We start from the raw sequence: 57,671 nt of genomic DNA on the forward strand, positions 1-57,671 counted from the left end.
TCAGTGAGAATCTGGTCCACCGTATGACTAAGGTTTCCTGGGGAAGGCTCGTCCTCCCAGGGTTAGTCGGGACCTAAGCCGAGGCCGAGAGGCGTAGGCGATGGATAACAGGTTGAGATTCCTGTACTGGTCTGATCTGTTTGAACGATGGAGGGACGCAGGAGGCTAGAGATGCGTGCTGTTGGATATGCACGTCCAAGCAATAAGTCTGTTAAAGAGTCAAATGCTTTTTAGCTTAAGGACAAGTTGTGATGGGGAGCGAAATTAAAGTAGCGAAGTGATCGATGTCACACTGCCGAGAAAAGCTTCTAGTTAGGATCAGACCACCCGTACCGCAAACCGACACAGGTAGTCGAGGCGAGTAGCCTCAGGTGAGCGAGAGAACTCTCGTTAAGGAACTCGGCAAAATGACCCCGTAACTTCGGGAGAAGGGGTGCTGCACAATGTGCAGCCGCAGTGAATAGGCCCAGGCGACTGTTTATCAAAAACACAGGTTTCTGCAAAATCGTAAGATGAAGTATAGGGGCTGACGCCTGCCCGGTGCTGGAAGGTTAAGAGGATGGGTTAGCACCTTTTGGTGCGAAGCTCAGAATTGAAGCCCCAGTAAACGGCGGCCGTAACTATAACGGTCCTAAGGTAGCGAAATTCCTTGTCGGGTAAGTTCCGACCCGCACGAAAGGCGTAACGATCTGGGCACTGTCTCAACGAGAGACTCGGTGAAATTATAATACCCGTGAAGATGCGGGTTACCCGCGACAGGACGGAAAGACCCCATGGAGCTTTACTGTAGCTTGATATTGGGTGTTTGTACAACTTGTACAGGATAGGTAGGAGCCGTTGAAGTCGGAACGCTAGTTTCGATCGAGGCGCTGGTGGGATACTACCCTCGTTGTATGAACACTCTAACCCTCATCACTGATCGTGATGGGAGACAGTGTCAGGTGGGCAGTTTGACTGGGGCGGTCGCCTCCTAAAAGGTAACGGAGGCGCCCAAAGGTTCCCTCAGAATGGTTGGAAATCATTCGCAGAGTGTAAAGGCATAAGGGAGCTTGACTGCGAGACCTACAAGTCGAGCAGGGACGAAAGTCGGGCTTAGTGATCCGGTGGTTCCGCATGGAAGGGCCATCGCTCAACGGATAAAAGCTACCCTGGGGATAACAGGCTTATCTCCCCCAAGAGTCCACATCGACGGGGAGGTTTGGCACCTCGATGTCGGCTCATCGCATCCTGGGGCTGTAGTCGGTCCCAAGGGTTGGGCTGTTCGCCCATTAAAGCGGTACGCGAGCTGGGTTCAGAACGTCGTGAGACAGTTCGGTCCCTATCCGTCGCGGGCGTAGGAAATTTGAGAGGATCTGTCCTTAGTACGAGAGGACCGGGATGGACATACCGCTGGTGTACCAGTTGTTCTGCCAAGGGCATCGCTGGGTAGCTATGTATGGATGAGATAAACGCTGAAAGCATCTAAGTGCGAAACTCACCTCGAGATAAGATTTCCCATTCCTTTATGGAAGTAAGACCCCTGAGAGATGATCAGGTAGATAGGATGGAAGTGGAAGTGCGGTGACGCATGGAGCGGACCATTACTAATCGGTCGAGGACTTAACCAAGTCAAAAACGCAGTTTTCGAGAAGAGAAGATATTGTCTAGTTTTGAGAGAACAAGGTTCTCAAAAATAAGTGTGGTGGCGATAGCACAAAGGCTACACCTGTTCCCATTCCGAACACAGAAGTTAAGCTTTGTCACGCCGAGAGTAGTTAGGGGATCGCCCCTTGCGAGGGTAGGAAGTTGCCACGCTTTATGCGGAAGTAGTTCAGTGGTAGAACACCACCTTGCCATGGTGGGGGTCGCGGGTTCGAATCCCGTCTTCCGCTTAGTATAGTGATGATGGCATAAAGGCTACACCTGTTCCCATTCCGAACACAGAAGTTAAGCTTTATCACGCCGAGAGTAGTTAGGGGATCGCCCCTTGCGAGGGTAGGAAGTTGCTATGCATTAAGAAGTCATGCGATGAGCATGGCTTTTTTGATATTTAAAGCTTTTGTGCTTTCAGAAAGGAGCGATCTTTTTTGGATAAGGATAAAAAAGTTGAACAAAAACATGTCAATGATGTTATTAAAGAGATCGAAACGCAACTAGCATTTAATGAGAGTGAGTATCAAAAAGCACAACTCGAAACAACATTAGTTGAAAAAAACTATGGGCAAAATGCTAAGATCAATACTTTTGAAGTCGATGACCAAATGGAGACAAATGCTGAAGTACAGCAACAAAAGCAGTTAGTTGCCAAGAACCTTGAAAATGAACAGATCTTAAAAAAGCAACTTGAAACTTTAAAGCAACTGAAAAAATCACCGTATTTTGGTCGGATCGATATCCTTGATCCGGACGAAACAACGCCAGAAACACTTTATATCGGAACGGCGTCATTAGTTGATGATGAGCAAAATTTTTTGATCTATGATTGGCGTGCCCCGATCTCTTCGATCTATTATAACGGAACTTTAGGAAAAGTTTCATATGAGACACCAATGGGGACATTAGAAACAGAACTCAAAAAGAAAAGACAATTTACGATCGTCAATGGTCAGATCAAAAATATGTTTGATACAAATGAAACTGTGGGTGATGAAATGCTCCAACAGATCTTAGGCGAACATAGTGATGAATATATGCATAATATCGTTGCTACGATCCAAAAAGAGCAAAATGATATTATTCGTGATACGACGCATGATCTTCTATTAGTTCAAGGTGTAGCAGGATCGGGAAAAACATCAGCGATCTTACAACGGATCGCATTTTTACTTTATCATAGTCGCGATAAGCTTTCAGCTGAGCAGATCGTTTTATTTTCACCTAATCTTTTGTTCAGTCACTATATCTCTGAAGTTCTTCCAAGCTTAGGGGAGCGGAACATGCGCCAAGTAACGCTTGCCGAATTTTTAACTCAACGTTTTCAAGGTTTAAAAGTAGAAACTTTATTTGATCGTTATGAGAAGCAAAATGCGTTGACTACTAGAGAGCAAGAAATACGCGCTAAAAAAGAACAAGCTTCTTTTATGGAACAAGTCGAAAAGTACGTTGCTGCATTAAGTCCCTCACAGCTTTATTTTAGTGAGATCCGTCTCAATGGCGGTGAGATCTTTTTTGAGCGCAGTGAGATCGAAGCGATCTATGCAGCTTTACCGCAAAATATGCGACCAGAGCAACGTTTTTTAGAGACTAAAAATACTTTGATCAAACGTCTAAAACAACGGATCGAAGAGGAAATAACGGCACCATGGGTCTTAGAAAAGTTAGAGACACTAAGTGACGAAGAATATTATACCCTTTTGGGCAATAAACGACGTGCAGCTTTTCAAGCTCTAGCTGATGAAGAAAAATATTTAGCCAAGAAACTTGTGAGACAAAAGTTTGAAAAAGTCTATGATGCGCTATATAATGATTATTTTTTAGATATTTACGCACAATACCAACATTTTTTGAGTTTAGTTCTTCCAGAAAGCGTTTTGACTTTTACAAATGATATCGAGTATCATCGGATCGCTTTAGAGGATTGTGCTCCCTTACTTTATTTACGTGATCTTTTAACTGGGAGTGGGCAAAATCAGGCGATCGCACATCTTTTTATCGATGAGATGCAAGATTATACGCTCCCACAATTGATCTATTTAAAATATATTTTTCCAAATGCTAAATTGACGTTGTTAGGCGATAGTGAACAGGCATTATTCAATCCTTTGATGACACCAGATAAATTACTAGCGCGTTTAGAAAAACATTTACGTGCTAAGAAAAGTAAATGTATCAAGTTGAATACGAGTTATCGCTCGACTGCCCAGATCACAGATCTGATGAAAGCTTTATTACCAGATGGTGAACAGATCAATTCATTCACGCGACCAGGAAAGCTTCCAAAGATCGTTTTTGCTGGCTCAGAGCAAGAACACTTTATGTTAAAACAACAACTGGAAAAAAGTTTAGAACAAAATGAGACAGTTGCGTTGATCACTAAAGATCTGGCAACAGCTGAAGCTCTATATCCTAAGTTGCGTAAAACTTTCAAGACAACTGTTTTAGGAAATGAAGATCGTGCTTTACCTAAAGGAGTGGTGATCTTACCGATCTATCTAGCTAAAGGACTTGAATTTGATGCGGTCATCGCGTATGATATCTCAGAAAATTACCAAGAAAAAGACTTAGGGATCTTATATACGATCTGTTCCCGGGCGATGCATGAGTTGACTTTATTTGTAAAGCAAGAGCCTTCACCACTATTGGCTAAATTACCACCTGAGTTATATACCGTTGAAAGAACTTTAAAATTATAAAGATAAAACAGGGTTCGCCCTGTTTTTTTATTGCACAAATTTCATTGATACTGTATACTTATTTATGTATTTGAGTAATGCCATTTTAGCTCAGCAGGTAGAGCACCACCATGGTAAGGTGGGGGTCACCGGTTCAAGTCCGGTAAGTGGCTGACTGATAAAAGTGTCAAGTGGTCTTTTAGACTACTTGACACTTTTTTTATTATTTTGTTATGTGACCAGATTCTGACAAATAAAAAAACTTCGCCCTGCTATATTTTAGCTACTACAAAGAAAGGGGCAGTTTTATGCAAGACGAAGCCACATTAACTACATTATTGACAGAGGTCAAACAAAATCAAGATAGCTCATGTTTAGAGCTTATTTTACAAAAATATCGGCCGATGATCATCACAACTGTAAAACGCTATCACTTAGAATTACACGATCAAGACGACCTTTTGCAAGAAGCATCGATCATTTGTTATCAGACCGCGTGTGCGTTTGATCCTCAAAATGCGACGACGACATATGGTTCATTTTTCAAAAAAAGTTTGATCAACCGCTATCGAACTCTTTTACGTAAAGAACAAGCATTAAAGAGACGTGGAGCAAGAGCGCAACTTTCACTCGAGACTTTTTTAGAGGAAAACGGGGATGTGTTTAGTGATAATGCTAAAAGCGAAGGGACTTTGATCGATAAATTGACTTTTATAAACGAACTTCCGCTTTTGCTTTCAAACAGTGAATATGCAGTCTTACTAGCAAAATTAGAATGTAAGACAGTCAAAGAGATCGCAGGCAAATTAGATCTGAGCCTTTCTCAAACGTACAATACTTTAGCGCGTTGTCGTGAAAAAATCGGGCAATTAGCTAAAAAGTTGTACGGGATATAAGCGGAAACAAGGTGATTGTTTAAGGACAAATATTATGAGATAATTAAGCAAATGTTCTCCTATTTTAGACTAGAGGGGATAATATGGAATTAAAGTAGGACGATCGAGCGTGATCAGATCAGCATAAGAAAGGAGAAGCTATCTCTCTCTAGAAAATAGAACTTGAGCTATTTTCCATATTGATAGCAAATAAAAATGAAAAAAGGGAAATTTAAATGGTGGCAACTACTATTAGGCTTAGTTGTAGTTATCATGGTAGTCAACTTAGTCATTGGACTCTTCGTTCGAAAAGAAAAGACTGCCAAAGTTGAAAAAGTATATACGGTTGTAACAGTCAAAGAAGCACCTCCACTAACATATTCTGGAAAAGTCGAAGCTGTTAGGACACAGATCTTAGTACCAACAACCGGTAAAGCTCAAAGTGTGACAGTTCAAAATGGTGACCAAGTTGCTCAAGGACAAGCAGTCATGACAACTTACAGTCAATCTTATGAAGAACAGGCAACTGAAGCTAGACAAGCATTAGAAAAGGCCAAACGTCAAGTGGCTCAGCAAGAACGCGCCTTGACTCAAGCACAAAATCAAGCCCGCAATATCTCAAATGAAGATCCAAGTTACGCTGAGGTACAAAATCAAGTAACAACAGCACAAAACCAAGTTGCGGACGCACGCGCTGAAGTGAGTGATGCGCAGACAAAATTAAACGATCTAAATAGTCGTGTGAACGGGAGCGTCCTTGCCCCATTTGCAGGAAATGCGACTGTTGAATATGATAAAACTGGGCAACCATCAGTTTCGTTAAGCTCAAATGAACTACAACTGACAACACAGATCTCAGAATATGACTATGCTAAGATCAAAGTTGGGCAAGCAGTTGATGCAAAAGCTTTAGCTACCAAAAAACAACAGAGCACACAAGTGAATTATTTAGCTAAAGTTCCAGATCAAGCAAGTAAGGCTAATGATGCTAAGTACACTTTGACTGCTCCACTTGATCCAGGTCAATTTATGGCTGGGCAAACATTGACGCTTTCGTTTCCGCAAACAGGTCTAGCAGTTCCTATTACAAGCGTTAAAAATGGAGCTGTTTACGTTGTCGAAGATGGAAAAGCTAAAAAAGTCAGCGTTTCAGGAACTGATTCAAATGGAAGTTTCATCGTTAATAATGGGCTTCGAAAAGGGCAAAAGGTGATCGCTGAGCCTGATCAAGCTTTAAAAGATGGAAAACGGGTCAAGACCAATGATTGAGTTGAAAAATATTAATAAATCATATATCCAAGGTAAGAATAAGTACCATGTTTTACATGACATTAATTTAAAGATCGAACAAGGTGAATTTTTGGCGATCATGGGCCAATCTGGTTCTGGGAAATCAACTTTGATAAATATCATTGGCTTTTTAGATGATCAATTTGAAGGTATCTATAATTACTATGAGCATCCGATCCACGAATATCGCCGCGCTCAATTTTCTAAATTACGTAATCAAAATGTTGGTTTTGTTTTTCAAAACTTTAAGTTGATCCAAAATATCACGATCGCAGATAATGTCGCCTTACCACTATTATATGCAGGTGCAAAAAGAGCCTTTATCAAAGAAAGAGTCAGTGAAGTTTTAAAAGCTGTTGGGTTAGCTGGCTATGAGAAACAACTTCCTAAAAATCTCTCTGGTGGGCAACAGCAACGGGTCTCGATCGCCCGTGCGATCGTGACTGCTCCTAAATTTTTGATCGCAGACGAGCCAACGGGGGCTTTAGATAGTAAAACGTCAGCTGAGATCATGGAATTATTTAAACACTTAAACCAAGATGATCAAACAACGATCATTATCGTAACGCATGATCCAAAAGTTGGTGCTCAAGCAGACCGACTCGTGCATATTCTAGATGGACATTTGACTGAAGATCAAGATCATCATAAAAGGAAAGTGAGGGAGAGGCAGTGAAAACGATCGAATTATTTAAAGCAGCTTGGCAATCACTACATGCCAATCCAAAACGAAGCTTTCTGACGATGATCGGGATCATTATCGGGATCGCTGCAGTTATTACGATCATGGCTCTAGGTAACGGAGTCAAACAAAAAATGATCGAAAGTTTTAAAACGACTGAAGGTGGCGAACAAACAACGACGATCAATTTTTTGAGCGATGATCCGCAAAAGGTCGGCTTTACGCAGCAAGATATTTTAGCGATCGAGCAGAATTTTTCTGGACAAGTCAAAAATGCGAAGCTTGAACAAAAAGATAGCGAGATCACAGCAACAGCTGAGTTTGGCAATTCGGCTGCCCAAGCAGTCTCTTTAGGGTTAATGAAGGATCCGATCAAAGATCTTAAACTTGTAGCTGGAAAAGAGCTGACCAAAACGGCTATTGCTACAGGAAAAAATGAAGCTTTAGTCGCAAAAGAAGTTGCTAGATCCCAATATGGCAGTCTTGAACGAGCTTTAGGGACACCGGTTTTTATCAACAATACTAGCTATACGATCGTTGGGATCTATGAAAAAAATATGAACGTCGAAGGTCCAGCTTTAAATGATGTGATCGTACCTAAAGCCCTCTACCTTACAACCGTGGATACGACGACTGGGAGCAACAGTTTGAAATTAACGATCACGAAAGGGAAAAGTGCTTCGACTGTCAGCAAAAAAGTTGTTAAGTACCTGAAGAAAAATGGATCTGCTAAAAATAACGGGCAATATGAATACTTTGATGCAGGAGCGATCTTACAAAGTATTTCTAATGTTTTTGATATGCTGACTTACTTTATCAGCGCGATCGCAGGGATCTCACTTTTTATTGCAGGGATCGGTGTGATGAATATGATGTATATCTCAGTTTCTGAACGGACCCAAGAGATCGGGATCCGCTTAGCGATCGGTGCAACGCCACGCAATATAATGAATCAATTCCTTCTCGAAGCTATTATGCTGACAGTTGGTGGAGGTCTCTTAGGATTTCTTTGTGGTTGGGGCTTAGCTAGCTTGATCTCGACCTTTTTACCATATGGGATCAAAGCGGCTGTAACGCTTTCTTCATTCTTATTGGCATTTGGTGTCTCAACTGCCGTGGGGATCATTTTTGGGATCTTACCAGCTAAACAAGCAGCCAATAAAAACTTGATCGATATTTTACGCTAAAACATCAAAAAAACCTTACTGACTGTTGAAGTAAGGTTTTTTTTGATGAGAATTTTACTTAATGTGAATATAACTAACTTCTAACTTATGTGATACTAGGAAATTTTGCTAAGATAAGTTTTGTCGTTGATCAAGAAAGGAATTTTTAACATGAAAAATATTTCAGACAAAACTACTAAACCATTTTTGGCCTTAACAAGCGTGTTGATCGGGGCGTTTATCGGGATGTTTTCCGAAACTGCTTTGAATATTGCCTTACCGCAACTTATGCATGTTTTTAACCTTAATGCTGGCACAGCTCAATGGCTAGTTACTGGCTATATGTTAGTTATCGGGATCATTTTACCTTTTTCTAGTTTATTGACGAAATGGTTTTCAACGCGTCAACTTGTGATTTTTGGTTTAAGTGATTTTATCATTGGGATTCTCATTGCGGCCTTAGCTCCAAGCTTTGGGATCTTACTAACTGGGAGAATGCTTCAAGGCATCGCAACCGGCATTTTGTTGCCTTTGATGTTTACTTTAGCGTTGCAACTTTTTCCACCAGAAAAATTAGGTAGTGCGATGGGGATCTGTGCGCTTGTTATTATGTTAGCTCCTGCGGTGGGGCCAACGGTGACAGGGATGATCTTAGGTAAATTATCTTGGCATTGGATCTTTTGGAGTTTTCTACCTTTTTTAGCGCTTGCTTTAGTGGCCGCATATTTATATTTGCCAAATATCGGACAGATCACGCGCCAAAAAGTCGATCTGCCGTCACTTTTTAGCTCGATCATCGGTTTTTCGACTTTGATCGCGGGTGTCAGCTTTGCTACTGAATTTGGATGGACTTCGCTTCAAGTGCTCATAACATTAGCGCTTGCATGTGTAACTTTATGTTTTTATGTTCACCGTCAAGTCAAATTAAAGACGCCAATTTTAAATTTACAGATCTTTACACTTAAAGCATTTCGTCTAGGGACATTCCTTGTAATGCTTGATTTTGCGATCATCTTGTCAGCGATGTATCTATTACCACAATACATGCAAAAGGGACTCCTTCTTCCGGTTGCTTTGACAGGGATCGTAATGTTACCAGGGGGAGTGATCAATGCTTTGATGTCTGCGATAGCTGGGCGACTTTATGATCATTTTGGAGTCAAGATCTTGACGCAAGCGGGTTTTATGATCGCTTTGTTAGGGACTACGATGTTTGCATGCACTACAACGCATTCAACGATCGCATATGTGATCACGGCACATGTGATCTTGATGATCGGTTGTCCTTTGGCAATGTCTCCAGCGCAAACGTATGCGTTAAATGCTTTAAGCAAAGAGTATTCTGCTGATGGAAGCACGGTCATGAACACGCTACAACAGATCGTCGGTGCCTTGGCAACGGCTCTGACCACAAGCTTTTTGGCTTTAGGTCAAAAGAATTATCCAGGAAGTGATCCGGCAAGGGCGTTTACACAAGGAATGCATTATGGAAGCTACTTTACGATCGGATTAGTTATTATAGCGCTTTTGCTCTCATGGACGATCAAAGAACAAAAACACGCTTAAGCTCTCAATAATTAAGATCTTAAGCGTATCTTACAATAAACTAATTTTGCCAGTATTTTTCAATAAAAGCTTTCCGCCCGCTGTTTTCTTCTAGTTCAAAGCGCACAGGATCTTTTTTATAAAAATCTTGGTGATAGTCTTCAGCGGGATAAAAAGGTTTTGCTGTTTCGATCTGTGTTACGATCGGTTTCTCAAAGCGTCCACTTTCTTGCAGTGCTTTTCGTGAAGCTAGGGCGATCGCGCGTTGCTCTTCATTTTGGACAAAGATCACAGGACGGTAACTATCGCCACGGTCTTGAAATTGCCCCATGGCATCTGTTGGATCTGTTTGATTCCAATAGATCTCAACTAGTTGTTCATATGAAACGATCGTTGGATCAAACTCGATCAAAACGGCTTCTGTATGTCCAGTTGTCTGGGTCTTGACTTCTTCATATGTTGGAGCGACTGTGTGCCCTCCGGTATAGCCTGAGATAACTTTTTTGATCCCAGGATAGGTATCAAATGGTTTGACCATGCACCAGAAGCAACCACCAGCAAAGATCGCAGTTTCTGTTTTCATAAAATACTACCCCCATTTTACTTGTTGTTCTGATGATAGCACTTGGAGCTATAAAAGAAAAGCTATTTAGAACGTGGACGAAGCAATGTCCAGCGTCTTGAGCGTTGAGACAGACGTTTGGTCGTGGCTTCAGTGATCGTTTTAGTATCGGGTAGAAAAGAAACATCAGTATCAATGACTCCAAATTTAACGCGCATCAAACTTTCGATCCGTTCTGCTAGATGATAGCTTTCTAAAATGTTCATATTCGCATCAACAACGATCACGACATCTAGTGTAACTAGATTTCCATTGTAGTGAGCTTTGAGTTCATCAACAGCACTTACTTCAGGCAAAGTGGCGATCGTTTGGCGAAAAGTTTCTTCAACTTTTGGATCAAAGTAATCAGCTAGATTCAAGCTACTTTCCATGAAGATCCGAGCCCCTGAATAAAGAATAAAGCCCCCAACGATGATACTCGTTGCTCCATCGAGCCAATCAAGTTCAAAAAATAGCGCACCAGAGATCGAGATCAAAGTCCCGATACTGGTCAAGGCATCGCTCAAACTATCTTGAGCCGAAGCGATCAAAGAGGCATTTTGTAATTTACGGCCAGCATGTTTGTTATAACGCCAAACTAAAAGCATGATCACACTTGCGATCAAGGCCCCGACTAAGGCGATCGGTTGAGGGACGACACGCTTAGCTGGATTTAAAAGGCCGACGATCCCGCTTACGATAACGCTCAGTGAGATCGCGATCATAACGATCCCAGTTACTAAAGTAAAGATCGTTTCATAACGAAAGCGGGTAAATTGCACACGTTGATCATTGCCAGTCTTATGTAAAGACAGTTTTGGCATCGGAACGACTCCGGCAATATCATCATCATCGATATCGCGCGCGATATGGATCCCGACCATCAAAAGGAGCGTTGAAATGATCCCTGATAAATTATTGAACGCGTCTGCTCGTAAAGTCTGAGAATGACTGAGTGAAGCTAAAAACCATTCAATGATCGAGATCAAAAGATAAGCTAAAATATTTACGCTCAGATGTCGCATCGCAACGCTCAATTTATTTAGCTCATTTTTTTGGACTCGTTCCCAATCCTCATATTCTCGTTGAAGATGTTTGTTGATATCTTTCATGCGCTGATTCCCCTAATTGTTTTTTATTCAAATCAAAAACTAATTATAATTATAGTACAGAAAAGCGTAAAAAAGGTAGGACTTATCACGAGAACAAATATTTTCTAAGATAGATAGTTTACAATTGTTAAATTCTCGCTTACAATAAGATTAAACTTCAAGTTGACGGTAAAAAGTAGTGTCCATCCAGAGAGACATCGGGAGCTGAAAAGGTGTCAGTGATACGAAGTGGATGTCAAGAGAAGACAAATGCATATCATTAAAAGAGCGGCATTTTTGCAAATTAGGTGGCACCACGGTAACTCGTCCTAATATCCTTAGGGGTATTAGGACTTTTTTAGCGTCTTTAGTTTAAGAAAGGAAGATTTAGATGACAAAAGATATTATTTTGACAGGTGATCGTCCAACAGGCAAATTGCATATCGGACATTATATCGGGTCGTTAAAAAATCGAGTCGAGATGCAAAATTCAGGTAAATACGAAACTTATATCATGATCGCAGACCAACAAGCTCTGACAGATAATGCTCGTGATCCAGAAAAGATCAAACGCTCTTTAGTAGAAGTTGCTTTAGATTACTTAGCTGTGGGACTTGATCCTAAAAAAGCGACGATCTTTGTGCAATCCCAGATCCCAGCTTTAGCAGAATTAAATCTGTATTATCTGAATTTAGTAACTGTTTCACGTTTAGAAAGAAATCCAACGGTCAAAGCTGAGATCGCCCAAAAGAACTTTGAGCGTTCGATCCCAGCAGGATTCTTTACTTATCCGGTAAGTCAAGCAGCTGATATTACAGCCTTTAAAGCTAACCTTGTTCCAGTTGGCGATGATCAAGAGCCGATGCTTGAGCAAACACGTGAGATCGTCCGGAGTTTTAATTCGATCTACGGCAAAGAGGTTTTAGTTGAACCACAAGGTGTCTTTCCGCCAAAAGGTTCAGGACGTTTGCCAGGTCTTGATGGCAATGCTAAGATGAGCAAATCCTTGGGCAATGCGATCTACTTAGCTGATGACGAAGCAACTTTAAAAAAGAAAGTTATGTCGATGTATACTGATCCAGACCACATTCATATCGAGGATCCTGGAAAAGTTGAAGGTAATATGGTCTTTACGTATCTCGATATTTTTGATCCCGATCAAGAAAAAGTTGCGCAATTAAAAGAGCAGTATCGAGCTGGTGGTTTAGGTGATGTCAAGATCAAGCGTTATTTGAATGAAGTTCTAGAAGAAAAATTAGGACCGATCCGGAGAAGAAGAGCGGAATTTGCTAAAGATATCCCAAGTGTCTATGCGATGCTAAAAGAAGGCAGTCAAAAAGCAAATGAAGTTGCCGAACAAACCTTAGCTGAAGTTCGGTCTGCGATCGGTGTCAATTATTTTGACTGAGCGCGTTAAAAAGTTTTGAGCAAGAAAAAATTTTCATTTAGCTCAAAGCTTTTTTTGTTTGATTAATACTTGCTTAGAGTAATATGATAGAATAAGAATAATTATCGATAGGTAGGTGTTGAAAGTGAAAACTTTAGTAATGCTTGATTTTGGGTCTAATTCGACCCGCATCTCGATCAATCGGATCGAAAAGGATGGAACTTTCACGGAAATTAAGCGAGCTAAGGAAATGACTCGTTTAGCTGAAGGCATGGGAAAACCCGATGGTCGGAAAGTATTGCAAGAAAGTGCGATCGCACGAACGATCGAAGCTTTATTGAAATTTAAAAAGATGTATCGTGATCTACCAAATGTGAGCGTTCATGGGATCGCAACTGCAGCTGTGCGGGAAGCTGAAAATAGTGAGGCCTTTTTAGAAAAAGTCAAAGCTGTTACTGGAGTAGATGTCGAGGTTCTTTCAGGAAATGCTGAAGCATATTATGATTACGTAGCGGTCGTTAGATCACTTGATATTGAAGATTGTGTGATCTGTGATATGGGTGGAGGCAGCTTTGAGTTGATCGTTGTACGTGAAAAGAAGGCACAAAACTATGTCTCTATTCCATATGGAGCGGTCAGTTTATCAGAAAAATTCAATTTAAAAGACAAAGTGAGTGCCCGTGATCTCTTTTCTTTTTACCGTTTTTTGAATTTCAAATATCACCAATTGCCGTGGTTAGAAGAAGGCAAGCGTCTACCACTCGTTTTACTTGGTGGGGCAAGTCGGACAGTAGCGCGACAAGAGCTTTTACGTATCGGTGAAAATGATCTTCGGCAGATCCATGGACTGAAAATGTCTGCTTATATGTTTTTAGGTACGTATACTGATTGGTTGAGCAAAGATGCCACTCAGCGACGCGCGCTCTTAGGACCCGAAGAAGCAGCGCGGGCAGATATCATTTTAGGTGGTCTGACACCATTAGCCTTTTTAGTCGAATATTTGCGCACTCCAGAGTTGATCTTTTCGGAAAGTGGCGTGCGTGAAGGGGTTTTGTATAGCATGATGGAACAAAAGTAAAAAAACCTTGTTGAGTCAGCGACTCGACAAGGTTTTTTACTTGAGTGAAAGGTCTTGGGTGAAATACTTTTGTGAAAGTGAACTTAATTGCCCCGTTTCTCTAAGCTCAGAAACTACATCTTCAATGCGATCAGCAAGCTTTTTATTGTGGTAAGTAGCAAAAACGATCTGTTCAGAAGTAAGTTCTGGCGCCTTTATCTGTTTAAACTGGTGGGCTAGGAGCTTTTTATCAGTTTGTGAGGTTTCTTTTTGTCGTTGGGGGCGAGTTGCTAAAAAATATTGGTAACGGTTATCATCAAGGACGCCAGCTTGGATCTGTTTGTCATCTAAAGCTTTGACTAAAGCCATGATATTTGGATAAGCAGTAACTTTTAGGCCTATATCTTGTAACAAAGCTGTTTGCACTCCAGGAGAGACGACGCCAACTTTTTTATGTTCAAGTTTTTCCAGATTTTTGACTTTACTGTCATTTAGTGTGAATAAAACGTTTCTTGGATAAAGAACGGTACTTGAAAGCGTCATTGATGTGGTAAATAATGATCGATCGCTTAAAGCAAGCTGGACTTGTTTGTTTTTTAAGGCAGCATCTAGTTGTTTGGCTGAAGTATATGTTTTGATCTTGATCTTTTGGTCAAGTTCGGTCTGTAATTTCTGTGTCATTTCTCGATAAAAACTAAGATTACCGTTATTGCGCGTATAAGGCGCATCGTTTTTTAAGATCCCTAAAGTCAAAGGTGCTGAAGCTTGGACTTGTTTAGGGCTTAAAAAAAATATGCTTAAAAGTAAGCTGATAATAAGCGCTAATGATTTCTTCATTGTATATTATCCTCAAAATAAAACTGCTTTTGGCAGGACATGAGTGTCCTTAGTACTAGAATCAAGTGCTCGCATATTTATGCATTACGAGCCTGTTTCTATCTTATCACAGATCTTCAATGAGGAGGGTGCTCGAACCTTGGATGAAGCGCTTTAAAAAAGATAAAAAAATTTTTAGAAGGTAAACAAATTTATAAGTGAGCAATTCATACCAAGATCTTATTTTGGCCAGTTTGTTATCTAGCTATTGCTAAAAGAACTTTTAGCAGCATCTGAGCAGTAGTCGTGTATAATGGAAAGTGATAAATCTTGATAAAGGATGTTAGTGATGGAAGGTTTTGAAAAATATTATCAAAAAGATCATCAGACGCGTTTAGATATTTTAAAACAAAAAAAATATTTAGACCAAACGCAACTCGATAAATTACAGGCTAGTGCAAGTGAAGTCAAGATCAGTGATGCAATGATCGAAAATTTTATCACTGAATATCATTTGCCTGAAGGTCTGGCTTTAAATTATGTGGTCGACGGGCAAGAATACTTGATCCCTTTTGTTACAGAAGAACCTTCAGTGGTCGCAGCTGCTAGCCATGGAGCAGCTTTAGTCAAACAAGCTGGTGGTTTTAAGACAACAGTCACTGAGAGATTGATGATCGGACAGATCATTTTAGAAAACGTCGTTCATCCTGAGCAAGTTGCGTCTTTCTTAGAGAGTCAAGCCGAAAAATTATTGGCTTTAGCTAATGCAGCGCATCCTTCGATCGTCAAACGTGGTGGCGGAGCGCAAGCACTAAAAGTGCGAGTTTTAGCACCTGATCTGATCTCACTTGATTTGATCGTTGATGTCAAAGAAGCGATGGGCGCCAATATGTTGAATACGATGCTTGAAGCATGTGCGACCTATTTACAAACGAAATTAGGACTTGATGTTTTGATCAGTATCTTATCAAATTATGCGACGCGTTGTTTAGCTAAAGCAACATGTGCGCTACCAGTCGAGCTCTTAACTCGAAATGGGCTATCTGGCGCAAAGATCGCGCAAAAGATCGCAACCGCAAGCCGAGTTGCCCAACTTGATCCTTATCGAGCAACGACGCATAATAAAGGGATCATGAATGGGATCGATGCAGTCGTTTTAGCAAGTGGCAATGATTGGCGCGCGATCGAAGCAGGCGCGCATGCTTATGCAGCCCGTGACGGTCAATATCGAGGCTTGAGTACATGGATCGTTAAAGACGATATTTTATACGGTGAACTCGAACTTCCATTACCATTAGGAACAGTTGGTGGTTCGATCGGGATCGTTCCGTTAGTCAAAATAAACCAGCAGCTTTTACGCTTAAAAGATGCTCGTCAATTAGAAGCGATCGTAGCGGCAGTTGGTCTCGGACAAAACTTAGCAGCTCTTTATGCTTTAGTAACTGATGGGATCCAAAAGGGGCATATGCGCTTACAGCTAAAGAGCTTGGCTTTAAGTGTTGGTGCAACTAAAGCCGAATTAGAGCCAGTCGTCTCACGCTTAGAAGCATTACAAGCGCGCGACCAAGCGACCGCTAAAAAAGTATTAGAAGAATTGAGGAATAAGCAAAGTGAATGAAGTAGAACTTAGTCAAACAACAAAGGAATTGATCCAAGAAGTCGAAAAAAAGATCCAAGCCCCGCTCGAACTCGAATTTAGAGATAAAGCAGTAGGCTATTTACGTCATGATCAAGCACAACATTACTTACATGGAGGCAAATTAAAGGTCGAAGTTTATGATAAAACGGCCCCAGATTACACGATCACACATGAATTGCTCCACTTTTTACTTTTATTAGAACAAACGCCTAAGATCGCTTTCAATTTGACGACAGGAAAGATCGAAAGAGATCATAAGTTTATGCTGGCTGGCGTTGAATTATACGATACCGTCTTGCATTTTAAAGTCTATGAGCGCCAACGTGAGCTTGCAGTCATCACAGATGAGATCGAAGAACTTTATTTTAAAGGGCTCTTGGCAGTTTTAGAACCTGAGCCCCGAGAAAGCCGCGATCAATGGATGGTTCTTAGAACGTTGACGTTATTAGATGCGCTTGTCTTTTTTAAAGATCAACAAGCAAGCGTTTTGCCTAAATTGCAAGAGCTTTATCCACAAGCGACCGCTGCAGCCCAAAAACTTTACGCTCTTTTGACAGAAAAGAAACTTGAGACTGCCTTTGAATTAAGGCGGGCAGTTGTCCGACTTTGGAAAGCTTTTGATGAACAATTGCGCGCTTGGCAACTTTTACCGATGCAGTTGAATGATTTTATCACTTTGACACCTGTTTTGAGTGCCCGCCAATTGCGGTTGCCAGTCAATAGTTTATTTGAATTCTATCACTCACCTTGGCAAGAAAATCTCGAATTTACTTCGGCGTACATCGGAAGAGCAAAAGTTGATCAACAAAATACTTTTGTTTTGCCAACTCCAAAAGAGGAAGCCAAAACATATTTCCAAAAGCTCTACTCTTTGTCGACAAAAGAGCTTTTAGAACGATTAGGGATCGAATATCTCGTCCGTTAATTTTTAAATAAAGAAGGTCAAAATAATGGATCATAAAAATTTTAAATATCCAGATACAAAGGCCCATGAATTTGTTGTGGCCCGTTTAAAAGAGCGCGGTGTCAGTTTAGATGATCTAGCTCAGCTCGTCTATGAGACGCAAAAAGATTATGAACCAAAGCTCACGCTAGAAGAATGCCAAAAAGAGATCAACGATGTGATGTATAAACGTGAACTATTGAATAATGCGATGGTCATGTTAGAACTTGATCGTTTGACTGAAGCGGGGCAGGTCAAACAACCATTAGCAGATATCATTCGTTATGATTCAGGCGTTTTTGGCGTTGATGAGACATTAGCTTTGCAGATCGCTAATATTTATGGCACGATCGGGGCGACCAATTTTGGATATTTTGATCGCGTAAAATCAGGGATCATCAAGCACTACGATACACGACCAGATCACGTAAATACGTTTATCGATGATCTTTTAGCAGCGATCGTCGCTGCAGCTTGTGGTAAGATCGCACACAAATACGCCTAAAAACAGGATTTTTTATTGAGAACAGCTAATATTAGCTGTTTTGTTATGGTATACTGATTTTATTGAAAAATTGACGATAAACTCGGGATCATTTATTAAATAAGAGTTTAAGTGAAAGGATTTGACGAGTTAATGGCTGAAAAGCAGACATTTTATATTACAACGCCGATCTATTATCCTTCGGGAAAGCTACACATCGGTAATTCATATACAACGATCGCGTGTGATGTTTTGGCGCGGTATAAGCGACTTCAAGCTTTTGATGTGTTCTTTTTGACAGGAACAGACGAACATGGGTTAAAGATCGAACAAAAAGCCCAAGACTTAAATATGACGCCGAAAGAATATGTTGATATGATGGCGGCTTCGATCCAAGAATTATGGAAAAAATTAGAGATCACAAATGATGGTTTCATCAGAACGACAGATGAACAGCATGAAAAGGCGATCCAAAAGATCTTCCAAAAATTATTGGATCAAGGTGATATTTACCTAGGGGCTTATGAAGGTTGGTATTCTGTTTCTGATGAAGAATATTTCACCGAATCACAACTAGCTGAAGTCTATCGTGACGAAAATGGAAAAATGATCGGCGGTAAAGCTCCTTCAGGACATGAGGTCCAATTAGTCAAAGAAGAGTCGTACTTCTTTAAGATGAGTAAATACGCTGATCGTTTAGTGAAATATTATGAAGAACATCCAGATTTCATCATTCCACAAACGCGTAAAAATGAGATGTTAAATAACTTCATCAAACCAGGTTTAGAAGACTTAGCGATCACGCGTACGAGTTTTGATTGGGGGATCAAAGTCCCAAACGATCCAAAACACGTCGTGTATGTGTGGATCGATGCTTTGTGTAACTATATCACGGCTTTAGGTTATGGTAGTGCAAATGAAGAACTCTTCAATAAATATTGGCCGGCTGACGTACACATGGTCGGAAAAGAGATCGTTCGGTTCCATACGATCTATTGGCCGATCATCTTAATGGCACTAGATCTCCCATTACCAAAGCACATCATCGGTCATGGCTGGCTCTTGATGCGTGATGGGAAGATGTCTAAATCTAAAGGAAACGTCGTTTATCCAGAGATGTTGAGTGAACGCTACGGACTTGATGCTTTGCGATATTACTTGATGCGCGCCGTTCCGTTTGGAAATGATGGGACCTTTACACCTGAAGATTTTGTCAGCCGGGTCAACTACGATCTTGCTAATGACTTAGGCAATCTTTTGAATCGGACTGTTGCGATGATCAATAAGTATCGTGACGGAGTTATCCCACCATTAGTCTCTGATGTTACAGCTTTTGATCTTGACCTTGAAAATTGTGCTGATGATGCGATCACGGAATTTGAAAAGGAAATGGATCAAGCCCATTTCTCACTTGCTTTAGAAGCCCTTTGGAAATTTGTTTCACGTTCAAACAAATATATCGATGAGACTGAACCTTGGATCTTAGCTAAGGATGAAACTAAAGCTGCTGAGTTAGATAGTGTCTTAGCTCACTTAGCTGCTAGCTTGCGTTTGATCGCGATCTTATTGCAACCAGTGATGACGCATGCACCAAAAGAGATCTTTGCCCAGTTAGGTCTTCCGACTGAAAAGATGATGATCAAAAACGTTTCATATTTCGAGCTACCAGAAAAAACGACAGTCGTTAAAAAAGGAACACCGATCTTCCCACGCCTTGATCTCGAAGAAGAAGTCGCTTATATCCAATCGAAAATGACGAAAAATGAAAAACAAAAAGGTCGTAAAGCGATGAAAGAAGCAGGGCAAGCTGAATTTGATCCAGAAGAAACGACTTTGAAAACAACTAAAAAAGAGATCCGCTTTGATAAGTTCGATAAGGTCGAACAAAGAGTAGCTTTGATCAAAGATGTTTCCCGGGTCAAAGGGGCAGATAAATTGTTGAAGTTCCGCTTAGATGCTGGCGATGAGGGGGAACGGCAGATCTTATCAGGGATCGCAACTTGGTATCCCGAACCAGAGAAGCTCATCGGCAAAAAAGTGATCGCAGTCACAAACTTACAACCACGTAAGATGCGAGGCGAGATCAGCCAAGGGATGCTCTTATCTGCCGAATATGGTGATCAAGTCCAATTGATCACAGTTCCAGATGAGATCCCAGCAGGATCGTTGATCGGTTAAAAAAACACAGGCACATGGCACTCCCGTGTGCCTGTTATATTATGGAAAGGAAAAAATGATGGAGATCTTTGATTCGCATACACATATCAATGGCCCAGAGTTTAAAGATGATCTTTTTGATGTGATCGTACGCGCGAAAGCTCTTGATGTGACTTCGATGTTACTTGTCAGTTATGATCGTTTGAGCACAGAGCAAATGCTTGCGTTGATCACAAAATACCCAACTTTATACGGTGCTCTTGGTTGCCACCCTGAAAGTGCCTCAAGTTATGATCAGGAGTTTGAGCGTTTTCTACGACAAACGTTAGCCCATCCCAAAGTCAAAGCTTTAGGTGAGGTCGGACTCGATTATCATTGTGAGGTCTCTAAAAAGCTCCAGCGTCAAGTCTTTGAAAAGCAGATCGCATTGGCACATGAATTGAACTTACCACTTGTGATCCATGATCGCGATGCGATCGCTGATTGCTATGCGATCTTAAAAGGTGCTGATATCCAAAAAATCGGTGGGATCATGCATAGTTTCAATGGGGATGCAACTTGGGCCGAAAGATTTTTAGAGTTAGGGATGGAACTGTCATTTAGTGGAGTCGTAACGTTTGGAAATGCTAAAGAAGTCAAAGAAGCAGCTTTAGTGACGCCACTAGAGCACCTCTTAGTTGAAACTGACGCTCCTTATTTAACGCCACAACCGTTTCGTGGTATGATCAATGAACCCGCAATGACACGTTATACTTTAGAATTTCTTGCTAAACAACGTGAGCTTGCGCCAACTAAATTAGCTCAGATCACTAAACAAAATGCAGAAAGGGTATTGAAGATCAATGACTGAAAAAATGAAGCTCCGTGAAGTTATCGTTGTTGAAGGAAAAGATGATACAAAGCGGATCAATTTAGCGGTTAATGCCGATACTTTAGAAACAAGAGGCTCAGCGATCAGTGATGAAACTTTAGCACAGATCGAAGAACTGCATGATAAACGTGGAGTGATCGTGTTTACCGATCCTGATTTTTCAGGGGAAAAGATCCGTAAGATCATTCAAGAAGCTGTTCCAGGTGTTAAACATGCTTTTTTAAATAAACGCGATGCAACTCCAGATCATAAGGGGAGTTTAGGGGTCGAACATGCTTCACCAGAAGCGATCCGCGAAGCTTTACGGAATCTGTATACAGAAGAACCAGATGCTCTTCCTGTGATCAGTCAACAAGAGCTTCTGGAAGCTAACTTGATCTCAGGTCCAAGAGCCAAGATCAGGCGCCGTCTTCTAGGCGAATATTTACGGATCGGATATGTTAACGGAAAGCAGCTCTATAAACGGCTCAATCTTTTCCAGATCACTTCCGCCCAATTTAAAGAAGCACTGGACTATGTCAATAAACATGAAAAAGAATAGAGAGGATGAGTTTATGAGTAATGAGATACCAGCGATCGCTTCCCCGGCACGAACAAGGGCGATCATGGAAGCTTATGGTCTAACTTTTAAAAAGAGTTTAGGTCAAAATTTTTTAACTGATATCAATATTTTAAATAAGATCGTTGCAGCAGCCGAGGTCACATCTGAAGATGATGTGATCGAGATCGGTCCAGGGATCGGAGCCTTGACTGAACAATTAGCTAAAAAGGCCCATCAAGTGTTAGCACTTGAGATCGATACACGGTTATTGCCGGTATTAGCTGAAACGTTAGCTCCATACGATAATGTGCAAGTCGTTCATCAAGATGTTTTGCAAGCTGATTTAAAAGCGTTGATCGCTAAACATTTTGATGGAAAGCATAACTTGAAGATCGTAGCTAATTTACCATACTATATTACGACGCCGATCATTTTACATCTATTAGAGACAAAGATCGATTTTGAAAGGATCGTCGTGATGATGCAAAAAGAAGTTGCTGACCGTTTAGCGGCTACACCAGGAACAAAGGATTACGGTTCTTTATCAGTGGCTGTCCAATATGAAATGGCAGCTAAAGTGGCTTTTATCGTACCTAAGACAGTCTTTATCCCACAACCAAAAGTCGATTCAGCGATCATCGTTTTAGAGAAAAAACAAGTCAAAGAGTATGAACCGCTAGATGAAGCTTTCTTTAATAAAATGGTCAAGGGCATCTTTTTGCACCGGCGAAAGAGTTTATGGAACAACTTGCAAGGTTTTTATGGTAAGACACCTGCGATCAAAGAAAAATTGGCACATGCTTTAGGAAAAGCGCAGATCGAACCTGGGATCCGTGCTGAAAAATTATCGATCGCACAAATGGTTGCTTTGGCTGATGCCTTAGTTAGTGAAAAAATCAATGAGAATTAACCTATAATTGTTGAAGTGAATCTTTGAGTGTGGTATAATTGCGTTTTTTGGAAATTTATGTTACAATTGCACTCACAGAGGGGTGAAGCGCATGCCAACATCATTATTAAAAATCAAGAGCAAGCTCGACAATTGTATTGGCGCTGGTTTAACGGTAACGTCGCATGTTGGACGTAAAAAAGTTACAAAACGTCATGGGATCTTGCGGGAAACGTTTCCTGCGGTCTTTATCGTTGAATTAAGTCACGAAGAAAATGCCGTTGAACGTGTTTCCTATAGTTATACCGATGTTTTGACGAATAATATCATTTTGGATTTTGATAATTGAGCTTGGAAAGTTGAAAAGGCTATTTCATTGTAGCAGGTAACTTTTTAAGTAAGTAGTGAATAATTAAGATTCAAATAGCCTGATCTTAGATAGATATCTGAGACCAGGCTATTTGAGTTAAATAATGTTGTTTCTAGTAAGATGATCACTAAGCTAAGATCATAGGGATAAATAAGATCACATCATAGAGAATATGAGCGATGGCAGCAGGCCACAAGCTGTCAGCCTTGAACCAGAGCCAGGTCAAAGGTAAGCGTCCAAGACCGATCGGAAATAACATTTGGTAAAGATTCCAATGATAAACTTTGAAATGCAACATCCCAAAGAGCAAAGCACCGATCAGAGAGGCGAGCAATAGGGCCTGTTTATTTGACAGTTTTTTGTTCAATAAACTATAAAAAGGAAAAGTCAAAGCCGCCGTGATCAACTCTTCTCCAACTAAAGAAAGACAGATCCATAGAACACGAATGACTTTTTGAGATGTTGTTCCTGTTCCAAGTGCCCCATTTTCAGCCATGGATTGCCCCAAGAGACTTCCTAAGAAACTAAAGAAAAATGAAAGTATCAGTGTTATTAAAATGATAGGGATGACCCATTTCCATGAGTTTCGTTTAGGGGTGTTAAAGGCAGCAGACAAGACTCCTTTGCCGTATTGCAGATAAAGCGAAAGTCCCCCAAAGAAAAGGAAGACAAAATAAACTAAAATTCCAGGTAAGATCTGGCTCGTAGCAAAGTATGCTGCTAAAAGTAACGAGATGATAGAAAGAGGCCAAAATTTTGTAAGCGGGTGCTGTTTAAAAAAATTTAGCATAATTACTCTCCTTAGAAATTTTAAATTAATTTTACACAATCAAAAATAAGAAGGCAATAAAAAACTAGGATCGAGCAGCTTGATCCTAGTTTTGGTAAAGTTCATAGGGGACTTCAACGTATTTTTCTTGACCTTCTTTGATCGTTACTTGCCCGTTCATCAGATCGATCACTTGGTCGCTGAATTCTTTGACTTGAGGAGTATCGATCGCAACAAGAGCAGTCACCTCGGTGGCAAAGTGTGTATCTAATAAGTTGATCTGTTTGTTTTCTAAGTAGTTTTGTAATTTTCCAAAAGCAGAATAACTGACAGTTAATGCAAGTTCAGTTTGAACGACTTTTTTGACGATCCCAACAGTTTCGATCGCGTGAGAAGTGGCATTGCTATAAGCTCTGATCAAGCCTCCTGCTCCTAATTTGATCCCACCAAAGTAACGTGTCACGACTGCACAGACGTTATGCAATTCCAAATTTTTCAAGACTTCGAGGATCGGGACACCGGCTGTCCCTGAAGGTTCTCCATTGTCGCTTTCTCGTTGGATCTCATCATTTAGGCCGATCATATAAGCAAAGCAATTATGTGTTGCCTTGCGGTGTTTGGCCTTGATCTCAGCGATAAAGGCTTTGGCTTCAGCTTCTGTTTCAGTTCGGGCTAAAGTACAGATGAATTGTGATTTTTTGATGATCAACTCAGCTGTCCCATTCTCTTTTAAAGTTAAATAAGGGCGCATTTTTTCCATAAAATACCTCGTTTGATATTAATGAGTAGTGATAAAGGATCTAACGGCATTTAGGTCATCTAGGATCGCTAAAGTTTGCTTTTCTTGTGTTGGAGTCGGTTCGATAACATCTGGGACCATGATGACTGGAAGGTTGGCGCGGTTAGCAGCTAAGATCCCGTTAGCTGAATCTTCGATGACTAGGGCTTTATTTTTGTCTTTTGCGCCACCTTTTTTGAAAGCGGTCAAAAAGATCTCAGGCGCTGGTTTAGTTTCATGGACATCTTCAGCTGAAATTATTTCCTTAAAACCGTTTTTATCAACTGGAGTATGATCTAAGAAAAATTCGATCTCACTGCGATAATTACTTGAAGCAACTACATAAGGGATCTCTTTAGCTCTTAAATAGTCAGTCAAAGCAATAAAACCAGGTTTAACAAGGAGTTCACCACGTTCTACTAAAGGATGGACGTATTGACCACTTAGCTTCAAGAAATCTTCGATCAAAGTCCGATCGTTACCATAGTCTTTGATCATTTGTTCTTTCATTGGTTCTGTGCCAGCGCCGATAAATTGTTTATAGTACTCAAGTGAGTAGTCCATCTTTAATTTTTCAGCTGCTAGTTTATTTGCATGGTAATAAACTTTTTCTGAGTCAAAGATCACACCATCCATATCAAAGATCACAAGTTCTAGATCCATATTCTATCCCCACATTCTAAAAATTCATTACTTTAATTATAGCATTATTCGTTTATGGAATAAAAAACACTGGGACGAAAACGCCTCAGTGTAAAAATCACTATTTTTCAGCTTTTTTAGCTTCTTTAGCCTTTGTTTCGGCTTCTTTGCGTTTAGCGTCAGCTAATTTTTCTTCGGCTAAACGATGTTCAAGCTTTGAATCATTTCTACGTGTCATCAAAAGACATCCCTTTCTAATACGCCCATATTATAGTCTTCTTTTGCGATTTAAACAAGTGATATGACTTTCTTTGTGATAAAGGTAACATTAAATAATTTCTAGGAGAAATTTTTAAATATTTTTTAGTAAATGTTGTGCAAAATCAATGACTTCTAGCGAAATGAATAAAGTTAATAAATGCACAAAATTAACAATGAAGAGCAGATACGTTATAATCATCGTGTAAGCGCTATAGAAATTTTAAGAGATAATTTAGGCCTGAGATGGTTTGCCGTTAAGAAAGGAAGTTTTAATATGACATTAAAGATTGATTTTGAAGCACTGAAGACGCTTTCTCCTGCTGAGATCAAACCGATCCAAGTTTTAGACGAGCAGGGAAAGGTCGTGGCGCCAGAACTTTTTCCTGACTTAAGTGATGAACGATTAGTTGAACTTTTTAAGAAAATGTTATGGTCGCGGATCTTAGATGAACGCTCGACAAAATTGAATCGGCAAGGGCGTCTGGGCTTTTTTGCACCAACAGCAGGAGAAGAAGCTTCACAGATCGCATCTGAGTTTGCAATGCAAAAAGAAGATTTCCTCTTACCGGCTTACCGGGATGTGCCACAATTAGTCATGCATGGTCTTCCTTTGGAAAAGGCTTTCTTGTGGTCGCGAGGGCATGTTTTGGGGAATCAATATCCTGATGATCTGGTAGCGCTACCACCACAGATCATCATCGGTGCGCAGTATGTCCAAGCTGCTGGTGTTGCATTAGGACTAAAGAAAAAAGGAAGTCCTAATGTTGCTTATACCTATACAGGTGATGGTGGAACTTCTCAAGGTGATTTTTATGAAGGGATCAACTTTGCAGGAGCTTTCCAAGTTCCAGCGATCTTTGTCGTGCAAAATAATGGCTATGCGATCTCAGTACCACGTACGGTCCAAACAGCTGCTAAAACGCTAGCTCAAAAAGGGATCGCTGCTGGTATCCCAGGACTCCAAGTTGATGGAATGGATGCCTTGGCAGTCTATACTGTGATGAGTGAGGCAAGAAAATACAGTGCAGCTGGTAATGGACCTGTTTTGATCGAAACTTTGACTTATCGTTTTGGACCACATACGCTTTCAGGAGATGATCCACATCGCTATCGGACTGCCAATGAAGAAAATGAGTGGTTACAAAAAGATCCATTGATCCGCTTTAGAACATATCTAGACGCTAAAGGGTTATGGTCGAAAGAACAAGAAGAAGATTTTACCGCTCAAGTCAACGAAGAGATCACAGAAGCGATGAAAAAGGCTGAGCAAGCACCAAAACAAAAAATCAGTGAATACTTGAAAAATGTTTTTGTGGAGACCCCGCAAGCCTTAGAAGAACAGATCGCTAAGTTTGTGGCAAAGGAGGAAGAATAATGGCTAAAACGACGATGATCAAAGCGATCAATCAAGCATTGGAAGAAGAATTGAAACGTGATAAAAATGTTTTGGTATTTGGTGAAGATGTAGGCCAAAACGGTGGTGTTTTTCGGGCGACTGACGGTCTTCAAGCTAAAGTAGGCAAAGAACAAGTCTTTGATACTCCGTTGGCAGAATCTGGGATCGGTGGACTAGCTTTAGGACTAGCTTTAACTGGTTTTCGTCCAATACCTGAGATCCAGTTTTTTGGGTTTGTTTTTGAAGTTATGGATGAGATCGCCGCCCAGATCTCGCGGACTCATTTTCGCCTTGGAGGTACACGTAAGATGCCAGTGACGATCAGAGCACCGTTTGGTGGGGGAGTCCACACGCCCGAACTCCACTCAGATAGTTTAGAAGGGTTAGTGGCACAAACTCCAGGTCTGAAGGTCGTGATCCCCAGTGATCCTTATGATGCCAAAGGTCTTTTGATCGCAGCGATCCGTTCAGATGACCCGATTGTCTTTTTAGAACATATGAAATTGTATCGTTCTTTCAAACAAGAAGTCCCAGCTGAAGCTTATACAGTTCCGTTAGATAAAGCAGCTGTTAAACGTGAAGGCCATGATGTAACGCTCATCACGTATGGTTACATGGTCCATGAAAGTTTACGTGCCGCAGATGAGTTGGCTAAAGAAGGGATCGAAGCAGAAGTGGTCGATCTCCGAACTATTTCACCGTTAGATGAAGAAACGATCTTAGCCTCGGTCAAACGAACACACCGAGTTGTTTTAGTGCAAGAAGCGCAAAGACAGGCAGGTGTCAATGGGCAAGTTGCAGCTTTGATCGCTGAAAAAGGGATCTTAGAACTAGAAGCCCCGATCGGTCGTGTCGATGCCCCAGATACGCCATATCCATTTAGTGAAGCCGAAGAAAGCTGGTTACCAAATAAAAATGATATCGTAACAAAAGTCAAAGAGATCGTTAATTTCTAACAAGAATAGCAAAAGGAAAGGATATCTAACGCAAAGCATCTGCGGTAGAGTAGGTGAAGTCATGAGTAAATATCAATTTAAATTACCAGATATCGGAGAAGGGATCGCCGAAGGAGTCATTGGTGAATGGCATGTCAAAGTTGGTGATGAAGTCAAAGAAGATGGTGATCTTGTGCAGATCGAGAATGATAAATCGGTCGAAGAGATCCCAAGTCCGATCGCAGGCAAAGTTACAGCGATCTTAGTTCAAGCAGGAGAGACAGCAGAGGTCGGCGATCCTTTGATCGAGTTAGAAGTAGCTGAAGGTAAAGGAAATGTCACAGATGATCAAACTCCAGTCGCAAAAGTAGGCTCAGCCACAGAGGATGCAAAGACTCAAGTGCCAACAAAAGAAGAGATACCTGCAAAAGAAAGTACTAAAGCTTTTCCAGTCTTAGCGATGCCGGCTGTGCGTAAATATGCGCGCGAAGTAGGGGTCGATCTAGCTACGCTCAAAGGGACTGGACGTCACGGGCAGATCTTACGGACAGATGTTGAGCAAGCGTTAACGAATACGCCGACAAATCCAGTAACAAAAGAAGTAGCACCGGCAATGGAAACAAAAGTAAAAACTGCTATTGTGTCGAGTGTTTTGAACGGTGGCAGTTCAGAATGGCCTGAAACAAGTGAAAAGATGTCGCCAGTCCGTAAGGCTACTGCTAAAGCGATGACACGCTCGGTCTCACAGATCCCACATGTCCATGTTTTTGATGAAGTTAATGTCGATAAACTATGGGATCATCGGCAAAAATATAAGGCTTTGGCTGCCGAACGGGGCGTACATTTGACCTTTATGGCATATGTGGTCAAAGCTTTAGCGATCGTAATGCGTGAATTTCCAGTCTTTAATAGTTCTGTCGATATGCAAGCCCAAACGATCAATTATAAAGATTACATCAATGTCGGGATCGCTACTGATACAGAGCATGGACTGTTTGTTCCTAATGTCAAGCATGCGGATCATTTGAGCCTTTTTGGGCTCGCAAAACAGATCAGTGAAAATACGGCTAAAGCAAAAGAAAATAAATTATCGCGTGCTGATATGGAACATACTGGGATGTCGATCACCAATATCGGTTCTGTCGGGGGCGGTTTCTTTACGCCGATCATCAATTGGCCTGAAGTTGCGATCTTAGGGATGGGCAAGATCATGCCTGAACCAGTCGTTGTTGACGATGAGATCAAGGTGGCACGGATCTTGAAATTATCGTTAGCTTTTGATCATCGGGCGATCGATGGTGCTACTGCACAAAAGGCAGTCAACCGTTTAAAGGAATTATTAGAAGAACCAGAATTATTATTGATGGAAGGATGAGATCAGATGGTAGTGGGAGATTTTGCGATCGAATTAGATACAGTTGTTGTTGGCGCTGGTCCAGGGGGCTATGTCGCTGCGGTCCATGCAGCCGAATTAGGACAAAAAGTAACGGTCGTTGAACGCGAATTTATCGGGGGCGTTTGTTTGAATGTTGGTTGTATCCCTTCTAAGGCTTTGATCGAAGCGGCACACCACTATCAACATGCGATGCATTCACAAGAGATGGGGTTACAAGTAACAGCTGCTAAACTTGATTTCAATAAGACGATCGAATGGAAAAATAGTGTTGTTTCAAAATTGACTGGAGGCGTAGCTACGCTCTTTAAAAAACATCAGATCGATGTTGTTTGGGGTGATGCTTTCTTGAAAGATGATCATAGCCTACGGGTGATCGATAAAGAAGGACATGCGCAAACGTATAGTTTCAATAACTTGATCGTTGCTACTGGGAGCCACCCGATCGAGATCAAGAATTTTAAATTCAAAGGTCGCGTGTTAGACTCGACTGGGGCCCTTGATCTAAGAGAAGTGCCGAAAGAATTAGTCGTTGTTGGTGGGGGATATATTGGTTCTGAATTAGCCTCAGCCTATGCTAACTTAGGTTCACACGTAACGATCTTAGAAGGTGGACCGATGATCTTAGCTAACTATGAAAAAGATCTCGTGAAAGTCGTTGAACATCATTTTAGCAAGCAAGGTGTCGATATTTATACCAATGCTCTAGCGAAAAAAGCTGAGCAAACAGACGACGAAGTCAAAGTCACGTTTGAGATCGAAGGTAAAGTGCATGAAGTGACTGCTGACTATGTGATCGTTTCAGTCGGACGTCGCCCCAATACAAGTGAGATGGGCTTAGAACAAGCAGGAGTAAAATTAGATGAACGTGGTCTGATCCCAGTTGATAAACAATGTCGGACCAATGTCTCACATATTTATGCGATCGGCGATGTCGTCGCTGGTTATGCTTTAGCACATAAAGCTAGTTATGAAGGTAAAGTTGCAGCTGAAGCGATCTCTGGGATGAAAACGATCGTTGACTATCGTGCGATGCCAGCTGTTTGTTATACAGATACTTCGATCGCAACGACAGGTCTGACTTTAGCTGAAGCCAAAGCAGAAGGATTTGATGCGAAAAAAGCTCAATTTCCATTTGCAGCCAATGGACGGGCGATCTCGATGGGGAAAACAGATGGTTTTGTACGTCTAGTATTTGAAAATAAAACAAATGTCTTACTAGGAGCGCAGATCGTTGGGGCTCATGCAAGTGACCTGATCAGCGAATTGACACTTGCGATCGAAATGGGTGCAACGACAGAAGATATCGCCTTGACGATCCACCCACATCCATCTTTAGGCGAAGCTGTGATGGATGCGGCTGACGTTGCCTTGGGGTTTCCGACAAATATTTAAAATGGACGGTGGGAAAAGGATGCAATATGTTGTAATGCCGTCTGACGATATCAGAACAAATTTAGCAACAGAACAATATTTGATGAAAAGTGGCAAGTTAGAGGCGCCGTTTATGTTGTTTTATATCGAAAGACCATGTATCATCGTGGGTCGCAACCAAAATACGTTAGAAGAGATCGATCAAAAGTACTGTGAGGAGCACCAGATCACAATTACTAGGCGGTTATCTGGTGGTGGCGCGATGTATCAAGATCTAGGAAACTTATGTTTTAGTTTTGTCGTTTCTGCCAAAGATCAAAAATTTGGTGACTTTAAAACTTTAGTCAACCCAGTCGTTAAAGCTCTTCATGCGATGGGAGCGACTGGTGCCAAAGTGACAGGGCGAAATGACATCGTGATCGAAGGAAAGAAATTTTCTGGTAATGCGATGTACACTAAAGGAGATAAGACTTTTTCACATGGAACGTTGATGTTTGATGTTGATACTGAAGCGGTCACAAATGCACTTAAAGTGCCAAAAGATAAGATCGAATCAAAGGGGATCAAGTCAGTGCGTTCACGGGTGACAAATATCAAACCTTATTTAGCACCTAAATATCAAGAGTTAGACACATATGCTTTTCGAGATGAATTGATCAAACATATTTGGGGCGTAGCTTCGCTTAAAGAAGCTCAAGCCTTTGAATATCATTTAGATGAAGCTGATCAAGCTGCGATCAAACAGCTTGAACAAGAACTTTACAAAAATTGGGATTGGGTCTACGGACGCTCGCCTAAATTTACCGTCCAAAAACGGAAACGTTTCACTGGCGGAACACTCGATGCACGCTATTTCATCGAACATGGGAAGATAACTTTTTGTAAGATCTACGGTGACTTCTTTGGAAAGGGTGACGTGAGTGATGTTGAGCAAGCTTTAGTCGGATGTAAATATACCCCTAAAGCGCTTCAAGCAGCATTAGCAACGTTCGACTTGGAGCACTATTTTGCAGGAATAGATCAAAAACAAGTCAGAGAACTGCTGACAGTTCAAACTTAAAAGAAAAATATCGGATCGGGCTTTAGCTGATCCGATATTTTTGGGAGAAAATAACTGTTAATTAAAATATAATCAAGTGCGATATAATATCTACAAGAAAGATAAAATGTGAGGTAGATATTATGGCGATATTAAAACCAAAAGAAATGGCTGAAAGATTGGGCGTTACTGTTCTGACCCCTACAACGCTGGGATAATAATGGGATTTTAAAAGCTTATCGTACTCCCACTAATCGAAGATATTACACAGAAGAACAATACTTAAAATACATCGGTCGATCAACCAATAATGATCGTAAGAATGTTGCTTATGCTAGAGTCTCAACATATGGGCAGAAAGATGATTTAAAAAATCAAATTGCTTTTATTAGACAATATGCTAATGGAAAAGGCATTATTCTTGATGAAACATTTACTGATATTGGCAGCGGGCTTGATTATAACCGTAAAAAATGGAATCGATTACTAAAAGAAGTAATGGATAATCAAGTCGATGCGATCTTTATTACCTATAAAGATAGATTTATCCGCTTTGGTTATGAATGGTTTGAAAGATTATGTAAGATGCACAATACGGAAATTGTAGTGTTAAATAACATTGAAACTAGTCCTACTCAAGAAATGATCGACGATATGATAAGCATTGTACATGGATTTTCTTGTCGCTTATATGGTTTACGTAAATATAAAAGTAAATTAAAAAATGACAAGTCTTTGAAAGCGGGCGAAAATAATGATTCGAGTTCAAAAAGTAAGGCTTTATCCAAACAAGACCATGAAAAAGGTGATTGATGATTTGTGTGATTATCGCAGATATTGTTGGAATCAAGGTTTAGCTTTATGGAATGATATATACGATAGCTCGTTGATTTTAGACGACAAGTTGCTTAGACCTAGTGAACGTAAAGTTCGTGATGAATTAGTAACCAATAAAGAAGATTGGCAATATTTGTTATCAGCTCGTTGTTTACAATTAGCGATCTCTGATCTAGGTAAGGCTTGGAAAAATTTCTTTGATAAGGCACAACCAGATTGGGGCAAGCCCAAATTTAAGTCTAAGAAAGCTCCTAGACAAGGTTTTAAAACGGATCGGGCTAAGATCATCAATGGGAAATTACGCTTAGACAAACCTCGAGGGATCAAAATTTGGTATGATATTAGATTCAAAGGCGCTAAGAACTTAGAAGGTGAATTAAAAGTTGTTTCAATTTACCGTGAAAATGGTAAATATTGGGCGAGTTTGCCTTTTGAGATCAAGATAAAAAAGAAGATCAAGACGGGTAAGAACTCAGCCGTTGACGTCAATGTCGGACATCTAAACTACACAGACGGTAAGACCAATACTTTGCCCGATAATTTGAAACGACTTTATAAACGTATCAAGTATTATCAAAGAAAATTAGCTAAAAAACGTGTGGTTAATGGTACAAAAGCTAACAAAACGAGTAATTACGTTAAAACGAGAGCCAAGTTACAACGTGATTATCGTAAAGTAGCTAACATTCAACATGACATCATCCAAAAATTTACCACTGAGTTAGTCACTAATTACGATCAGATCATAATAGAAGATCTAGATGTCAAGAAAATGCAAATGACACATGTTGCCTCTAAAGGGCTTCACCGTTCATTATTTGGCTACTTTAGACAAGCATTAACTTATAAGTGCAACTGGTATGGTAAAAAAGTAGTTTTGGCTGATAAATATTATCCAAGCACGCAACGTTGTTCTAAGTGTGGCTTCGTTAAGACAGGTGAAGATAAAGTCGGTCTCAATGGTAATGAAAAGCACAGAACTAAGCATAACGAATATATTTGTTATGAATGTGATGCGATCATGGATCGAGATGAAAATGCAGTAGCTAATCTTTTAGCTTTATTAAATTAAAAAGATAACGGGGCGGGCTACACCCTAAAGCTATCAGAGCTAGTCAATGTCATTACCCTCTAGTTAGGATATGGGAATACTAGCGTTGACGGTAGTAAATAAAATTAGGAAAGGAAAAGCTATATTTCTTTCTCAAATGTAATCATTCGACACGTTTGATTGCATTTGTTCAAATTTTATATAGCAGAAAATGAGTCTGTAAGTTGAAAATCGCCTAAAAAAGACTATAATTAATTCACAGAAAAGCGGGAAAGAAGGTCAGAGTTTGAAAAAATTGCTCTTTGCTTTGGGGATCTTTCTCATCGTTTTAGGCTTAGGCTTACAGCTTTTTTTCTTACGAGGTACTAAAGGACAAGCATTACGTCCAAATGAATTGCGATCAAATATTGCGTATAATGATGTTCCAACGCTCTTGATCCCGGGGTGGGGCGGAAATGGCTGGACGTATAGCAAGTTGATCAAGCATTATCAAGCTGAAAATATTGCTCAAAAAACAATGACGATCCACGTTTCACCAACTGGAAAAGTCAAAGTTAAAGGAACTGTGGCTCATAAAAAGAATGCTTTGATCCAACTGATCTTTGATTGGAACTACACTAAAGATTACGTGCCACAAACGAAGTGGCTCAAAAAAACGATCACACTTTTACATGAGCGTTACCATGTTGATAAGCTCAACATCATCGCTCATTCTTGGGGTGGAAGTGCATTTGTTCATGCTGTTGCTGATTCAAAAATACTTCAAAAACAAGTAGCTTATCCGAAAGTGATCTTATTAGGGACACCGATCGACGAAAGTTTTGATGAGAATATCAGTTATCGTCAAGCTCAAAAACAAGGCTCAAACGATGAAAATTATAAACAGCTAGTTAAAAAATTTAAAAGATTTGCCCCCCAAAGCAATATTACTTTTTATAATTTGATGGGGGCTGTCGCTGGAGAAAAGACTGATGGTTCAGTACCAAACGTCCAATCAAAATTTTTGCAAAAATTACTGCGACCAGCATGGTCTAAATACTACCAGGCTGTATATCAAGGGGTCGACCATACTGGATTGCATCAAAATGTACGTGTCTTAGATACGATGGATAAGATCTTATGGAACAAAAAAACGATCGCATTGAAAGAACAACAATAAAAATAGAGCTTACGTAAAGTAGGCTCTATTTTATTAGCTCATACTATAAGGGCTAACGATATAAACTTCTTTACAAAAACCCCGCAAACTATTGTAGACATGTTGTGCGCGGGATGCTTTTTGACAGATCCCAAAGACAGTTGGTCCACTACCACTCATTTGTGCCACATCACAACCAAAAGTGAGCATTTTTTGTTTGATCTTTAAGATCTCGGGGTGACGATCAGCTGTGATCGGTTCAAGCGCATTACCCATTTTTTCGATCATCTGAGAATAATCTTTTTGTTTGATCGCCTCAACAACACCTTCAACATCCTGATGCTCGATCGCGTTATAATCGATGCGGCGCAAAATACTTGGAGTCGAAACACTATCGCGGGGCTTAGCGATGATCAGTTTAAGTGGGGGCAAAGCTCCGATCGGAGTAACGACTTCACCTTTTCCAGTAACTAGAGCGGGCTCACTATAGACACAAAAAGGAACGTCAGAGTCGATCTCAAGACCGATCTTTGCCAGTTGAGCTTTGGAGAGTCCAAGATTCCAGAGAGTATTCAGGCCGCGTAAAACGGCGGCCGCATCTGAAGAGCCACCGCCCATTCCAGCAGCGACAGGGATCTTTTTATCGATGACGATCTCGACCCCTGCGTCGATCTGATAGCGTTCTTTGAGTTTTTTAGCCGCTTGGTAAGCTAGATTTCGTTGATCGATCGGTAAAAAACCAGAGTCTGTTTTTACAGTGATCTCTTTGAGCTTTTTGGAAGTTTTGATATGCACATAATCTGCGAGGTCAACTGCGATCATGACCATCTTCCATTCTTGCTCGCCGTTTTGATGACGAAATGGGGTATCTAAGCTGAAGTTTAGTTTAGCCGGAGCTTTTTCCGATATCTCCATTTGATTCACCTGTCTATCATTACAGTTATTTAGTTTAATTATACTTAACTAGACCATATTTTAAAAGGGTGAACCATAGTTAGCTAAGAAAATGCCGTTATCAGTACGAGAGTAGGGAAAAAACGGTTGACGTGATCGACTGTCAGTGATAATCTATAATAGTTTGTTTCAGAACCGAACGTTAACTTGTTAGCTCTAGATCCCAGATATATTTTTTTAAAATTTCTTTATCGATAGTAAATTGCGAACTATTTGTTTTAAAATGAGTTAAATATCTAGGAAAAAGCTGATCAATACCGTATAATGTAACTAAATTTTGTGATCAAAATATTGTACTGATCTCAAATAGGTTAGAAAAAACTAGTCTAGTTTGCATAATTCATAGTAAATAAAATTAAGAAAGGAAAAGCTATATTTTTGATATAGCAGTGGACTTAAATTTGAAGACAAGAAGAAGTGATCGCCTGATCGATATGACAAGATATCTCTTAGAATCGCCCCATACATTGATCTCCTTAACTTTTTTTGCCGACCGCTATGAATCAGCTAAATCTTCGATCAGTGAAGATCTAGCGATCATCAAGCGCACTTTCAAACTACGCGGGATCGGTATTTTAGAAACGATCCCTGGAGCAGCTGGGGGCGCGCGCTTTATCCCTTCGATCTCAGAGCATGAGGCGCGTGAATTTATCGCAGAGATGACGACAGAACTTTCAGAACAAGATCGTCTCTTGCCAGGAGGTTATGTCTATCTTTCCGATCTATTAGGACGTCCTGACGTTTTACGTAAAGTTGGACGCGTGATCGCTCGCCAATATATCGATAAAAAGATCGATGCAGTGATGACTGTTGCTACGAAAGGTGTGCCGATCGCACAAAGTGTTTCGAGCTATTTGAATGTTCCCTTTGTGATCGTGCGGCGTGATTCAAAGATCACTGAAGGTTCGACAGTCTCAGTGAATTACGTTTCTGGATCAAGTGAGCGGATCGAAAAGATGGAATTATCAAAAAGGAGTTTAAAGCGAGGCTCACACGTTCTTGTTGTCGATGATTTCATGAAAGGTGGCGGTACCGTCAACGGGATGAGATCAATGATCGAAGAGTTTGAATCTGAATTAGTTGGGATCACAGTTTTTGCTGAAGGATCTTTTGACGGACAACGAATGGTCGAAGATTATACTTCACTTTTGAAAGTCGATCAAGTCAATACGATCGATAAGACGATCAAAGTTAGTCCTGGAAATTACTTAGAAAAAGTCTTTGATAAAAATTAATAATTAAAGCTACGGGAGACCGTGGCTTTTTAGTTTAGCTAGCTTGAAAGAAGCTAACTGCTGGGGTATCATGAATAGTGTTATAAGATATGAAAGAAAGGAATGCCGACCGTTTGGGAGGCAAGATCTCAAAATGACAGCAAAATATGCGATCATCTTGGCTGCTGGCCAAGGGACTAGAATGAAGTCTAAATTATATAAAGTATTACACCCAGTTTGTGGAAAGGCGATGGTCGATCACGTTTTGACACAACTTGAACAAGATAACTTAGATGAGATCGTGACGATCATCGGTCACGGAGCTGATAAAGTTCAAGAAACGTTAGGAACACGGACTAAATATGCTTTACAGGCTGAACAGCTCGGAACAGGTCATGCAGTTTTACAAGCTGAAGATATCCTAGGTGATAAAGAGGGGATGACTTTGATCACGTGTGGTGATACGCCACTCTTTACGGCTGAGACCTTTGCTAAACTTTTTGAACATCATGAACAAACTGGTGCGAAAGCGACTGTTTTGACGGCTAAAACAGATGCTCCTTTTGGTTATGGTCGGGTCGTTCGTGACAGCCACGATGAAGTCGAAAAGATCGTTGAACAAAAGGATGCAACTCCACAAGAACAAGCGATCAACGAGATCAATACTGGGGTCTATTGTTTTGACAATCAAGCTCTTTTTAAGGCGCTACATGAAGTGACAAATGATAATGCTCAAGGTGAATACTATTTGCCAGATGTGATCGAGATCTTAAAGAATGCCGGGGAAGTCGTCAGTGCGTACTGTATGGACGATTTTGAAGAGTCAATGGGTGTTAATGATCGCGTCGCTTTAGCGAAAGCAACTGAGATCATGCAACGACGGATCAATGAAAAACACATGCGAAATGGTGTGACATTAGTTGATCCAAAGGCAACTTACATTGATGTCGATGTTGTGATCGGACAAGATACTGTCATTGAACCTGGAGTAGTTTTGAAAGGAAACACAGTGATCGGTAGTGATTGTGTGATCGGGGCTCATTCACAACTAAACGATGCACTCTTAGCAGATGGGATCACAGTTAAAGCTTCTTACCTTGAAAAGGCGCAAATGGCCAAGAATTCAAATATTGGACCATATAGTCACTTGCGCCCAGAAGCACAGATCGGTGAGGGTGTGCATATTGGTAATTTTGTTGAAGTCAAAAAAGCACAGATCGGTAAAAATACTAAAGTTGGGCATCTGACTTATGTTGGTGATGCTACGCTTGGACAAGAGATCAATGTAGGTTGCGGAACTGTTTTTGTAAACTATGATGGTCAAAATAAACACCATACGACAGTTGGAGATTATTCTTTTATCGGTAGTGGTTCAAACATTATTGCTCCAGTTGAGATCGCAGACCATGCTTACGTAGCTGCTGGTTCAACGATCACAGAAGACGTAGCTTCGCGTGCGATGGCGATCGCGCGGGGACGCCAAGTCAACAAAGAAGGTTACTATGATCGTTACCCAGTTGCTAAAGCAGCCGCTGAAACAGAAGAAAAAAATAAGTCATAAAAACGCAAAAAATCATGAAACTGCTTGATTTTAGCTGTTCAAATGAATATATTATAATTAGATAAATTTGTTTTTGGAGGATACTATGTCTGAACACTATAATAGTTCAAAGATCAAGATCTTTGCTTTGAACTCTAATAAGCCTTTGGCTGAAAAAATTGCTGCTTCTGTTGGTGTACCATTAGGAAAAACCTCGGTCGACCGCTTTAGCGATGGTGAGATCCGGATCAACATCGAAGAATCGATCCGTGGGGACGAGATCTTTATCGTCCAATCGACTTCTGCTCCGGTCAACGATAATTTGATGGAACTTTTGATCATGATCGATGCGTTACGGCGTGCAAGTGCCGAAACGATCAATGTCGTGATCCCATATTATGGTTATGCACGCCAAGATCGCAAAGCCCGTTCACGTGAACCGATCACAGCTAAATTAGTTGCTGATATGGTTGAAAAAGCTGGAGCAGATCGTGCGATCATGTTAGATCTGCATGCTGCGCAGATCCAAGGTTTCTTCGATATTCCAGTCGATCACTTGATGGGCGCACCTTTATTGGCAGATTACTTCTTAACTCAAGGTTTGGACAAAGATGCAGTTGTTGTTTCGCCTGATCATGGTGGTGTGACACGTGCACGCAAATTAGCTGAATTCTTAAAAGCACCGATCGCGATCATCGATAAGCGCCGTCCACGTGCTAATGTTGCTGAGATCATGAACATTATCGGTTCAGTTGATGGTAAACGTTGTATTTTGATCGATGATATGATCGATACGGCTGGAACGATCACGTTAGCTGCGCAAGCTTTGATGGATGCTGGTGCGATCGAAGTTTACGCTTCAGCTACTCATCCAGTTTTATCTGGTCCTGCGATCGAACGGATCGAAAAATCTCCGATCAAACAGTTAGTTGTAACAGACTCTATCCAACTTCCGGAAGAAAAGCAGATCGATAAGTTAGTTCAAGTTTCAGTTGGACCACTTATCGGTGATGCGATCAAACGTATTCACGAAAACAAACCGGTCAGTCCGTTATTTACGACGCGCTTCCGGCGTAACTAAAAGAAAGCCTCGCTCAAAATGCGAGGCTTTTTTAGATGTTTTTATCACTGTAAACGATGAACGACTTCAAAACGTTTAGCTTCAGCTTTTTCTTCAGCTAAAGCAGCAGCTTCATCAAAAACAAAGTATGGTTTGCCATCCTTTTCGCGGGTGATCAAGATCGGGCGCTCGATCTTTTTACGGTAGATCTGAGCTGCCACATAGGCACTGTCAAAATCGTATTCACTAGCGATCGAATCGCCAGGATTAAAGAAAAAATTCTCACTCATCAGATATCTATCCTTTCTATCTATCCTCATATAGCCTTATTTTAGCACTGATCGATAAGCGTGGCGAAACTTTCGAACTGATTGACAAGCTTTTACATCTAGCTTATGCTTTTTAAGATGTAGAGGTGAATATAGTGGAAGAAAAAACACCAACGACAATGGCGTTATTAGGTTATTTTAGTTTGTCGATCTTTTTAAATAGTTTAGGTAATGCGTTGACTGTCGCGATCAATTTAGGTAGTGCTTTATGGACAGCTGCAGCGGTCAACCTATCCAATGTCTTTCCGATCACTTTGAGTGTGATGTTATTTATTTCAGGCGCACTTGTGATCTTGACGAATACATTCATTTTAAGACGTTTTGAAATAAAACGCATTTTAGGCAATTTGATCTTTATGGTACCGTTTGCGTGGTTAGTCGGCGCATTTGAAAATTGGTTAGTTAAGCTTGGGATCACGACTTTACCGCTGATACTCCAAGTTGTTTTAGATTGTTTTGGAGTCATTTTGATCGCTTTAGCAATTTCGCTATATCAAAGAGTCAATTGGATGCTCCATCCAGTCGATGATCTGATGCAGATCATTCGTTTTAAATATTTTAAAGGGAACGCGACTTTAGCACAATTAGTCGTCTTTAGTCCCCCGATCGTTGCGATCTTGATCTCAGTTTTGGTGACACATCAGATCTATGCGATCAACATTGGAACTTTATTTGCTTTATTGTTTCAAGGGACACTAGTTGGCTTTTTTGATAAATATGCCTTTTCTAAATTAAAACACCAAAAACTTGACGAAAAACTGTAATGCTGTTGCGCAATAGTAAGAGAATATGATACATTTAGTGGACTAGACTAAAAGAATGTGAGGAACGATCATTGATCACAGTAAGCGATGTAAGTTTAAACTTTTCAGGCCGTTTGTTATATGATGATGTCAATTTAAAATTTACCCCAGGAAACTGTTATGGGGTGATCGGAGCTAATGGCGCAGGTAAATCAACTTTTTTAAAATTACTTGAAGGTAAATTAGCCCCAACGACTGGAACGATCACGACTGGACCTAATGAACGGATCTCAAGTTTGAACCAAAATCACTTTGGATTTGAAGAATTTGAAGTTTTAGAGACCGTGATCCAAGGTTACGAAGAACTCTATGCGATCATGAAAGAAAAAGACGCCCTTTATGCTAAAGCTGATTTTACTGAAGAAGATGGGTTAAAAGCAGCTGAGTTGGAAGCACGTTTTGCTGAATTAGACGGCTGGAATGCTGAAGCAGATGCTTCCCAACTTTTACAATCTTTAGGGATCAAAGAAAGTATGCACACCCAAAAGATGAGTGAGCTAGCTGAAAGTGAAAAAGTCAAAGTTTTACTGGCGCAAGCGCTTTTTGGAGAGCCCGATATTTTACTTTTAGACGAACCGACAAACGGTCTAGATGTTCAGACTATCAGCTGGTTAGAAGACTTTTTAGCTGATTATCCTAAGATCGTGATCGTCGTTTCGCACGACCGGCACTTCTTGAATCAAGTATGTACAGAAATGTGTGATGTTGACTTTGGTAAGATCAAACTTTATGTTGGAAATTATGATTTCTGGCTTGAATCAAGCCAATTAGCAGCGAAACTTCAAGCCGATGCGAATGCAAAAAAAGAAGAAAAGATCAAAGAATTACAAGATTTTATCGCGCGTTTCTCGGCTAATGCCTCTAAATCAAAGCAAGCGACTTCACGGAAAAAACAATTAGAAAAGATCACATTAGACGACATCAAACCATCATCTCGGAAATATCCGTTTGTTAAATTTGAGATGCAACGTGAACTTGGAAACGATCTAGTCCGTGTTGAAAACGTCTCTAAAACGATCGACGGCATCAAGATCTTAGATAACGTCAGTTTTATGATCCGACCTGGCGAAAAAGCAGCGCTTGTCTCGCGAAACGACTTAGCGACAACGACTTTGATGCAGATCTTAGCCGGCAAATTAGAGCCAGATACAGGCAGTGTGACTTGGGGGCAAACGGCGATCCCAAGTTATATGCCACGTGACTTAGATGGCAACTTCAATAACGACGAATTATCGATCTTAGATTGGTTACGCCAATACGCTAATAAAGAACAAAATGATAATACTTTCTTGCGTGGTTTCTTAGGTAAGATGCTCTTTTCTGGCGATGATATCCAAAAACAGATCAAAGTTCTGTCTGGTGGTGAGAAAGTTCGGTGTATGCTCTCAAAGATGATGCTCGAACAAGGAAACGTCTTGCTTCTAGACGATCCTACGAACCACTTAGATCTTGAATCGATCACAGCTTTAAACGATGCCTTGATCGATTTTAAGGGTTCTTTGATCTTTACGTCACATGATCATCAGTTTATTCAAACGATCGCTGATCATATCATTGAAGTTTCCGATAAAGGGATCGTTGATCGGGCGGAAACGACATACGATGAATTTTTACAACACGAGACAGTTCAGGCTCAAGTAAAAGAACTTTACTAACTAAAAAGATCCAGCTTTGCTTGCTGGATCTTTTTTATTTAGGTCTGATCTTGGTGACTTCGCCAGATGCTAGACATGTCCCGTCTTGTAAGACGAGTTCGCCTTTGGTATTGATATCGCTGACAAAAGCGCTAAATTCTTTTTGCCCTTGTGTGATCGTGACGTGATGCCCGATCACATTGCTATGAGCTTTATATTCTGCCATAAAAGACCCTGTATAGTAATCAGCGTAAAGGCTAAAAAAGTTGTTCAAAAATGTAGCGATAAATCGATTACGTGAGAGTTCAGTTTGTAAGACGTAAGACCGCAACGATCCAGCCCGTTGTTGTAATTCTGAAGGGAAAGTTTTAGGATCAGTCAAAAAATTGATCCCACACCCGACGACTACTTGGTTCAAACTGCGAGTCTCTAGATCTGTGATCCCTTCCGTTAAGATCCCACAAACTTTCTTGTCGGAAACGATGATATCATTGACCCATTTGATCTGTGGAGATAGCTCAAAGAGTTGTTCGAGCGTGCGCGTCAAAGCGACTGCGGTAGCTGTTGTTAAAAGGCCAGGATCAAAATCTAGGCGTGAGTTATCTAAAAGCAAACTCAAGTAGATCCCAGTCCCTTTAGGTGAAATAAATTGACGCCGATAGCGGCCATAGCCTGCGGTTTGCTGATCGGCAAGTACGACGAGTGGTCTTTTGTTAGTCGTTAAACTGAGTTCTTTAGCTTTTAAATTCGTTGAAGGCAAACTGTCAAAGAGCAAAAGATCAAGATCAATCTGGGGAGCAAGATAATATTTGATCCGAGCACTGTTTAACGTGTTGCTATCAAGATAACGATAGCCTTGATGTGGGCGGCTTTCGATCATATGTCCTTGCTCTTGTAAAGATTTGACAGCTTTCCAAACAGCAGTGCGTGAGATGTTTAGACGTTTGGCGAGCTCTTGGCCTGAAAAGTAGTTTTCGTGCTGTGAAAGTAAGGTCAAGATCTGGTCTGTATTTTTCATATTTAAAATTCCTTTCAGTTGAGCTAATCTTATCTTACGTTATTTGCTGTCAGAGTACAATTTTAGCTAAAAAGATAGTTTTTCTTTTTGCTTGTTATTTTGAAGCATGTGTTATGATTATGAAGTAGAACTTAGAATTTTAGATCTAGGAAGTGATAAGAGATGCGGATCAGTAAAAAAACATGGCTGACGTTACTAGGTTTTCTTGTGAGTGGGGTATTCCTTTTTATTTTTATTCAAAATGATGCTTTTTTATATCAGCGACCACTTGGAAAAGTGACGGCAGTCAAAACTGAAAGTACTGAAAAAACAACCGATGTCTATAATAATACTGATCAAGTGACGCGCCAAAAATTGACTTTTGAGATCCTAAACAGCAAATATAAAGGACGCAAGCTTCAAGTTACGAATACATATTCAAACTCAGGTGCGCTCGATCAAAAATATCGTGTTGGCCAACAAGTTTTTTTAGATATTCATGAAAGAAAAGGTGAACTCGACGCTAGTATCGCCGATTATAAACGCGACATTTACCTATTTATGTTGAGTTTTCTTGTGATCTTTTTACTGTACTTGACGATGCAGTTTCAAGGGATCAAAACCTTGCTGAGCGTTGTACTCAACTTTGTCTTATTTTTGCTAGCTGTTGAATTAGATGTTCGTTTGAATTTGACGAACTTCTTTTGGATCTTTGTCGTTTTTGCGGTGATCTTTACAGCACTTTCCTTAACATTAGTGATCGGATTGAACCGCCAGTGTTTGATCACATTTAGTGCGATCATTTTGAGTACGACTTTAGCTTTAGTGATCGGATGTGTGACGCTTTATTTGACTAAAAGCCACGGGATCCATTACGAAGCTTTGGATTATGCGACGCAGTCACCTAAGCAACTCTTTTTGGCTGCGACTGTGATCGGATCATTGGGGGCCGTGATGGATGCAGCGACTGATATCGTTGCGACACTTTTTGAAATGAAAAAAAGCCAACCTAAGACATCTAAAAAACAGCTCTTTTTATCTGGACGCGCTGTGGGACGTTCGATCATGGGACCTTTGATCAATGTTTTGTTATTGATCTTTTTTGCTGAAACGATCGCACTTAGCGTTGTATATTTCAAGACTGGTAATAGTATTGCCTATACATTTGAATGGACGATGGCCCTTGGCGTTGTTCAAGCTTTGATCAGTGGGATCGGGATCGTCTTAACGATCCCGGTTGCGAGTTTCTTAAGTGCATATAGTTTGAGTTTAGGGGGCAAAGAACATGTCAGCGATTAGTTTACTAGCTTTGATCTTATTTGTTTTGATGCTCTTAGTTGGAGGTAAAGAGGGGATCGCAGCTTATTTTAGTGTGATCTTGAATTTTTTGATCTTATTTTTAGTTGTGATCTTGATCACTGGTGGCTTACCAGCGGTTTGGGTCGCCTTTTTTGCCGGGATCTGTATCTTAGCGACGACGATCTATATGGGAACTAAAGATGAAAAAACAGCTAATATTGCTTTTAAAGCGACCTTGATCGTCTTAGTCTTACTGTTGTTATTTGTGATCCCGCTAGACCATTTTGCCCAGATCAAAGGCTTTGCTAACGAACAGTCTGAAGCGATCGAAGCGTTTGACCTTTTGATAGGTGCAAATTTTGAAGAGATCTTGATCGCAACGACTTTGCTCAGCACTTTAGGGGCAACCGCTGAAGCTTCGATCGCGGTTGCGAGTGGTCTAAACGAACTGATCGAAAATGATCCTCAGATCACAGTGGCCCAGATCTTTAAAAGTGGCAAAACGATCGGCTTTCAGATCATGGGAATGACATTTAATACACTCTTTTTTGGAATGTTTGGGAGCGATCTGGCACTGTTTATCTTGCTATATAAACTTGAAGCAGGGCTTGGTTATTATTTGAACTCAAAGATCTTTGTCAAAGAATGCTTGGCTGTTTTGTATTCGGCACTTGCAGTTATTTTAGTGATCTGGATCACGACATATCTGGTCGGCAAAAAGCTCGATCAAAGCCAACGAAAGATCGATAATTAGATCTTAAAAATGGTATAATTCAAATATAAAGATCAACTTATCCTTAAAAGCAAAAAAGATGTTAGGTGATGATCATGAAGATAAGAAAAATATTTTTGACCAGTTTTATTGCGCTCATATGTCTTTTGAGCCTTGGTGGTTGTAGTCATAGTAACGATTCCGCGTTAACTACCAAAGAAGCAACAACTAAAAAAGCTGATCAAAAGATCGAAGAACACTATCAAAATGCGCTATCGTATTTAGAGTCAGGTGAAAATAAGCAAGCTTACGAAGAATTAGGTCAGATCAAGCAACTAAAAAAAGCTCCTCACAAAGTTAGGACTTTGTATAAAGAGCTAGGTTACTTATTATCTGCCAAAAAAGCTGTGACGACTAATGATCTGGAAAAAGCACAGAATAATTTAGCTAAGTTAGAAAAGATCACAGCACCGACGGCATTAGTGACGCAGATCAAAGCGGTACAAAAGGAATATCAAACTGTCAAATTGGCAGATCATTATAGTGATGAAGTAAAGAACTACTACGCTGCGGGAAATTATGCGGCAGCTGGTGGGAGTTTACAAGCTCTTGATTCATTATCTAGTCGCTATCAGGCTGTTGCTTTATTGCAAGAAGAGGTAGCAGAATATGAGACAAAGATCGCAGCTGCTCAGGCAAGTAGTCAAGTAGCTGTCTCTAGTCAAGAGCAAACTCCAGCTAAAACAGAGGGCGACTTTAAAACGACTTCAGGCCAAACTGAACAAAGTATGAGTGGGGCAAGTACAACTGTTGAAACAAGTGGCTACACTAATGCACGAAACTCAAAGATCTTAGGTGCTGAATATAAGAAAGAGACAGGAAGTGAATTGACAAATGCGCCAAACGAAGTTGTCTCTTCGATGTCAGCCAAAATGTCAAATCAAGATGTTTTGAGTGCCTTTAGAAGTGCAACAACGATCCCTCAAGAAGTTGGTGATCAGTATTATGTACAAGATCTAGGGGCAGGATTATATCAGATCGAGATCCGGCATACGAGTTCAAGTCAGCCACAAGTCTCAAACTTAAAAGGAATGTATCGGTTCAATGTCGATACTAAAGTGGCTGAGAAATTAAATGAGATCTCAGGTCAATATGAAAAGGTGAATTGAAAAAAGTGAAAGAAACGTTTAAAGAACGACTTTGGTTAAAGGGAGATCTTTTGATCTTAGGTTTAGCTTTGATCAGTGGGATCTTTGCCCGCTTAAGTGGTTTTCATGTTTTAGTGTCAGATGTTTTATTTATGAGTGGCTTAGTTTTGCTCTGTATTATGATGGTCGATATTTTGTTACATGCAGGGTTGATGGCTGGCTGGTTCCAAAAACAACGTAAGGGTGAAAGCGATGAGGAATTTGCCAAACGAAAGATCGATATCAAACGTGTTGCTTCAGAAAAGAAGAATGCACCGATCCACTTTGAAAAACTTGGCGTAAATTGCTTAGTTTTAGGGTGTGGTTTGATCGTGATCGCGATCTTGATCACAGTGTAGCAAAAAAGAGCTTGAGGAGAGATCCTCGAGCTCTTTTTTAAATGATCTTATCATTTTTGATATGTTGCGAAAATTCTTGATAAACGGGTTCAAATAGATCTTTTTGTTCATCTGGTGAAAGCATTTGTTTTGGAAAAAAGAAACGTTCGTCACCAAGTTCTTTATCTGTAACTGCACGAACGAGTTCGGAGTTTTCAGATAATTCAGTCAACTCGCCATTTTGTAGACTTAAAAGGATCTTTGCTTTTGAATCATATAAAGCATATGGTAAATTGTAACTGTCATTTGTAGCCGTATAGTAAGTCGCATCGTAACCGGCTTGGGTGACGAGCTCTTCTAGAGTTGGCAGTAACTCTTTTTTATCGGCTGGAACGCGGACAGATTTTAAAGGTTTGCGATCTAAAAAACGTATCACTAGGTCGCGTAAGATCGGATCTTCACATGTGCGCCAGAGGGCAAAGCAAGCATTTAATGTGCCGTCATCTAAAGCAAGATAAGCTTTGAGATCAAAATCACCCTCAAAAAAGGGAGCTAAAAGGCGCGAAGCAAAATTGACAGGTAATTTTTGCTGTTGGTAGAGATCTTTAGCGCGTTTTAAAAGATGAGCTAAGATCACTTCAAAAGAGCGGGAAACAGGGTGAAAATAAACTTGTTGATACATTTGCAAGCGGCTGATGATATAGTCTTCGACTGCGTGCATCCCGCTATAATCAAATGTTATCCCCCCAGAATATGGGCGCATCACGCGTAAGATCCGCGTTAGATCAAAAGTCCCATAATCAGTACCTGTAAAATACGAGTCGCGGAGAAGATAATCCATTCGGTCAGCGTCGACTTGACTGGAGATCATCTGAACGACGCGCGGATCAGGATAAGTTTTTTCAATGACACTTGCGACTTTCTCAGGAAACTCAGGTGCAACTTTTTGTAAAACAGCATTGATCTCTGTCGTTTCAGAAGTAATGATCTGACGTGTCATCTTTTCATGATCAGTCTTAAAAATATGTTCAAAGGTATGGGAGTATGCTCCGTGACCAACGTCATGTAAAAGAGCAGCACAAAGAACAACTAGACGTTCTGAATCATCCCACAAGCCATCCCCGACCTGTTTAGTTGGATAATTGCGTAAAAAAAGATCGCAGATCCGGCGTGTGATCTCATAAACACCGACTGAATGTGTAAATCGTGAGTGTTCGGCTCCGTGAAAAGTCAAATTTGTCGTCCCAAGTTGTTTTATCCGACGCAAACGTTGAAATTCTTTAGTATTTATCAAGTCTAAAATAACTTCATGCTGGATATAGATATAGTCGTGGATCGGATCACGGAGCACTTTTTCCCTTGGAAGCATTTTTGGTGTATAATTTGTTGCGATGATAAAGCCTCCTTGCTTTAGTTGATTACTTTTAGTATAGCATGAAGTAAGGAAGTCAAAGTTAAAATTTAAAAAGGTGGATCAAAGATGGTAGTAAAAGCACAAGAAGTAACGATCACTTTAAAAACGATCCAAACGCAAGCAAACGACGTCGAGGAATATGACTTAGAAACAAAGGGTGAATTATTTCAAAAAGGCGAGACACTTTATTTGCGTTACGAAGAAGAACTTGAAGGACAGAGTATCAAGACGACATTTAAAATAAAAGATGAGCAACTACTTTTGACAAGAAGAGAACGCGCTTTGAGCTCTAGTTTAGATCTACGACCAGGCCAACTAACAACAACGCGCTATCAGACACAATATGGCGCGCTTTATTTAGAAGTGAATTGTTTGGAATATACATTCAAGCGTGTGGATGAAAAAACGGGTCAGCTCAAAGCAACTTATGAACTTTCAAATGGTCAAGAAATACTCGGGAAATATAAATTACGATTGCAATTCAAAGCTTAATATTGTAAGATGAAGAATAGACTGTGGAAAGGACGTGTACCAGTTTGGAGCTAGAAAAATTCAAAGACGCTGATAGAGATGAATTATCAATGGTCGAAGTCGCACATGCGATCTTGGATCAACATGGTGATGTGATGGCATTTGCCGATCTAACAAATGCGATCCAAGAATACCTTGGCAAAAGTGACCAAGAGATCCGTGATCGTTTGCCACAATTTTATACGGACCTAAACGTCGATGGTAGTTTTATCTCTTTAGGCGATAATCTTTGGGGCTTGCGTTCATGGTATCCATTTGAATCGATCGACGAAGCGCTCGTTCACTCTGAAGATGAAGAAGAAGAAAGTCGTCCACGTAAAAAACGCAAGAAAGTCAATGCTTTCTTGGCAGATGCGGCTGACGATGATGATGTCATTGACTATAACGATGATGATCCAGAAGACGTCGACCTTGATGATGAATATGATGATGAAGACGATGATGAAGAAGATCACGAATTAAAAGCATATAGCACTGATTTAAGTGATATTGATGATCCAGAGGATGCAGAAGACGATCTTCCTGACGGTATCGAAGGTCAGTTGACAGAGTTATCTGACGACGACTTAGAAAATGAATAATTTACCCCTTGACGTTTTACAGTGATTTATGTAGAATTTGATATGGGCGCTTCACGTGATATGTGAAGTCAGATGTACGGCAAGACAAGCTCCCTATTCTAGTGTGAGAATAGGGAGCTTGTTATTTTTGTTAGTTCTACCCGAATAATTTAAACAAAGGAGCATTTTTAATGACCAAGTATATTTTTGTTACAGGTGGCGTAGTTTCATCTCTAGGTAAAGGGATCGTAGCAGCTTCCTTAGGCCGTTTATTAAAAAATCGTGGATTGAAAGTTACGATCCAAAAATTCGACCCATATATCAACGTCGATCCAGGAACAATGAGCCCATATCAACATGGGGAAGTCTTTGTAACTGACGATGGTACAGAAACAGATCTTGATCTCGGTCACTATGAACGCTTCATCGATATCAACTTGAACAAGTACTCTAACGTTACAACCGGTAAGATCTACTCTGAAGTTTTGAAAAAAGAACGTCGTGGTGATTACTTAGGTGCAACTGTTCAAGTTATTCCACATATCACAAATATGATCAAAGAAAAGATCATGCGTGCAGGGACGATCACAGATGCTGATGTTGTGATCACTGAAGTTGGTGGAACTGTTGGGGATATCGAATCCTTGCCTTTCTTAGAAGCTTTACGTCAAATGCGTTCTGAAGTCGGAAGTGAAAATGTTGTTTATATCCATACGACTTTAGTTCCATATTTGAACGCTGCTGGAGAAATGAAGACGAAACCAACGCAACATAGTGTTAAAGAGTTGCGTGGTCTAGGGATCCAACCAAATATTTTAGTCGTTCGGACTGAAAAACCGATCTCACAAAGTATGCGCGACAAGATCGCTAATTTCTGTGATGTTGAACCTGAAGCAGTGATCGAATCAATGGATGTCGATACACTTTATCAGATCCCATTGAACTTGCAAGCTCAACACATGGATGATATTGTATGTCAAAAATTACATTTAGAAACACCAGAAGCTGATATGACAGACTGGAGCGCTTTGGCAGATAAAGTGCGCAACTTATCAGGTGAAGTCAAGATCGCACTTGTTGGTAAGTATGTTCAATTACCGGATGCTTATATCTCAGTAAACGAAGCTTTACGGCATGCTGGCTATGCGATCGATGCTAAGATCAAGATCGATTACTTAGATTCAGAGAAGATCGATGCAAAAAATGTGGCTGAAAAATTAGCTGGCTACGATGGGATCATCGTTCCAGGTGGTTTTGGTGATCGTGGGCTTGAAGGGATGATCCAATCGATCCGTTATGCTCGTGAAAATGATGTGCCATTCCTAGGGATCTGTTTAGGGATGCAAATGGCATGTATTGAATTTGCACGTGATGTTTGTGGTTTAGAAGATAGCAATACAGCTGAAGTCGATCCAAACTGCAAGAACAATATCATCGATTTGATGGCTGACCAAGCAGATGTGCAAGATATGGGGGGTACGCAACGTTTAGGACTTTACCCATGCAAATTAAAGCCAGGTACAAAGACAGCTAAAGCTTACGGTAACCAAGATGTGATCCAACAACGTCATCGTCACCGTTATGAATTCAACAATAAATACCGTGATATTATGTCAGAACACGGCTTAGTTTTTGCTGGGACATCTCCAAATAACCACTTAGTTGAAGTTGTTGAGATCCCAGAAAATAAATTCTTTGTGGCAGCGCAATACCATCCAGAATTTTTATCGCGGCCACAACGTCCAGAAGGGTTATTTGCCGAATTTATCAAAGCAGCAGCTAACGCATAATTATTAATATTAAAAGGGCTGACTAGAATAGATCAGTCCTTTTAGTGCTGTAGAGGTGATTTTGTGCATATGTTTTTTGATGGATATTGATTTCTTAAGTCAGAGTGCGATAATAAGGGTGTAAACAAAATTTTAGTCGGTAGACTAAATTGGGGGCGGAAAAATTGGAAAAACAAGAATTGACCCCGCTAGCTGAAGCGATCATTGCTTTTGAGGAAGCTAAGGGTCTGACAGATAATGAGCTTTCATTGATGACCCATATTTCGGTCGAACGTTTACACGATCTAAAGTCATTGCCACTTGAGGCAACAGCTAGTGAAGTACAAGAATTGGCCCAGATCATGGATATTTAGTAAAAAAGCTGCGAGTGTGCTCGTAGCTTCAGAATGTAGACTAAGTCATCAGAGTATGTGCTCTGGTGACTTTTTTTTGTATAATTAAAGAAAACGGTTACGGAGGTGCTCATTATGCTTCACAAAAGTGATCCCAATCTCAAACGCTGTGAATATGCTCGTACTTCTCTAGATGATTTGGTCCCAAAAGATCATTTACTCCGTAAAATTGATCAAATTATTGATTTCTCTTTTATTTATGATCTTGTCGAAGATTCCTATTGTAAAAATAATGGTCGTCCTAGTCTTGACCCTGTACTACTCATAAAGATTCCTTTGATCCAAAATCTATTTGGTATTCGTTCTATGCGTCAAACGATCAAAGAAATTCAAGTTAATGTCGCTTATCGATGGTTTCTAGGACTAGGTTTAAATGATCCTGTTCCTCATTTCTCTACCTACGGTAAAAATTATAAAAGAAGATTTGCTGAAAGCCATGTAATAGAAGCTATTTTTGCTCATATTTTGAAACTCTGTTTAGAAAATGATCTTATCGACACAACTGATATCTTTATTGATGGAACTCATTTGAAAGCTGCTGCTAACAGCCGTAAATATACTACTGAAGTTATTGAAACTAAGTCAAAATTTATGAGTGAAGATCTCGAAAAAGAAATAAATGTAGATAGAGCTAAACATCAAAAGAAACCCTTAAAAGAAGAAAAACCTAAAAAAAAACTAGACAAGTAAAAATATCTAAAACTGATCCTGATAGTGGATGGTTTCATAAGGGTGAACACAAACAGGTTTTTGCCTATAACGTTCAAGCTGCCTGTGATAAAAATGGGTGGCTCTTAGCTTATGTGGTCGGTGCGGGAAATATCCATGATACGCAACTTTTTCCTGAAATATTTGAAAAAGTACGGAAGTACGACCCACAATATATTATCGCTGATTCTGGCTATAAAACACCCACGATCGCACACTTTTTACTATCTCAAGGCATAATTCCCATTCTTCCTTATAAACGCCCAAGGGGCAAAGTTGGTACGCTTAGACCCAAAGATTTTGTTTATGATGAATATTATGATTGTTATTTATGTCCTGGCGATCAAATCTTAATGTACTCCACAACTAATCGAAGTGGTTATCGTGAATATAAAAGTGATCCTACAATCTGTGAAAAATGTCCTTTACTGCACAAATGTACACAAAGTAAAAATCATCAAAGAGTTATCGCTCGTCATGTTTGGCAAGATAGTATGGAAAAATGTGAGGATATCAGGCATCAAACTGGCTCAAAATTAAAGTATGAAGCGCGAAAGGAGACGATCGAAAGAAATTTTGGTTCGGCAAAAGAATATCACAACTTGAGATACGCCCGAGAAGTAGGAATTGATAAAATTCTAGCTAAAGTTGGGTTGATATTTGCGTGCCTAAATCTAAAAAAATTGGTAAAAATACTGGGGAAAAACCCTGTTATATTCGTATATTTCAAAGTATATAGTTATAAAAATACATAAAAAAACAAACTCTATCCGATTTGAATAGAGTTTGTCTACGTTCTGAAGCTGCGAGTGTGCTCGTAGCTTTTTTTACTAAATATATCTAAAATTTGCTTTTCTAACTTAGATAAAGATCATAATTGATAAAACTAAGAAAATCTTAGGGGTAAAAACACCTACTCATTATTGAAACATTGCATTTTATACTGTAAAATTCAGTATGGCGCTTTATTTACTTTTTACATAAAAGCGCGTTTACTCGATGGTGATTCGAAAGTATGTAATTAATAATTAGTGAGGATTTTTAGAAAAATGAAAAAGATGATTGTCAAGGGATCACAAAAACTAGCCGGTGAGGTCACGATCGGTGGAGCTAAAAATAGTACGGTAGCATTGATCCCTGCTTCGATCTTGGCAGATACTCCAGTCGAATTTGATTCTGTACCAGATATTTTAGATGTGCATAATTTGATGCTCATTTTAAAATCGATGCACGTTGATTCATTTTATAATCGAGGAAAATTGACCGTTGACCCAACAAAGATCGAATCCACTCCTTTACCAGGCGGGGCGATCAGAAGTTTACGTGCTTCTTATTATTTTATGGGAGCTTTATTAGGTAAATTTGGTGAAGCTGTTGTTGGTTTTCCTGGTGGAGATAATATCGGCCCTCGCCCGATCGACCAACATATCAAAGGGTTTAAGGCACTTGGGGCTAAAGTCGTTGAAAAAAATGATACGGTTTATATCACAACAGGACCAGAAGGACTCCAAGGAGCTAGGATCTTTTTTGACCTCGTTTCAGTCGGGGCGACGATCAATGTGCTCTTAGCTGCTGTTAAAGCTAAAGGGACAACGATCATGGAAAACGTAGCTCGTGAACCAGAGATCGTTGATCTAGCTACTTTTTTAAATAATATGGGTGCTAAGATCAGAGGAGCTGGGACAGATGTGATCCGAGTCCAAGGTGTTGACTCACTACGTGCGCAAAATGTGCATACGATCATCCCAGATCGGATCGAAGCTGGCACATATTTGTCGTTTGCAGCCGCAAATGGAAATGGTGTGCTCGTTAAAAACGTGATCACAGAACACTTAGATCCGTTTATTGCTAAAATGCAAGAAATGGGCGTGACACTTGAGATCGATGAAGATAAGATCTATGTTCCTGGGGGGGATCTTTTAGCACCAGTTAGTGTAAAAACTGCGCCTTTCCCAGGACTGGCAACAGATCTACAACAACCATTGACTCCGCTTTTGATGAAAGCAAAAGGAAGCTCGACGATCATCGATACTTTATATCCAGAAAGAACAAAACATATCCCAGAAATGCAAAAGATGGGGGCCAAGATCGCAAGTAAAGATGGTGTGATCACGGTTGGACATGCTCAGCAATTAGTAGGGACAACTGTTGAAGCAGGGGAGATCCGTGCAGGGGTCTCCTTACTGGGGCTTGCTTTGATGGCTGAAGGAACGACAACGATCACAAAAGCAGACAATATTTTACGGGGGTATGATCGGATCGTTGAAAAATTCCGTGGACTTTCGGTCGACTTAAAAGTTATTACGGAAAGTGATGAATTAGTTTTTTAAGAAAAGAGCTAGCTTTGCCAATTAAGATCGGGCTTAGGTGTCAAAAAATAAATAGATGATAGAGGCGATTTCATGTCTGAGAATGTAACTTTAGAGGATCTACAAAAAAAGACATTAAAAGAATTATATGAATATGCAAGAAAGTATAAGATCAAATACTATAGTCAAATGAATAAAAAGGAGCTCTCTTTAGCAGTTATTCGAGCTCAAGCAGAAGAATCAAGTTTTGTGATGAAAGGTATTTTGGAGATCTTTTACGATGATGGCGGCTATGGCTTCTTACGTCCTCTAAATTACAGTCAGTCAAAAGAAGATATCTATGTTTCAGCTTCCCAGATCAAGCGCTTTGGTTTGCGCAACGGAGATGAAGTCATCGGTAAAGTACGTCCGCCACGACAAAATATCGCTAATGACCGTTATGGAATGCTTTATATCGACTCAGTCAATGGTAAGAGTCCAGAAGAAGCTAAAGGTCGACCACATTTTCCGGCTTTAACAGCCAAATATCCTGAAAAACAACTTATCTTAGAAAACGATCCGCGCAAACTATCGACTCGTGTTATTGATCTATTTGCTCCGATCGGCTATGGGCAACGGGGATTGATCGTTGCGCCCCCTAAAGCTGGTAAAACTACTTTTTTAAAAGATATCACGGCTGGGATCTCAAAATTACATCCACAAGCTAAATTGATCGTTTTATTGATCGATGAGCGTCCAGAAGAAGTGACTGATCTTGAAGAATACTTGGCAAAGATCAATCCGACAGGCGAGGTCGTGTACTCGACTTTTGATCAGCGCCCAGAAAATCATGCGCATATTTCAGAACTTGTACTTGAACGGGCTATGCGGTTAGTTGAAGATAAACAAGATGTGATCATTTTACTTGATTCATTGACACGTCTGGCGCGTGCATATAATCTCGTCGTTCCTGCAAGTGGCAAAACTTTATCTGGTGGTCTTGATCCAACTGCACTTTATCGTCCTAAGAAATTCTTTGGGGCAGCGCGAAATGTAAAAGAAGGTGGGAGTTTGACGATCATTGCAACGGCTTTAGTTGATACAGGAAGTCGGATGGACGACATCATCTTCGAGGAATTCAAAGGAACTGGGAACCAGGAACTTCAATTAAGTCGAACATTAGCTGAAAGAAGGATCTTTCCAGCTGTAGATCTCAAACGTTCAGGAACACGAAAAGAAGAGCTCTTATTAGCCCCAAGCGTGCTGGAGTCAGTGTGGAAACTACGCCGGGCTATGGGAGATGATCCTTTGAAAGATACCGAACAAATTTTGAAGATCTTAAAGCAAACAAAGTCCAATACTGATTTTTGTGAACAGATCGATTATTTGGAAGTAACGAAGTGAAATATGGATTAATTTTTTTGAGCTAAAATATAAGTTGAAGATAAATTTTATCTCTATGCTAGGTGTCTACACCTAAACCAAATAGAAAACTTAAAAAATTTTGCTATAAAGAATGTTAAGCTAACGGTTTAGATCAAGGTATAACTAGTGGCACTTCTTTTGAAAAGAGAAAGAAGTTTTTTGGATTACTTGATCTTGTAATTGACGTAAAATAGCAAAGATCATCATTACTCACAAAGATAGAACAAGTCGTGTATGTTTCGACTTGTTCGAGTACTTAGTTGCCAAATATCACACTGAAATTATTCTGATGTCAGAATTAACTGACAAAAAGACAGATCAACAAGAAGTTTTTGAAGAGATCACTAGCTTGTTACATAGAACGTATGCAAGTAGGAGAAAGAAGAGAAAACAAAAGTCCAAGAATATGCAAGCTTTTAAAAACTTAAGAACTGAAAAAACTAAACTTCAATATGAATACTTGGTAGAAAGATATGTGGTCAGAAGTAATGACAAACGTTATGCTATACCTAGATGAGTATGCTCATTTGGCTAATAACATTTACAATTAAGCTTTGTACCGTTTTAGACAGTCCTTATTCAAAGGAAAGCTGCTAAATTATGAAGCATTATACAAGTAGTTTAAACAGTCTTATAAATAAAAAGACAGTAATGCTTTATTGTTCTATGGGAAGCAGGCATTTAGCTCAACAAATCTTGAGAGAAGTAGTACCGATGATCTTTAAAAAACTAGAAAAGTATTAATCTACTCTACCTTTTATATATTAATAAAAACTACCACTAAAGCATTATTATTCGTTACTTCCTATTACAAAGTCTAAAAAAAATTAGTATTTTCAGGATAAAGAAAGACCTCTTCAAATTCCAACGTTCGGAATTTGAAGAGGCCTTTTTACTCATATCACAGCCTCTCTAGGCAATGTCATTAAGTTAAGCCTACAGTACTAAAGATTAGATATTGAAAAAGAGATCAGAAACATATTTTGTAGTTATCTGATCTCTTTTTATCACGACAAATAAGCTGATAGTTAATCAAATTTTTTTATCAGCACGTTCTTTTATGTTATTCTGTAGTTGAATCCTGATGCTTTTCTTCTGCTGGATGATCTTTTATAATGCCGACCATTCCTGATTGGAAGAATATTTTTAGAAATATAGGATTCTAACCGTTTTGGTGGGGATTTTCCTCTAATAAAAGATCTACACAGTCTCACAGCGACTGTAAAATTAACTTTATATTGATATGATCGAGCCTTTTCTTGGAGTGATACATGATCTATGATCATTTGGGTGAAATTGTACACTATAAGTTTAGCGTAGATCTCTTGAAGGATCCCCACTATTTTTTTAGCGTGAAAGTTCAATAATCCCAAGGTATGTTTCAATGTCCTGAATGCTGTTTCTATCCCCCAACGTAAATGGTAAAGCTTTTTTAGTTTCCAAGCTGGATATGAACTTTGATTTAGATTAGTTACTACAGTCACATCCTTGTCTTCGGATACAGAAAAACGTACTATTCTAAATTCAAGTGAATAAAATTCAGTTGGGTCAGCTTTCTTGGTTTTTTGTGATAAAAAATCGAAGGTCACATTGGCCGGTATAAATCTATAAGAATTACGTTCTCTAAATAATTCCTTAGTTTCTCTAGTTTGTTTACGTGTTAATTTTAGTGTGAAATGTTTATCGAATTGGCGTTCATCTGGAAGTGCTATTCCACTGATCACGCCATTGTTGTTTCGTACTCTGATCAAGAAAGACCAACCTTTTTCTTGGATGTGCGCTAAGGTATTATAAGATTCATATCCTCTATCGCCAATAATGAGCGCCTTAGGGATTTTAGAACGAGCGATCATTTTATTCAAGGCATTGCGCTCATTATCCATACCTTTTTGGACGATCACATCTGTATAAATTTGTTTGTCTAAGTCAAAGAGTGCGTTAAGGTGAAGTAAATTATAAGCTTTGCGACCATTTGGAGATGGAAAATAAGAGCTTTTATCAGTTGGATCAGTTGGGATATGAATACTAGAGCCATCGATAGCTAGGATCCTGATTTGACTTTGAGTGTTTTGTGATAATCGATCGGAAAACAGATGGAAGAATTTTTTAAACGCCTCAGCTTTTACTTTATATCTTTGTTGTGTAAAAGCTGAAACAGTGAGTTCCGGT

49 protein-coding genes, 2 tRNA genes, 3 rRNA genes and 2 pseudogenes (2 of these 56 cut by a window edge) are annotated in these 57,671 nt (G+C 40.1%); 45 read left to right on the forward strand and 11 right to left on the reverse strand.

All coding sequences use genetic code 11. From position 1 onward, the window contains the following. The 11 genes from QFX10_RS06465 to QFX10_RS06515 all read left to right on the forward strand — a co-directional run. Positions 1-1,607, forward strand: a 23S ribosomal RNA gene (locus QFX10_RS06465); it begins 1,316 nt to the left of the window's first position. Positions 1,608-1,677: 70 nt separating this feature from the next. Next, positions 1,678-1,794: ribosomal RNA gene (gene rrf / locus QFX10_RS06470) — 5S ribosomal RNA — on the forward strand. Between the two features lie 5 nt (positions 1,795-1,799). Then, positions 1,800-1,871: transfer RNA gene (locus QFX10_RS06475), tRNA-Gly, on the forward strand. Between the two features lie 3 nt (positions 1,872-1,874). Further along, a 5S ribosomal RNA gene (gene rrf, locus QFX10_RS06480) occupies positions 1,875-1,991 on the forward strand. 75 nt (positions 1,992-2,066) lie between these two features. Next, positions 2,067-4,331: an RNA polymerase recycling motor HelD gene (gene helD / locus QFX10_RS06485; RefSeq protein ID WP_280605448.1), complete on the forward strand. Its 2,265-nt coding sequence runs from the start codon at positions 2,067-2,069 to the stop codon at positions 4,329-4,331. A gap of 79 nt (positions 4,332-4,410) precedes the next feature. Then, positions 4,411-4,483 (forward strand) — tRNA-Thr (locus QFX10_RS06490). Between the two features lie 135 nt (positions 4,484-4,618). Beyond that, on the forward strand, positions 4,619-5,206 hold the full coding sequence (locus tag QFX10_RS06495; protein WP_280605449.1) for an RNA polymerase sigma factor: 588 nt from the start codon (positions 4,619-4,621) through the stop codon (positions 5,204-5,206). Between the two features lie 195 nt (positions 5,207-5,401). Further along, positions 5,402-6,454, forward strand: a complete 1,053-nt coding sequence (locus QFX10_RS06500) for an efflux RND transporter periplasmic adaptor subunit (protein WP_280605450.1) — start codon at positions 5,402-5,404, stop codon at positions 6,452-6,454. Further along, positions 6,447-7,151, forward strand: a complete 705-nt coding sequence (locus QFX10_RS06505) for an ABC transporter ATP-binding protein (RefSeq protein WP_280605451.1) — start codon at positions 6,447-6,449, stop codon at positions 7,149-7,151. The genes QFX10_RS06500 and QFX10_RS06505 overlap by 8 nt, the downstream gene beginning before the upstream one ends. Then, positions 7,148-8,344 carry an ABC transporter permease gene (locus QFX10_RS06510; RefSeq protein ID WP_280605452.1) on the forward strand — a complete coding sequence of 399 codons (1,197 nt, stop codon included), beginning with the start codon at positions 7,148-7,150 and terminating at the stop codon, positions 8,342-8,344. The genes QFX10_RS06505 and QFX10_RS06510 overlap by 4 nt, the downstream gene beginning before the upstream one ends. A gap of 150 nt (positions 8,345-8,494) precedes the next feature. Continuing rightward, complete coding sequence (locus QFX10_RS06515) at positions 8,495-9,889, forward strand: DHA2 family efflux MFS transporter permease subunit (protein ID WP_280605453.1); 1,395 nt, start codon at positions 8,495-8,497, stop codon at positions 9,887-9,889. A 40-nt stretch (positions 9,890-9,929) separates the two neighbouring features. On the opposite strand, the gene msrA is transcribed toward QFX10_RS06515, so the two are convergent. Both msrA and QFX10_RS06525 read right to left on the reverse strand, forming a co-directional pair. Then, entirely contained in the window at positions 9,930-10,451 is a 522-nt protein-coding gene (gene msrA / locus QFX10_RS06520; RefSeq protein ID WP_280605454.1) for a peptide-methionine (S)-S-oxide reductase MsrA, read from the reverse strand. Between the two features lie 62 nt (positions 10,452-10,513). Beyond that, complete coding sequence (locus QFX10_RS06525) at positions 10,514-11,581, reverse strand: cation diffusion facilitator family transporter (RefSeq protein WP_280605455.1); 1,068 nt, start codon at positions 11,579-11,581, stop codon at positions 10,514-10,516. A gap of 370 nt (positions 11,582-11,951) precedes the next feature. Here QFX10_RS06525 and trpS point away from each other — a divergent pair, with 370 nt between their 5' ends. Together trpS and QFX10_RS06535 are read left to right on the forward strand one after the other, a co-directional pair. After that, complete coding sequence (gene trpS, locus QFX10_RS06530) at positions 11,952-12,968, forward strand: tryptophan--tRNA ligase (protein WP_280605456.1); 1,017 nt, start codon at positions 11,952-11,954, stop codon at positions 12,966-12,968. Between the two features lie 124 nt (positions 12,969-13,092). Continuing rightward, positions 13,093-14,025: a Ppx/GppA phosphatase family protein gene (locus QFX10_RS06535; protein WP_280605457.1), complete on the forward strand. Its 933-nt coding sequence runs from the start codon at positions 13,093-13,095 to the stop codon at positions 14,023-14,025. A gap of 36 nt (positions 14,026-14,061) precedes the next feature. On the opposite strand, the gene QFX10_RS06540 is transcribed toward QFX10_RS06535, so the two are convergent. Continuing rightward, positions 14,062-14,841: a substrate-binding periplasmic protein gene (locus tag QFX10_RS06540; RefSeq protein ID WP_280605458.1), complete on the reverse strand. Its 780-nt coding sequence runs from the start codon at positions 14,839-14,841 to the stop codon at positions 14,062-14,064. A gap of 328 nt (positions 14,842-15,169) precedes the next feature. Here QFX10_RS06540 and QFX10_RS06545 point away from each other — a divergent pair, with 328 nt between their 5' ends. The 8 genes from QFX10_RS06545 (at position 15,170) to QFX10_RS06580 (ending at position 22,693) form a co-directional block, all read left to right on the forward strand. Then, positions 15,170-16,438 (forward strand): hydroxymethylglutaryl-CoA reductase, degradative, encoded by a 1,269-nt coding sequence (locus QFX10_RS06545; protein WP_280605459.1) that lies wholly within the window; start codon positions 15,170-15,172, stop codon positions 16,436-16,438. After that, a complete protein-coding gene (locus QFX10_RS06550) occupies positions 16,431-17,384 on the forward strand; it encodes an IpaB/EvcA family protein (protein WP_280605460.1) in 954 nt (317 codons plus the stop codon). Before QFX10_RS06545 ends, QFX10_RS06550 begins: the two co-directional genes overlap by 8 nt. Positions 17,385-17,409: 25 nt before the next feature. Further along, on the forward strand, positions 17,410-17,907 hold the full coding sequence (locus QFX10_RS06555; RefSeq protein WP_280605461.1) for a phosphatidylglycerophosphatase A family protein: 498 nt from the start codon (positions 17,410-17,412) through the stop codon (positions 17,905-17,907). A 132-nt stretch (positions 17,908-18,039) separates the two neighbouring features. After that, entirely contained in the window at positions 18,040-20,064 is a 2,025-nt protein-coding gene (gene metG, locus QFX10_RS06560; protein ID WP_280605462.1) for a methionine--tRNA ligase, read from the forward strand. 58 nt (positions 20,065-20,122) lie between these two features. Beyond that, positions 20,123-20,893 carry a TatD family hydrolase gene (locus QFX10_RS06565; RefSeq protein ID WP_280607245.1) on the forward strand — a complete coding sequence of 257 codons (771 nt, stop codon included), beginning with the start codon at positions 20,123-20,125 and terminating at the stop codon, positions 20,891-20,893. 4 nt (positions 20,894-20,897) lie between these two features. Further along, positions 20,898-21,455 (forward strand): ribonuclease M5, encoded by a 558-nt coding sequence (gene rnmV / locus QFX10_RS06570; RefSeq protein ID WP_280607246.1) that lies wholly within the window; start codon positions 20,898-20,900, stop codon positions 21,453-21,455. A gap of 13 nt (positions 21,456-21,468) precedes the next feature. Further along, positions 21,469-22,365, forward strand: a complete 897-nt coding sequence (gene rsmA / locus QFX10_RS06575; protein WP_280605463.1) for a 16S rRNA (adenine(1518)-N(6)/adenine(1519)-N(6))-dimethyltransferase RsmA — start codon at positions 21,469-21,471, stop codon at positions 22,363-22,365. Positions 22,366-22,456: 91 nt separating this feature from the next. Then, positions 22,457-22,693: a Veg family protein gene (locus QFX10_RS06580; protein WP_280605464.1), complete on the forward strand. Its 237-nt coding sequence runs from the start codon at positions 22,457-22,459 to the stop codon at positions 22,691-22,693. Between the two features lie 148 nt (positions 22,694-22,841). On the opposite strand, the gene QFX10_RS06585 is transcribed toward QFX10_RS06580, so the two are convergent. The 3 genes from QFX10_RS06585 to QFX10_RS06595 all read right to left on the reverse strand — a co-directional run bounded on the left by QFX10_RS06585 (position 22,842) and on the right by QFX10_RS06595 (position 24,924). Next, positions 22,842-23,504, reverse strand: a complete 663-nt coding sequence (locus tag QFX10_RS06585; protein ID WP_280605465.1) for a CPBP family intramembrane glutamic endopeptidase — start codon at positions 23,502-23,504, stop codon at positions 22,842-22,844. Between the two features lie 85 nt (positions 23,505-23,589). Continuing rightward, positions 23,590-24,234, reverse strand: a complete 645-nt coding sequence (locus QFX10_RS06590; protein WP_437178599.1) for a YigZ family protein — start codon at positions 24,232-24,234, stop codon at positions 23,590-23,592. Between the two features lie 27 nt (positions 24,235-24,261). Next, entirely contained in the window at positions 24,262-24,924 is a 663-nt protein-coding gene (locus QFX10_RS06595; protein ID WP_280605467.1) for an HAD family hydrolase, read from the reverse strand. Between the two features lie 514 nt (positions 24,925-25,438). Here QFX10_RS06595 and pdhA point away from each other — a divergent pair. The 8 genes and pseudogenes from pdhA to QFX10_RS06635 all read left to right on the forward strand — a co-directional run bounded on the left by pdhA (position 25,439) and on the right by QFX10_RS06635 (position 34,348). Continuing rightward, positions 25,439-26,539 (forward strand): pyruvate dehydrogenase (acetyl-transferring) E1 component subunit alpha, encoded by a 1,101-nt coding sequence (pdhA, locus tag QFX10_RS06600; RefSeq protein WP_280605468.1) that lies wholly within the window; start codon positions 25,439-25,441, stop codon positions 26,537-26,539. Further along, positions 26,539-27,516, forward strand: coding sequence for an alpha-ketoacid dehydrogenase subunit beta (locus QFX10_RS06605; protein WP_280605469.1), 978 nt, complete (start codon positions 26,539-26,541; stop codon positions 27,514-27,516). Before pdhA ends, QFX10_RS06605 begins: the two co-directional genes overlap by 1 nt. A gap of 61 nt (positions 27,517-27,577) precedes the next feature. Beyond that, the gene (locus QFX10_RS06610) at positions 27,578-28,870 is read left to right on the forward strand and encodes a dihydrolipoamide acetyltransferase family protein (RefSeq protein WP_280605470.1); all 1,293 of its coding nucleotides are present in this window, start codon (positions 27,578-27,580) and stop codon (positions 28,868-28,870) included. 6 nt (positions 28,871-28,876) lie between these two features. Beyond that, complete coding sequence (lpdA, locus tag QFX10_RS06615; protein WP_280605471.1) at positions 28,877-30,283, forward strand: dihydrolipoyl dehydrogenase; 1,407 nt, start codon at positions 28,877-28,879, stop codon at positions 30,281-30,283. Positions 30,284-30,302: 19 nt separating this feature from the next. Further along, the gene (gene lplA, locus QFX10_RS06620; RefSeq protein WP_280605472.1) at positions 30,303-31,322 is read left to right on the forward strand and encodes a lipoate--protein ligase; all 1,020 of its coding nucleotides are present in this window, start codon (positions 30,303-30,305) and stop codon (positions 31,320-31,322) included. Positions 31,323-31,444: 122 nt separating this feature from the next. Next, a pseudogene (locus QFX10_RS06625) lies at positions 31,445-32,114 on the forward strand (IS607 family transposase). Then, a complete protein-coding gene (locus QFX10_RS06630) occupies positions 32,056-33,210 on the forward strand; it encodes an RNA-guided endonuclease InsQ/TnpB family protein (RefSeq protein WP_280605473.1) in 1,155 nt (384 codons plus the stop codon). Before QFX10_RS06625 ends, QFX10_RS06630 begins: the two are co-directional and overlap by 59 nt. A gap of 265 nt (positions 33,211-33,475) precedes the next feature. Continuing rightward, positions 33,476-34,348, forward strand: a complete 873-nt coding sequence (locus tag QFX10_RS06635) for an alpha/beta hydrolase (RefSeq protein WP_280605474.1) — start codon at positions 33,476-33,478, stop codon at positions 34,346-34,348. 33 nt (positions 34,349-34,381) lie between these two features. Here the strand turns inward: QFX10_RS06635 and ispE are convergent, their stop codons facing one another. Next, a complete protein-coding gene (gene ispE, locus QFX10_RS06640) occupies positions 34,382-35,242 on the reverse strand; it encodes a 4-(cytidine 5'-diphospho)-2-C-methyl-D-erythritol kinase (RefSeq protein WP_280605475.1) in 861 nt (286 codons plus the stop codon). Positions 35,243-35,682: 440 nt separating this feature from the next. Here ispE and purR point away from each other — a divergent pair, with 440 nt between their 5' ends. From purR to QFX10_RS06655, 3 genes are all read left to right on the forward strand, one after another. Further along, positions 35,683-36,516 (forward strand): pur operon repressor, encoded by an 834-nt coding sequence (purR, locus tag QFX10_RS06645; RefSeq protein WP_280605476.1) that lies wholly within the window; start codon positions 35,683-35,685, stop codon positions 36,514-36,516. A gap of 133 nt (positions 36,517-36,649) precedes the next feature. Beyond that, the gene (gene glmU / locus QFX10_RS06650) at positions 36,650-38,056 is read left to right on the forward strand and encodes a bifunctional UDP-N-acetylglucosamine diphosphorylase/glucosamine-1-phosphate N-acetyltransferase GlmU (protein ID WP_280605477.1); all 1,407 of its coding nucleotides are present in this window, start codon (positions 36,650-36,652) and stop codon (positions 38,054-38,056) included. 85 nt (positions 38,057-38,141) lie between these two features. After that, positions 38,142-39,116, forward strand: coding sequence for a ribose-phosphate diphosphokinase (locus QFX10_RS06655; protein ID WP_280605478.1), 975 nt, complete (start codon positions 38,142-38,144; stop codon positions 39,114-39,116). A 44-nt stretch (positions 39,117-39,160) separates the two neighbouring features. Here QFX10_RS06655 and QFX10_RS06660 read toward each other — a convergent pair whose 3' ends face one another. Further along, the gene (locus tag QFX10_RS06660; protein WP_280605479.1) at positions 39,161-39,385 is read right to left on the reverse strand and encodes a hypothetical protein; all 225 of its coding nucleotides are present in this window, start codon (positions 39,383-39,385) and stop codon (positions 39,161-39,163) included. 158 nt (positions 39,386-39,543) lie between these two features. Between QFX10_RS06660 and QFX10_RS06665 the strand changes: the two genes are divergently transcribed. Both QFX10_RS06665 and QFX10_RS06670 read left to right on the forward strand, forming a co-directional pair. After that, the gene (locus QFX10_RS06665; protein WP_280607247.1) at positions 39,544-40,188 is read left to right on the forward strand and encodes a YczE/YyaS/YitT family protein; all 645 of its coding nucleotides are present in this window, start codon (positions 39,544-39,546) and stop codon (positions 40,186-40,188) included. Positions 40,189-40,259: 71 nt separating this feature from the next. After that, the gene (locus QFX10_RS06670; RefSeq protein WP_280605480.1) at positions 40,260-41,882 is read left to right on the forward strand and encodes an ABC-F family ATP-binding cassette domain-containing protein; all 1,623 of its coding nucleotides are present in this window, start codon (positions 40,260-40,262) and stop codon (positions 41,880-41,882) included. 34 nt (positions 41,883-41,916) lie between these two features. On the opposite strand, the gene QFX10_RS06675 is transcribed toward QFX10_RS06670, so the two are convergent. Then, positions 41,917-42,879 carry a biotin--[acetyl-CoA-carboxylase] ligase gene (locus QFX10_RS06675; RefSeq protein WP_280605481.1) on the reverse strand — a complete coding sequence of 321 codons (963 nt, stop codon included), beginning with the start codon at positions 42,877-42,879 and terminating at the stop codon, positions 41,917-41,919. Between the two features lie 162 nt (positions 42,880-43,041). Here QFX10_RS06675 and QFX10_RS06680 point away from each other — a divergent pair, with 162 nt between their 5' ends. The 4 genes from QFX10_RS06680 to QFX10_RS06695 all read left to right on the forward strand — a co-directional run bounded on the left by QFX10_RS06680 (position 43,042) and on the right by QFX10_RS06695 (position 46,415). After that, positions 43,042-44,157 (forward strand): YibE/F family protein, encoded by a 1,116-nt coding sequence (locus QFX10_RS06680; protein WP_280605482.1) that lies wholly within the window; start codon positions 43,042-43,044, stop codon positions 44,155-44,157. Further along, entirely contained in the window at positions 44,144-44,911 is a 768-nt protein-coding gene (locus QFX10_RS06685; protein WP_280605483.1) for a YibE/F family protein, read from the forward strand. The genes QFX10_RS06680 and QFX10_RS06685 overlap by 14 nt, the downstream gene beginning before the upstream one ends. Positions 44,912-44,985: 74 nt before the next feature. Beyond that, a complete protein-coding gene (locus tag QFX10_RS06690) occupies positions 44,986-46,038 on the forward strand; it encodes a hypothetical protein (RefSeq protein ID WP_280605484.1) in 1,053 nt (350 codons plus the stop codon). A 5-nt stretch (positions 46,039-46,043) separates the two neighbouring features. After that, the gene (locus QFX10_RS06695) at positions 46,044-46,415 is read left to right on the forward strand and encodes a DUF3899 domain-containing protein (protein ID WP_280607248.1); all 372 of its coding nucleotides are present in this window, start codon (positions 46,044-46,046) and stop codon (positions 46,413-46,415) included. A gap of 37 nt (positions 46,416-46,452) precedes the next feature. Here the strand turns inward: QFX10_RS06695 and QFX10_RS06700 are convergent, their stop codons facing one another. After that, positions 46,453-47,763, reverse strand: coding sequence for an HD domain-containing protein (locus QFX10_RS06700; protein WP_280605485.1), 1,311 nt, complete (start codon positions 47,761-47,763; stop codon positions 46,453-46,455). Positions 47,764-47,874: 111 nt separating this feature from the next. On the opposite strand from QFX10_RS06700, the gene QFX10_RS06705 reads away from it, so the two are divergent. From QFX10_RS06705 to rho, 7 genes and pseudogenes are all read left to right on the forward strand, one after another. Beyond that, entirely contained in the window at positions 47,875-48,300 is a 426-nt protein-coding gene (locus QFX10_RS06705) for a YwiB family protein (RefSeq protein ID WP_280605486.1), read from the forward strand. Between the two features lie 44 nt (positions 48,301-48,344). Next, positions 48,345-48,920, forward strand: a complete 576-nt coding sequence (gene rpoE / locus QFX10_RS06710; RefSeq protein WP_280605487.1) for a DNA-directed RNA polymerase subunit delta — start codon at positions 48,345-48,347, stop codon at positions 48,918-48,920. Between the two features lie 170 nt (positions 48,921-49,090). Beyond that, a complete protein-coding gene (gene pyrG, locus QFX10_RS06715) occupies positions 49,091-50,689 on the forward strand; it encodes a CTP synthase (protein ID WP_280605488.1) in 1,599 nt (532 codons plus the stop codon). Between the two features lie 164 nt (positions 50,690-50,853). Beyond that, complete coding sequence (locus QFX10_RS06720) at positions 50,854-51,042, forward strand: LBP_cg2779 family protein (protein WP_280605489.1); 189 nt, start codon at positions 50,854-50,856, stop codon at positions 51,040-51,042. A gap of 114 nt (positions 51,043-51,156) precedes the next feature. Then, positions 51,157-52,572: pseudogene (locus QFX10_RS06725) on the forward strand (IS1182 family transposase). Positions 52,573-52,838: 266 nt separating this feature from the next. Beyond that, positions 52,839-54,119: a UDP-N-acetylglucosamine 1-carboxyvinyltransferase gene (murA, locus tag QFX10_RS06730; RefSeq protein ID WP_280605490.1), complete on the forward strand. Its 1,281-nt coding sequence runs from the start codon at positions 52,839-52,841 to the stop codon at positions 54,117-54,119. Positions 54,120-54,191: 72 nt separating this feature from the next. Next, positions 54,192-55,481, forward strand: a complete 1,290-nt coding sequence (gene rho, locus QFX10_RS06735) for a transcription termination factor Rho (protein ID WP_280605491.1) — start codon at positions 54,192-54,194, stop codon at positions 55,479-55,481. Positions 55,482-56,560: 1,079 nt separating this feature from the next. Here rho and QFX10_RS06740 read toward each other — a convergent pair. After that, positions 56,561-57,671, reverse strand: partial view of an IS4 family transposase gene (locus QFX10_RS06740; RefSeq protein WP_280605492.1) — the 3' portion only. It continues 197 nt past the right edge of the window; the window shows 1,111 of its 1,308 coding nt (coding positions 198-1,308); the start codon falls outside the window, past its right edge; its stop codon occupies positions 56,561-56,563.

It is taken from the genome of Ligilactobacillus faecis, from assembly GCF_029889745.1.
Lineage (GTDB): Bacteria > Bacillota > Bacilli > Lactobacillales > Lactobacillaceae > Ligilactobacillus > Ligilactobacillus faecis.

Excerpts from the sequence above, each read along its gene's own strand:
- QFX10_RS06495 (WP_280605449.1), top strand. The coding sequence starts at position 4,619 with ATGCAAGACGAAGCCACATTAACTACATTATTGACAGAGGTCAAACAA.
- QFX10_RS06500 (WP_280605450.1), top strand. The coding sequence starts at position 5,402 with ATGAAAAAAGGGAAATTTAAATGGTGGCAACTACTATTAGGCTTAGTT.
- QFX10_RS06505 (WP_280605451.1), top strand. The coding sequence starts at position 6,447 with ATGATTGAGTTGAAAAATATTAATAAATCATATATCCAAGGTAAGAAT.
- QFX10_RS06515 (WP_280605453.1), top strand. The coding sequence starts at position 8,495 with ATGAAAAATATTTCAGACAAAACTACTAAACCATTTTTGGCCTTAACA.
- msrA (WP_280605454.1), bottom strand. The coding sequence starts at position 10,451 with ATGAAAACAGAAACTGCGATCTTTGCTGGTGGTTGCTTCTGGTGCATG.
- QFX10_RS06525 (WP_280605455.1), bottom strand. The coding sequence starts at position 11,581 with ATGAAAGATATCAACAAACATCTTCAACGAGAATATGAGGATTGGGAA.
- trpS (WP_280605456.1), top strand. The coding sequence starts at position 11,952 with ATGACAAAAGATATTATTTTGACAGGTGATCGTCCAACAGGCAAATTG.
- QFX10_RS06540 (WP_280605458.1), bottom strand. The coding sequence starts at position 14,841 with ATGAAGAAATCATTAGCGCTTATTATCAGCTTACTTTTAAGCATATTT.
- QFX10_RS06545 (WP_280605459.1), top strand. The coding sequence starts at position 15,170 with ATGGAAGGTTTTGAAAAATATTATCAAAAAGATCATCAGACGCGTTTA.
- QFX10_RS06555 (WP_280605461.1), top strand. The coding sequence starts at position 17,410 with ATGGATCATAAAAATTTTAAATATCCAGATACAAAGGCCCATGAATTT.
- metG (WP_280605462.1), top strand. The coding sequence starts at position 18,040 with ATGGCTGAAAAGCAGACATTTTATATTACAACGCCGATCTATTATCCT.
- QFX10_RS06565 (WP_280607245.1), top strand. The coding sequence starts at position 20,123 with ATGGAGATCTTTGATTCGCATACACATATCAATGGCCCAGAGTTTAAA.
- rnmV (WP_280607246.1), top strand. The coding sequence starts at position 20,898 with ATGAAGCTCCGTGAAGTTATCGTTGTTGAAGGAAAAGATGATACAAAG.
- rsmA (WP_280605463.1), top strand. The coding sequence starts at position 21,469 with ATGAGTAATGAGATACCAGCGATCGCTTCCCCGGCACGAACAAGGGCG.
- QFX10_RS06580 (WP_280605464.1), top strand. The coding sequence starts at position 22,457 with ATGCCAACATCATTATTAAAAATCAAGAGCAAGCTCGACAATTGTATT.
- QFX10_RS06585 (WP_280605465.1), bottom strand. The coding sequence starts at position 23,504 with ATGCTAAATTTTTTTAAACAGCACCCGCTTACAAAATTTTGGCCTCTT.
- QFX10_RS06590 (WP_437178599.1), bottom strand. The coding sequence starts at position 24,234 with ATGCGCCCTTATTTAACTTTAAAAGAGAATGGGACAGCTGAGTTGATC.
- QFX10_RS06595 (WP_280605467.1), bottom strand. The coding sequence starts at position 24,924 with ATGGATCTAGAACTTGTGATCTTTGATATGGATGGTGTGATCTTTGAC.
- pdhA (WP_280605468.1), top strand. The coding sequence starts at position 25,439 with ATGACATTAAAGATTGATTTTGAAGCACTGAAGACGCTTTCTCCTGCT.
- QFX10_RS06605 (WP_280605469.1), top strand. The coding sequence starts at position 26,539 with ATGGCTAAAACGACGATGATCAAAGCGATCAATCAAGCATTGGAAGAA.
- QFX10_RS06610 (WP_280605470.1), top strand. The coding sequence starts at position 27,578 with ATGAGTAAATATCAATTTAAATTACCAGATATCGGAGAAGGGATCGCC.
- lpdA (WP_280605471.1), top strand. The coding sequence starts at position 28,877 with ATGGTAGTGGGAGATTTTGCGATCGAATTAGATACAGTTGTTGTTGGC.
- lplA (WP_280605472.1), top strand. The coding sequence starts at position 30,303 with ATGCAATATGTTGTAATGCCGTCTGACGATATCAGAACAAATTTAGCA.
- QFX10_RS06630 (WP_280605473.1), top strand. The coding sequence starts at position 32,056 with ATGATTCGAGTTCAAAAAGTAAGGCTTTATCCAAACAAGACCATGAAA.
- ispE (WP_280605475.1), bottom strand. The coding sequence starts at position 35,242 with ATGGAGATATCGGAAAAAGCTCCGGCTAAACTAAACTTCAGCTTAGAT.
- glmU (WP_280605477.1), top strand. The coding sequence starts at position 36,650 with ATGACAGCAAAATATGCGATCATCTTGGCTGCTGGCCAAGGGACTAGA.
- QFX10_RS06655 (WP_280605478.1), top strand. The coding sequence starts at position 38,142 with ATGTCTGAACACTATAATAGTTCAAAGATCAAGATCTTTGCTTTGAAC.
- QFX10_RS06660 (WP_280605479.1), bottom strand. The coding sequence starts at position 39,385 with ATGAGTGAGAATTTTTTCTTTAATCCTGGCGATTCGATCGCTAGTGAA.
- QFX10_RS06665 (WP_280607247.1), top strand. The coding sequence starts at position 39,544 with ATGGCGTTATTAGGTTATTTTAGTTTGTCGATCTTTTTAAATAGTTTA.
- QFX10_RS06675 (WP_280605481.1), bottom strand. The coding sequence starts at position 42,879 with ATGAAAAATACAGACCAGATCTTGACCTTACTTTCACAGCACGAAAAC.
- QFX10_RS06680 (WP_280605482.1), top strand. The coding sequence starts at position 43,042 with ATGCGGATCAGTAAAAAAACATGGCTGACGTTACTAGGTTTTCTTGTG.
- QFX10_RS06685 (WP_280605483.1), top strand. The coding sequence starts at position 44,144 with ATGTCAGCGATTAGTTTACTAGCTTTGATCTTATTTGTTTTGATGCTC.
- QFX10_RS06690 (WP_280605484.1), top strand. The coding sequence starts at position 44,986 with ATGAAGATAAGAAAAATATTTTTGACCAGTTTTATTGCGCTCATATGT.
- QFX10_RS06700 (WP_280605485.1), bottom strand. The coding sequence starts at position 47,763 with ATGCTTCCAAGGGAAAAAGTGCTCCGTGATCCGATCCACGACTATATC.
- QFX10_RS06705 (WP_280605486.1), top strand. The coding sequence starts at position 47,875 with ATGGTAGTAAAAGCACAAGAAGTAACGATCACTTTAAAAACGATCCAA.
- pyrG (WP_280605488.1), top strand. The coding sequence starts at position 49,091 with ATGACCAAGTATATTTTTGTTACAGGTGGCGTAGTTTCATCTCTAGGT.
- murA (WP_280605490.1), top strand. The coding sequence starts at position 52,839 with ATGAAAAAGATGATTGTCAAGGGATCACAAAAACTAGCCGGTGAGGTC.
- rho (WP_280605491.1), top strand. The coding sequence starts at position 54,192 with ATGTCTGAGAATGTAACTTTAGAGGATCTACAAAAAAAGACATTAAAA.